The sequence below is a fragment of the Lysinibacillus sp. LK3 genome (genome assembly GCF_001043675.1).
In the GTDB taxonomy this organism is placed as follows: domain Bacteria; phylum Bacillota; class Bacilli; order Bacillales_A; family Planococcaceae; genus Lysinibacillus; species Lysinibacillus capsici.
Map to the genome: position 1 here is coordinate 1 of NZ_LDUJ01000025.1, position 57,671 is coordinate 57,671.

At 37.7% G+C, this 57,671-nt stretch carries 58 protein-coding genes and 1 riboswitch (1 of these 59 running past the window's edge); of the genes, 17 read left to right on the forward strand and 41 right to left on the reverse strand.

From position 1 onward, the window contains the following. Positions 1 to 236: 236 nt before the first annotated feature. A complete protein-coding gene (locus tag VK91_RS17850; protein ID WP_016994017.1) occupies positions 237 to 1,124 on the reverse strand; it encodes a nucleotidyltransferase-like protein in 888 nt (295 codons plus the stop codon). A 149-nt stretch (positions 1,125 to 1,273) separates the two neighbouring features. Here VK91_RS17850 and VK91_RS17855 point away from each other — a divergent pair, with 149 nt between their 5' ends. Next, a complete protein-coding gene (locus tag VK91_RS17855; RefSeq protein ID WP_048394737.1) occupies positions 1,274 to 1,624 on the forward strand; it encodes a YgzB family protein in 351 nt (116 codons plus the stop codon). 22 nt (positions 1,625 to 1,646) lie between these two features. On the opposite strand, the gene perR is transcribed toward VK91_RS17855, so the two are convergent. The 3 genes from perR to bcp all read right to left on the reverse strand — a co-directional run bounded on the left by perR (position 1,647) and on the right by bcp (position 3,629). Then, complete coding sequence (gene perR, locus VK91_RS17860; protein ID WP_004230508.1) at positions 1,647 to 2,090, reverse strand: peroxide-responsive transcriptional repressor PerR; 444 nt, start codon at positions 2,088 to 2,090, stop codon at positions 1,647 to 1,649. A gap of 121 nt (positions 2,091 to 2,211) precedes the next feature. Continuing rightward, positions 2,212 to 3,156: a D-2-hydroxyacid dehydrogenase gene (locus VK91_RS17865; RefSeq protein ID WP_048394740.1), complete on the reverse strand. Its 945-nt coding sequence runs from the start codon at positions 3,154 to 3,156 to the stop codon at positions 2,212 to 2,214. After that, positions 3,153 to 3,629, reverse strand: a complete 477-nt coding sequence (gene bcp / locus VK91_RS17870) for a thioredoxin-dependent thiol peroxidase (RefSeq protein ID WP_048394742.1) — start codon at positions 3,627 to 3,629, stop codon at positions 3,153 to 3,155. The genes VK91_RS17865 and bcp overlap by 4 nt, the downstream gene beginning before the upstream one ends. Positions 3,630 to 3,758: 129 nt before the next feature. Here bcp and VK91_RS17875 point away from each other — a divergent pair, with 129 nt between their 5' ends. Then, positions 3,759 to 5,045 (forward strand): glutamate-1-semialdehyde 2,1-aminomutase, encoded by a 1,287-nt coding sequence (locus VK91_RS17875; protein ID WP_048394744.1) that lies wholly within the window; start codon positions 3,759 to 3,761, stop codon positions 5,043 to 5,045. A 135-nt stretch (positions 5,046 to 5,180) separates the two neighbouring features. Continuing rightward, the gene (locus tag VK91_RS17880) at positions 5,181 to 6,269 is read left to right on the forward strand and encodes an aromatic acid exporter family protein (protein ID WP_048394747.1); all 1,089 of its coding nucleotides are present in this window, start codon (positions 5,181 to 5,183) and stop codon (positions 6,267 to 6,269) included. 124 nt (positions 6,270 to 6,393) lie between these two features. Here VK91_RS17880 and VK91_RS17885 read toward each other — a convergent pair whose 3' ends face one another. The 18 genes from VK91_RS17885 to mutY form a co-directional block, all read right to left on the reverse strand. Then, entirely contained in the window at positions 6,394 to 7,428 is a 1,035-nt protein-coding gene (locus VK91_RS17885; protein ID WP_048394749.1) for a toxic anion resistance protein, read from the reverse strand. 22 nt (positions 7,429 to 7,450) lie between these two features. After that, positions 7,451 to 9,082, reverse strand: a complete 1,632-nt coding sequence (locus tag VK91_RS17890) for a YceG family protein (RefSeq protein WP_048394751.1) — start codon at positions 9,080 to 9,082, stop codon at positions 7,451 to 7,453. A gap of 95 nt (positions 9,083 to 9,177) precedes the next feature. Then, positions 9,178 to 9,990 (reverse strand): hypothetical protein, encoded by an 813-nt coding sequence (locus tag VK91_RS17895; protein ID WP_048394753.1) that lies wholly within the window; start codon positions 9,988 to 9,990, stop codon positions 9,178 to 9,180. Positions 9,991 to 10,001: 11 nt separating this feature from the next. Further along, the gene (locus VK91_RS17900; RefSeq protein ID WP_048394755.1) at positions 10,002 to 11,102 is read right to left on the reverse strand and encodes a cysteine protease StiP family protein; all 1,101 of its coding nucleotides are present in this window, start codon (positions 11,100 to 11,102) and stop codon (positions 10,002 to 10,004) included. Continuing rightward, positions 11,099 to 12,457 (reverse strand): phosphoribosyltransferase family protein, encoded by a 1,359-nt coding sequence (locus VK91_RS17905; protein WP_048394756.1) that lies wholly within the window; start codon positions 12,455 to 12,457, stop codon positions 11,099 to 11,101. The genes VK91_RS17900 and VK91_RS17905 overlap by 4 nt, the downstream gene beginning before the upstream one ends. Then, a complete protein-coding gene (locus VK91_RS17910) occupies positions 12,438 to 13,631 on the reverse strand; it encodes an HpcH/HpaI aldolase/citrate lyase family protein (RefSeq protein ID WP_048394757.1) in 1,194 nt (397 codons plus the stop codon). The genes VK91_RS17905 and VK91_RS17910 overlap by 20 nt, the downstream gene beginning before the upstream one ends. 321 nt (positions 13,632 to 13,952) lie before the next feature. Continuing rightward, entirely contained in the window at positions 13,953 to 14,528 is a 576-nt protein-coding gene (locus VK91_RS17915) for a TerD family protein (RefSeq protein ID WP_016994007.1), read from the reverse strand. A 34-nt stretch (positions 14,529 to 14,562) separates the two neighbouring features. Then, complete coding sequence (locus VK91_RS17920) at positions 14,563 to 15,144, reverse strand: TerD family protein (protein WP_048394760.1); 582 nt, start codon at positions 15,142 to 15,144, stop codon at positions 14,563 to 14,565. Between the two features lie 30 nt (positions 15,145 to 15,174). Beyond that, entirely contained in the window at positions 15,175 to 15,792 is a 618-nt protein-coding gene (locus tag VK91_RS17925) for a TerD family protein (protein ID WP_048394762.1), read from the reverse strand. Positions 15,793 to 16,069: 277 nt separating this feature from the next. Further along, positions 16,070 to 16,966, reverse strand: coding sequence for a nickel transporter permease (gene nikC, locus VK91_RS17930; RefSeq protein ID WP_048394764.1), 897 nt, complete (start codon positions 16,964 to 16,966; stop codon positions 16,070 to 16,072). 12 nt (positions 16,967 to 16,978) lie between these two features. Beyond that, positions 16,979 to 17,983, reverse strand: a complete 1,005-nt coding sequence (locus tag VK91_RS17935) for an ABC transporter permease (RefSeq protein WP_048394767.1) — start codon at positions 17,981 to 17,983, stop codon at positions 16,979 to 16,981. A 225-nt stretch (positions 17,984 to 18,208) separates the two neighbouring features. Next, positions 18,209 to 19,825, reverse strand: a complete 1,617-nt coding sequence (locus VK91_RS17940) for an ABC transporter substrate-binding protein (protein WP_048394768.1) — start codon at positions 19,823 to 19,825, stop codon at positions 18,209 to 18,211. 30 nt (positions 19,826 to 19,855) lie between these two features. Then, positions 19,856 to 20,836, reverse strand: a complete 981-nt coding sequence (locus VK91_RS17945) for an ABC transporter ATP-binding protein (protein WP_048394771.1) — start codon at positions 20,834 to 20,836, stop codon at positions 19,856 to 19,858. After that, on the reverse strand, positions 20,811 to 21,824 hold the full coding sequence (locus VK91_RS17950) for an ABC transporter ATP-binding protein (protein WP_048394773.1): 1,014 nt from the start codon (positions 21,822 to 21,824) through the stop codon (positions 20,811 to 20,813). The genes VK91_RS17945 and VK91_RS17950 overlap by 26 nt, the downstream gene beginning before the upstream one ends. A gap of 296 nt (positions 21,825 to 22,120) precedes the next feature. Next, positions 22,121 to 23,866 carry an ABC transporter ATP-binding protein gene (locus VK91_RS17955; RefSeq protein WP_048394775.1) on the reverse strand — a complete coding sequence of 582 codons (1,746 nt, stop codon included), beginning with the start codon at positions 23,864 to 23,866 and terminating at the stop codon, positions 22,121 to 22,123. A 179-nt stretch (positions 23,867 to 24,045) separates the two neighbouring features. Further along, the gene (locus VK91_RS17960; RefSeq protein WP_004230486.1) at positions 24,046 to 24,597 is read right to left on the reverse strand and encodes a DUF402 domain-containing protein; all 552 of its coding nucleotides are present in this window, start codon (positions 24,595 to 24,597) and stop codon (positions 24,046 to 24,048) included. Positions 24,598 to 24,915: 318 nt separating this feature from the next. Further along, entirely contained in the window at positions 24,916 to 25,095 is a 180-nt protein-coding gene (locus VK91_RS17965) for a gamma-type small acid-soluble spore protein (RefSeq protein WP_004230485.1), read from the reverse strand. 77 nt (positions 25,096 to 25,172) lie between these two features. Continuing rightward, positions 25,173 to 26,222: an A/G-specific adenine glycosylase gene (gene mutY, locus VK91_RS17970; RefSeq protein ID WP_048394777.1), complete on the reverse strand. Its 1,050-nt coding sequence runs from the start codon at positions 26,220 to 26,222 to the stop codon at positions 25,173 to 25,175. 197 nt (positions 26,223 to 26,419) lie between these two features. Between mutY and VK91_RS17975 the strand changes: the two genes are divergently transcribed. Next, on the forward strand, positions 26,420 to 27,406 hold the full coding sequence (locus VK91_RS17975; protein WP_048394778.1) for a metal-dependent hydrolase: 987 nt from the start codon (positions 26,420 to 26,422) through the stop codon (positions 27,404 to 27,406). 36 nt (positions 27,407 to 27,442) lie between these two features. On the opposite strand, the gene VK91_RS17980 is transcribed toward VK91_RS17975, so the two are convergent. From VK91_RS17980 to recX, 3 genes are read right to left on the reverse strand one after another with little or no spacing between them, the layout of a single operon-like run. Beyond that, positions 27,443 to 27,712: a YfhJ family protein gene (locus VK91_RS17980; protein WP_048394780.1), complete on the reverse strand. Its 270-nt coding sequence runs from the start codon at positions 27,710 to 27,712 to the stop codon at positions 27,443 to 27,445. Next, a complete protein-coding gene (locus VK91_RS17985; protein ID WP_036076977.1) occupies positions 27,713 to 28,042 on the reverse strand; it encodes a YfhH family protein in 330 nt (109 codons plus the stop codon). Then, the gene (gene recX, locus VK91_RS17990; RefSeq protein ID WP_036219262.1) at positions 28,039 to 28,842 is read right to left on the reverse strand and encodes a recombination regulator RecX; all 804 of its coding nucleotides are present in this window, start codon (positions 28,840 to 28,842) and stop codon (positions 28,039 to 28,041) included. The genes VK91_RS17985 and recX overlap by 4 nt, the downstream gene beginning before the upstream one ends. 205 nt (positions 28,843 to 29,047) lie before the next feature. On the opposite strand from recX, the gene VK91_RS17995 reads away from it, so the two are divergent. The 3 genes from VK91_RS17995 (at position 29,048) to rlmD (ending at position 32,265) form a co-directional block, all read left to right on the forward strand. Continuing rightward, positions 29,048 to 29,956, forward strand: a complete 909-nt coding sequence (locus VK91_RS17995) for a TIGR01777 family oxidoreductase (protein ID WP_048394782.1) — start codon at positions 29,048 to 29,050, stop codon at positions 29,954 to 29,956. A 67-nt stretch (positions 29,957 to 30,023) separates the two neighbouring features. Beyond that, a complete protein-coding gene (locus VK91_RS18000; protein WP_009371550.1) occupies positions 30,024 to 30,848 on the forward strand; it encodes a polysaccharide deacetylase family protein in 825 nt (274 codons plus the stop codon). 37 nt (positions 30,849 to 30,885) lie between these two features. Next, entirely contained in the window at positions 30,886 to 32,265 is a 1,380-nt protein-coding gene (gene rlmD / locus VK91_RS18005) for a 23S rRNA (uracil(1939)-C(5))-methyltransferase RlmD (protein ID WP_048394901.1), read from the forward strand. Between the two features lie 325 nt (positions 32,266 to 32,590). On the opposite strand, the gene VK91_RS18010 is transcribed toward rlmD, so the two are convergent. Both VK91_RS18010 and VK91_RS18015 read right to left on the reverse strand, forming a co-directional pair. Further along, on the reverse strand, positions 32,591 to 33,226 hold the full coding sequence (locus VK91_RS18010; RefSeq protein WP_048394785.1) for a hypothetical protein: 636 nt from the start codon (positions 33,224 to 33,226) through the stop codon (positions 32,591 to 32,593). 238 nt (positions 33,227 to 33,464) lie between these two features. After that, positions 33,465 to 34,649 carry an MFS transporter gene (locus VK91_RS18015; RefSeq protein WP_048394787.1) on the reverse strand — a complete coding sequence of 395 codons (1,185 nt, stop codon included), beginning with the start codon at positions 34,647 to 34,649 and terminating at the stop codon, positions 33,465 to 33,467. A 371-nt stretch (positions 34,650 to 35,020) separates the two neighbouring features. Here VK91_RS18015 and VK91_RS18020 point away from each other — a divergent pair, with 371 nt between their 5' ends. Further along, the gene (locus VK91_RS18020) at positions 35,021 to 35,206 is read left to right on the forward strand and encodes an SE1561 family protein (RefSeq protein WP_016995373.1); all 186 of its coding nucleotides are present in this window, start codon (positions 35,021 to 35,023) and stop codon (positions 35,204 to 35,206) included. Positions 35,207 to 35,246: 40 nt separating this feature from the next. On the opposite strand, the gene VK91_RS18025 is transcribed toward VK91_RS18020, so the two are convergent. After that, positions 35,247 to 36,047 (reverse strand): YwqG family protein, encoded by an 801-nt coding sequence (locus VK91_RS18025; protein ID WP_048394789.1) that lies wholly within the window; start codon positions 36,045 to 36,047, stop codon positions 35,247 to 35,249. A gap of 188 nt (positions 36,048 to 36,235) precedes the next feature. On the opposite strand from VK91_RS18025, the gene VK91_RS18030 reads away from it, so the two are divergent. Then, positions 36,236 to 37,774 carry a fumarate hydratase gene (locus VK91_RS18030; protein ID WP_048394791.1) on the forward strand — a complete coding sequence of 513 codons (1,539 nt, stop codon included), beginning with the start codon at positions 36,236 to 36,238 and terminating at the stop codon, positions 37,772 to 37,774. A 271-nt stretch (positions 37,775 to 38,045) separates the two neighbouring features. Next, complete coding sequence (locus VK91_RS18035; RefSeq protein WP_048394793.1) at positions 38,046 to 39,950, forward strand: heavy metal translocating P-type ATPase; 1,905 nt, start codon at positions 38,046 to 38,048, stop codon at positions 39,948 to 39,950. A gap of 174 nt (positions 39,951 to 40,124) precedes the next feature. Here the strand turns inward: VK91_RS18035 and VK91_RS18040 are convergent, their stop codons facing one another. Together VK91_RS18040 and VK91_RS18045 are read right to left on the reverse strand one after the other, a co-directional pair. Beyond that, positions 40,125 to 41,042, reverse strand: coding sequence for a YihY/virulence factor BrkB family protein (locus VK91_RS18040; RefSeq protein ID WP_004225576.1), 918 nt, complete (start codon positions 41,040 to 41,042; stop codon positions 40,125 to 40,127). A gap of 22 nt (positions 41,043 to 41,064) precedes the next feature. Then, positions 41,065 to 41,391 (reverse strand): hypothetical protein, encoded by a 327-nt coding sequence (locus tag VK91_RS18045; protein ID WP_048394796.1) that lies wholly within the window; start codon positions 41,389 to 41,391, stop codon positions 41,065 to 41,067. 177 nt (positions 41,392 to 41,568) lie between these two features. Here VK91_RS18045 and VK91_RS18050 point away from each other — a divergent pair, with 177 nt between their 5' ends. Then, entirely contained in the window at positions 41,569 to 41,790 is a 222-nt protein-coding gene (locus VK91_RS18050; protein ID WP_004225580.1) for a DUF1128 domain-containing protein, read from the forward strand. 55 nt (positions 41,791 to 41,845) lie between these two features. Here VK91_RS18050 and motB read toward each other — a convergent pair whose 3' ends face one another. Both motB and motA read right to left on the reverse strand, forming a co-directional pair. Then, a complete protein-coding gene (gene motB / locus VK91_RS18055) occupies positions 41,846 to 42,610 on the reverse strand; it encodes a flagellar motor protein MotB (protein ID WP_048394798.1) in 765 nt (254 codons plus the stop codon). Then, on the reverse strand, positions 42,594 to 43,397 hold the full coding sequence (gene motA, locus VK91_RS18060) for a flagellar motor stator protein MotA (protein ID WP_004225583.1): 804 nt from the start codon (positions 43,395 to 43,397) through the stop codon (positions 42,594 to 42,596). The genes motB and motA overlap by 17 nt, the downstream gene beginning before the upstream one ends. A gap of 191 nt (positions 43,398 to 43,588) precedes the next feature. Here motA and VK91_RS18065 point away from each other — a divergent pair, with 191 nt between their 5' ends. From VK91_RS18065 to VK91_RS18070, 3 genes are all read left to right on the forward strand, one after another. Beyond that, entirely contained in the window at positions 43,589 to 44,830 is a 1,242-nt protein-coding gene (locus tag VK91_RS18065) for an aminopeptidase (RefSeq protein ID WP_048394800.1), read from the forward strand. A 140-nt stretch (positions 44,831 to 44,970) separates the two neighbouring features. Continuing rightward, the gene (locus VK91_RS23250; protein WP_004225590.1) at positions 44,971 to 45,105 is read left to right on the forward strand and encodes a hypothetical protein; all 135 of its coding nucleotides are present in this window, start codon (positions 44,971 to 44,973) and stop codon (positions 45,103 to 45,105) included. A gap of 180 nt (positions 45,106 to 45,285) precedes the next feature. Further along, positions 45,286 to 45,849 carry a carbonic anhydrase gene (locus tag VK91_RS18070; protein ID WP_004225593.1) on the forward strand — a complete coding sequence of 188 codons (564 nt, stop codon included), beginning with the start codon at positions 45,286 to 45,288 and terminating at the stop codon, positions 45,847 to 45,849. Positions 45,850 to 45,921: 72 nt separating this feature from the next. Here VK91_RS18070 and VK91_RS18075 read toward each other — a convergent pair whose 3' ends face one another. Then, entirely contained in the window at positions 45,922 to 46,509 is a 588-nt protein-coding gene (locus VK91_RS18075; protein WP_048394801.1) for a GNAT family N-acetyltransferase, read from the reverse strand. Between the two features lie 160 nt (positions 46,510 to 46,669). Beyond that, on the reverse strand, positions 46,670 to 47,494 hold the full coding sequence (locus tag VK91_RS18080; protein WP_048394803.1) for a polyphosphate kinase 2 family protein: 825 nt from the start codon (positions 47,492 to 47,494) through the stop codon (positions 46,670 to 46,672). 199 nt (positions 47,495 to 47,693) lie between these two features. Here VK91_RS18080 and VK91_RS18085 point away from each other — a divergent pair, with 199 nt between their 5' ends. Beyond that, entirely contained in the window at positions 47,694 to 48,407 is a 714-nt protein-coding gene (locus tag VK91_RS18085; RefSeq protein WP_048394805.1) for a hypothetical protein, read from the forward strand. A 29-nt stretch (positions 48,408 to 48,436) separates the two neighbouring features. Here VK91_RS18085 and map read toward each other — a convergent pair whose 3' ends face one another. Both map and thiT read right to left on the reverse strand, forming a co-directional pair. Then, complete coding sequence (map, locus tag VK91_RS18090) at positions 48,437 to 49,192, reverse strand: type I methionyl aminopeptidase (protein WP_048394807.1); 756 nt, start codon at positions 49,190 to 49,192, stop codon at positions 48,437 to 48,439. 162 nt (positions 49,193 to 49,354) lie between these two features. Further along, on the reverse strand, positions 49,355 to 49,915 hold the full coding sequence (gene thiT / locus VK91_RS18095) for an energy-coupled thiamine transporter ThiT (protein WP_036076950.1): 561 nt from the start codon (positions 49,913 to 49,915) through the stop codon (positions 49,355 to 49,357). 133 nt (positions 49,916 to 50,048) lie between these two features. Further along, positions 50,049 to 50,156, reverse strand: a riboswitch (TPP riboswitch). A gap of 125 nt (positions 50,157 to 50,281) precedes the next feature. On the opposite strand from thiT, the gene VK91_RS18100 reads away from it, so the two are divergent. Together VK91_RS18100 and VK91_RS23255 are read left to right on the forward strand one after the other, a co-directional pair. Continuing rightward, entirely contained in the window at positions 50,282 to 50,605 is a 324-nt protein-coding gene (locus tag VK91_RS18100; RefSeq protein WP_048394810.1) for a DUF4870 domain-containing protein, read from the forward strand. Positions 50,606 to 50,660: 55 nt separating this feature from the next. Continuing rightward, complete coding sequence (locus VK91_RS23255) at positions 50,661 to 50,783, forward strand: hypothetical protein (protein ID WP_004225603.1); 123 nt, start codon at positions 50,661 to 50,663, stop codon at positions 50,781 to 50,783. A 37-nt stretch (positions 50,784 to 50,820) separates the two neighbouring features. Here VK91_RS23255 and VK91_RS18105 read toward each other — a convergent pair whose 3' ends face one another. The 5 genes from VK91_RS18105 to VK91_RS18125 all read right to left on the reverse strand — a co-directional run. Further along, positions 50,821 to 53,901, reverse strand: a complete 3,081-nt coding sequence (locus VK91_RS18105; protein ID WP_048394812.1) for an AAA family ATPase — start codon at positions 53,899 to 53,901, stop codon at positions 50,821 to 50,823. Continuing rightward, positions 53,898 to 55,055 (reverse strand): exonuclease SbcCD subunit D, encoded by a 1,158-nt coding sequence (locus VK91_RS18110; protein ID WP_048394814.1) that lies wholly within the window; start codon positions 55,053 to 55,055, stop codon positions 53,898 to 53,900. Before VK91_RS18110 ends, VK91_RS18105 begins: the two co-directional genes overlap by 4 nt. Positions 55,056 to 55,195: 140 nt before the next feature. Then, positions 55,196 to 56,098 (reverse strand): GDSL-type esterase/lipase family protein, encoded by a 903-nt coding sequence (locus VK91_RS18115; protein WP_048394816.1) that lies wholly within the window; start codon positions 56,096 to 56,098, stop codon positions 55,196 to 55,198. Positions 56,099 to 56,129: 31 nt separating this feature from the next. Then, positions 56,130 to 57,359 (reverse strand): aminopeptidase, encoded by a 1,230-nt coding sequence (locus tag VK91_RS18120; protein ID WP_004225611.1) that lies wholly within the window; start codon positions 57,357 to 57,359, stop codon positions 56,130 to 56,132. A gap of 1 nt (position 57,360) precedes the next feature. Next, positions 57,361 to 57,671: the end of a DEAD/DEAH box helicase gene (locus tag VK91_RS18125; protein ID WP_004225614.1), read on the reverse strand. The gene runs 838 nt beyond the window's last position; only the last 311 of its 1,149 coding nucleotides appear in the window; its start codon lies beyond the right edge, outside the window; its stop codon occupies positions 57,361 to 57,363.

The following is a 57,671-nucleotide window of genomic DNA, read 5'->3' on the forward strand; positions in this document are numbered from 1 at the left end:
TGTTCAGTTTTCAAGGTTCATTATTTAAGTCGTTTTTCAGCGACTTCTTTATATTAACATCTCATTCAAAACATGTCAACAACTTTTTTAAAAAAGTTTTTTGTGTTTTTCTGAGTTATTCGTTTATGTCTTAGCGACAATTAATATAATACAATACTAAGATATTATTCGTCAACTACTTTTCTAAAAAAATAACGAGGTATTTTTTAGATACCTCGATTACAAGCATACTACAGTCATTGCCCCATTTCTAGAGCATCTTTATTTACCTTGTAATGACGGTGAAATATCCTATCATTTTTCGCTGCAATGGGTTCAATTTGAATATAGCCTTTATCCACTAGATACTCAACAAACACTTCTAAATCCACTGAGTAGTTAACAAGTTCATGATGATCATGTAATTCCTGAATAGTCCACATTTCTTTTGTTTGCATGACTTCTAATATATGCTGTGCCCCATCTCGTGTACGAGAGTGGATTAAAAACTCACTTGCTAAAAACAACAATTCTAAGCGCTTTTCTATTGGCTCATTACTTGTCACTAGCTCTTCATACAGCTTATAGATGGCTGGCTCGATTTTTTTCACCTGTGCCCAAACAGTTACTTCAGGATACAGGCCACTATCGATAATAGATAGGCGGCCTAGATGATGTAGGGAATCCACAACGTGATTATAAGCATCTAAGTAACTTCCTTTATCAAAGTATTCTTTCCCCTCCAAATAGCGACGAATTAACTTTGAAAATTGAATACCTGTTTTAATTTTACGACCACTATACGGAAATTCCTGCAATTCTATTTTTAGTTTATGCAGAAATTCATTCCGATCAAATAATACTCTACCGAAGAATATCCAATCAACAACCTTTCTATTTGAACCGATGAGTAACCATTTTCGAATTAATTTCTCCGTAACAGTATGTAGAGCGATTTTATTTCCTTCATATAAGTAATGTTTTGAAAAGACTGGTTGCTCTGCTTCTTTTACGATAATGAGTAAAACCGTATCAAATGTATCTGTAACGTTACTTTGTTCTTCACGCTTTTCCACTAAAATTACGCCTAATGTATTCGACTGACTCGCACGTTCTTGATATATCGGACGCAGTACTTGCTCCATGTTCAGCCCTCCTTTATTCATATAGGTTGTTTTGTTCCGTTAAAAATTCGACATACTCTAAAAGTATTCCTTCTTTCATTCAGTTCAAAGCTAAAATACTTTGCCCTTATATGTTATAGTAGATTTTAGATTGGGAGGCAAGATGAAATATGAAACCTTATAAAAGTAAAATTAATAAAATTCGTTCATTCGCATTAGCACTAATCTTTTTTGGTTTTATTGTCATGTACGGAGGCATTTTCTTTAAAAACAGCCCGATATTAGTTTTAATTTTCATGTCACTAGGTGTTCTTTGTATTATCGGTAGCACAGTTGTATATGCGTGGATCGGATTACTGTCAACAAGAGCTATTCAAGTAGAGTGTCCTAATTGCCATAAACATACAAAGGTTTTAGGCCGAGTAGATATGTGCATGTACTGCAATGAGCCATTAACACTTGATCCTACTCTAGAAGGTAAAGAGTTCGATCAATCCTATAATAAAACAAAAAAATCCTAGCCCTTTTTAAGAGCTAGGATTTTTATTGTACTTTAGCAGTAGCAACTTTACATGATGGACAAGTGCCGTATATCTCTAAGCGATGCGAATGCACATCAAAGCCTGTTACCTGTGATGCAAAATGCTCTATTTCGTCGAGTCCAGGATAATGGAAATCGACGATCTTACCACAGCATTCACAAATCATATGGTAATGATCGTTTGTCACGAAATCAAAGCGACTTGAAGCATCCCCGTAAGTTAGCTCTTTCACAAGACCTACTTCACGAAATACACGCAGGTTGTTATAAACAGTCGCTACACTCATATTAGGGAACTTACCCTCAAGAGCTTTATAAATTTCATCGGCAGTAGGATGTGCCATTGATTGAATTAGATATTCCAAAATAGCATGACGCTGAGGAGTAATACGTACACCAGTTGTTTTCAACGTGTCCAGTGCATCTTGTAAATGCGTTGCAGACATCGTCATGCACCTCTTCCATAAGTATTATTAATTTATAATTGTTATAAATAGTGTATCCAATTCGTACTACTTCGTCAACAATCACACATTGCTTATCCTCAATAAATCAATGGTTTTTTCCTTAATATCCTCTTGATAAATCCATAACATTTTCTAAATCCGTGTCACCCTTTAGCCATTTTGTTAGGCTTGGCTTGAAAATTTCTAAGCTACGCTCAACATAACGAGAAGAATGACTGGATACATGAGGTGATACTATAACATTTGGTAATGTCCATAATGGATTGTCGGATGTCAAAGGCTCCTCTTCAAATACATCTAAAACTGCGTGTCCTATTTGCTTTCTTTCAATCGCTTGAATGAGTACGTTTTCATCAACTAAATTACCTCGACCAAAATTCATGAAGATCGCATTGTTTTTCATCGCAACAAAATGCTCTTCTTTTAATAAATGGGTCGTTTCTGTTGTTTTTGGTAATACAGAAATAACGATATCTGCAAGAGGTAGTGCTTCTTTCAAATTGGTAAAACTAATCATCGTATTCATATAGGCCGCTTCTTTACCAGAGCGATTACAGCCAATTGTTGTAACACCAAAAGCTTGCAATAAACGCCCAACTTCCGAACCAATGGCACCTGGCCCCAAAATAAGTGCCGTACTATCTCGTAATTCCGTTTGTTGTGTTTTTTTCGACCATTCATTTTTCTTTTGCTGCTCATACATCCAAGGCAAAGCTCGTTTAATGGCTAAAATATGAGCAAGAATCGATTCAGCCATAGGCGTTTTATGAATGCCACGAACATTTGAAACTAGAATCCTGCGTTCGATAATAGCCTGAGCTGGCATTTTTTCTATACCTGCCGATGCAACAAAAATCCATTTTAGCTTTGTCGCAGATTGAATACTCTCTTCTGTTAAATCTTCACCATATGTAACTAATACATCCGCTTGTTGAAGCTCTTCATTTGATATGCTCTTTTCAAAGATAAATTCAAGCTGTGGAAATTCTGCTACTAATGGTTCTCGTAAATCTGGTCTAGGTTCAAATGTAAAATAGATTCTCATTGTTTTGCCTCCTGTTCTGCTAAATAAGCATATACTTCTTCAATATGATTTTTCACTCGAACTTTGCGCCAAGCTTTTACAAGCTTCCCCTCAGCATCAATTAAAAACGTTGAACGCTCTATGCCCATATATTCACGTCCATACATTTTCTTTAAAACCCATACATCATAAGCTTCAGCAATAGCATGGTCCTCATCCACTAATAATGAAAATGGCAAACCATGCTTATCAATAAATTTTGTATGCTTGCTTGCGTTATCTGGGCTAACACCCAGAACAACAGCATTTAAATGACTGAAGTCCTCAAACTTATCGCGAAAATCACATGCCTCCGTCGTGCAGCCTGGTGTCATATCCTTTGGGTAAAAGTATAAAATAACATTTTTTCCTTTAAAATCAGCTAAATGCACCATCTCGCCCTTTTCGTTCAATAGAGAAAAATCCGGCGCCTTTTGTCCTTCTAGTAATGTCATACAATCTCCTCCTCTGTAGGTCCTATTTTACTCTAAGTAACAAATCAAGTCATATCCCTTAATTTCTTTGGATTTCTTACACCGATAGGTCTACAATAGATTACGTATAAAAAGTTAGGAGGCAATTCTATGAATCATGCAAAATCTGAAGCAATACATGAAGAGGCATTACAGCATATTGTTGGTGGTGTAAACAGCCCTTCTCGTTCATATAAAGCAGTAGGTGGCGGTTCTCCTGTATCCATGGCGCGAGGAAAAGGCGCTTATTTTTGGGATGTAGATGGCAATCGTTATATCGACTATCTAGCAGCATATGGTCCAATCGTTACTGGTCATGGTCATCCTCATATTGCAAAGGCCATTACGCACGCAGCTGAAAATGGTACATTGTTTGGGACGCCGACTGAGTATGAAGTTACTTTCGCAAAAATGTTAAAAGAAGCCATTCCGTCGATGGATAAAGTACGTTTTAACAACTCTGGTACAGAAGCTGTTATGACAACGATTCGTGTGGCACGTGCCTATACAGGACGTACAAAAATCATGAAATTTGCTGGTTGCTACCACGGGCACTTTGATTTAGTATTAGTGGCTGCCGGATCAGGTCCAGCAACATTAGGAACACCAGATTCAGCGGGCGTGACAACTTCGACTGCTGAAGAAGTTATTACTGTACCTTTTAATAACCCTGAAGCCTTTACAGAAGCCATGGATAAATGGGGCGAGGAGATTGCAGCTATTTTAATCGAGCCAATAGTAGGAAACTTCGGTATCGTTGAACCAAAGCCAGGCTTTCTTGAATTAGTACATGCTATAGCAAAGGAAAAAGGGGCCCTAACGATTTACGATGAAGTCATCACGGCCTTCCGCTTCCACTATGGTGGCGCTCAAAATTTACTTGGCCTAACACCTGATCTAACTGCACTTGGTAAAGTTATTGGTGGTGGTTTACCAATCGGTGCATATGGCGGACGTAAAGAGATTATGGATACTGTTGCACCACTCGGCCCAGCATACCAAGCGGGTACGATGGCTGGAAATCCTGCATCTATGCAAGCGGGTATTGCTTGCCTAGAAGTACTACAAACACCAGGTATATATGAGGAAATGGATAGATTAGGCGCAATTTTAGAAGAAGGTATTTTAGCTGCTGCTAAAAAACATGGTGTAACCATCACGTTAAATCGACTTAAAGGAGCGCTTACTATTTACTTTACAGATGTGAAGGTAGAAAACTATGAGCAAGCTGAAAACTCTGATGGTGAAATATTTGGACGCTTCTTTAAACACATGCTTGAGCAAGGTATTAATCTAGCTCCTTCAAAATATGAAGCATGGTTCTTAACAACTGAGCATACAGAAGCAGACATTCAGGAAACAATTGAAGCAGTAGATATTGCGTTTTCTCAATTGTAATCTTGACAAGAAAAAGGCGACTTGCAAGTAGAAGTCGCCTTTTTCTTATTCATCCATGCAAATCTATGTATTTTATGAGCACTTCCTTCTATAATGTAAAGAAGCTAAAAAATATTAGACAGAAAGGACATCTTTATGAAATTAGGTGCCCGTGTATTTAAAACTGGTGTAGCTATCGTATTTGCATTATTTATTGCAGAGTTGTTAAAACTACCTTCACCTGTTTTTGCTGGAATTGCAGCTATTTTTGCTATTCAGCCTTCTATTTATCGTTCTTACCAAACCATTGTGGAGCAAGTACAAGCGAATATTATAGGTGCGACAATTGCCGTCATTTTCGGCTTGCTTTTTGGACACCATGTCGTTGCCATTGGTATAGCTGTCATAATAGCTATTGGTTTAATGTTAAAGTTTAGACTCGAAAAATCACTTTCGCTAGCGTTGGTTTCAGTTGTAGCTATTATGGAATTTCAAGGGGATGACTTTTTAACATTTGGTTTGATACGCTTTGTTACGATATTAGTTGGGGTATTAGCAGCATTTGTCGTAAATCTTGTGTTCTTACCACCTAAATACGAGGTAAAACTATTTCGCAAAATTTATATTTTACAAGATGATATTATTCGTTGGACACGACTGGCTGTACGGCAAGCTTCTGAGCATACATCCACAAAAACAGCATTAAGTAAGTTTAAAAACCGTATGCTACGAGTGGATACGCTGTATGATTTATATAAGGAAGAGCGTAATTACTTTAAAAATAAAAAATATGTCAAAGCTCGCAAACTAGTAGTCTATCGTCAAATGATTTTAACTTCCAAGAAAAGCTTGGAATTGCTACAGCGTTTGCATAATCACGAAAATGAATTAGCTCAGCTCCCTACCCAATTTCATTTAATGATTCAGGAGAGACTTGATTCCTTGCTAACGTACCATGAGCAATTGCTCTTAAAATATACAGGGAAGCTAAAGCCTGAGCATTCGGAGTGGAGTAAAAGCATTGACTATGTCCAACGTAATGAGCTGATGGAAATTTTCATCAAGCAAATCAACTTTGCTCGTGAAGAAGGCGATACGGAGTTTTCTAGCTATCACCTACTCTATATTTTATCGCGTATTTTAGATTATGAGGAAAACTTAGAACATCTTGATACACTTATTGTTTCTTACCAAAGCTATCATGGACATGAAATCAATGTAGAATTTGAAGAAGAATTCATATAGCTAACATTTTGGCGACAGATTACCTTGATTCAGTGGGATTTTGATCACCCATTGAATAAGATAAGTCTGTCGGCTTTTTTTATACAAAAAACCTCCAAGTAGTAATCTACTTAGAGGAAAGGAGCTAAGAACGCAATGTTAGCAATTGTTGCTCTGCTTGTTGGCGTTTGACCGTTTGTTCAGCACGTAAATGCTGATAATTGGCAATGCCTGATACAATAGTATCCCACATTTCTTCAAGAGTCTTGGTAGTGTTGGATTGTTGAGCCATGGCAGTACTTAATTGCACCGCTTCCTTGCTAGCTCCCCCAAATTGCCTCATACGATCTTCAAAGGCAGAGGCTGATTGACTTTGTAATTGTTGACGTCTTTCATTAACTGCATTCATCAAACCCATTTTAAAAACAGGAATGGTTTTAACAAAAGCCCCATTAATTTGTTCCATCAATTCACTGTTACCATTACGTAGCATATCGATTTGAGGGGCTGTGATAATAGCCACCATACGCGATTTTTCTAAGTCATCTATTTTTTGCTGGAGCATCTCTGCAATACCTTGCAAACGATTTAGCTCCATTTTCGCCAGCTGATTTCCTGCTTCACTCTGTTTTTCATACATCGGAATCAATGTTGTTTGAACCTCATGAAGCTTCATGTCAGTTGCTACGATATACTTTTCTAGCTCAAGATAGTACATGAGGTCTTCTTGATATAAGCGTGCAAGTACTCGGTTATCCTTCGCTAATTCCTCTTCCATCAGTACAAATTGATAATGGATTTTCTCAATATCTCTCCCCAGTCCATTATATTTCGTAAATAAATCGCCATCATTTTTGGTCTTACGTGCAAACAGCTTTTTAAAAAAGCCCTTTTGCTCTGTAAAATCTTGTTTGTCGAATGTCTGCATAAGGGCTTCAAGCTGCTTAAATAATTCATTTGATTCGAAAGTTGTTGACTGGGTGATGATGGCTAAAATTTGATCTGCAAAAGTAGCTAATTTTGTAGACGGCTCTTTTCCCAAAGCTAATAGCTCTATCTGATTTTTTATATTGATTTGATTGGCAATTTGCCGTACCTCTGCATGATCCCTTAACTGTTCTTTGAAGGCTTCTGCTGTTTCCAGTGTCAGCTGCTTCAGCGTCAACGAGTTATTCGACATTCGTGCCGCCTCCTTCCTATCATCAGAAAAAACGATTAAAGAGTTTTTTTATGATTTTGTCGGGTGCAGTTTTCTGTGGCTTTGGTTCTTCATAGTGCAAGTCAAACAGCATATGCTCTAAACGGTGTACATCATAACTATCCTCTTGCAAATGCTTTTCTAAATCTAGTTGTCCTGTCGGATTATAAAAAACAATATCCACACCAAATCGATTTAAAAAGGCCAATAACGCTATATCTTCACGTGATAAAGCTGGTTGTTGAGGTGCTTGGTATAATACCAGCTTCGGTACCTCTTGGGAATAGTCAAAGCTTTGTAGTAATCTTAGGATCTCCTGTGGAACCATCGACATTTGTTTAAATAAAAATAACTGTAAATCATATAAGGTCTCATTTTGCTGCTGTTTCAACATGGGCTGCTCACAGGAAGTTTTTATCGTGTGTGCAATCGCACGCTGTAGCTCCAATGTTAACTCACCGTATTGCCACCAATCACTTTGCATAATACGCTCTACTGATAGTTCTCCATTTACTAGGCAATGCTTATAGTGAAAGTGAAAATTGGCTCTACTCGTTGGTGCATAGGGGAATTTTTGGACAAAAACAGTTTGCGGATTTGCTAATAACTGATGCATATAATACCAGTATTCTTCCCGTCTGCTCGAAACCCCACTAATTTTGGCAAATATGACTGGAATGACAATCTCATCCCCAATTACTTCAAACTGTGGTCGAACCAAAGCTTTCTCTTTTGCATAAATAAAAATATCATCATATGTCATCCGTAATGTTAAGGAGCGTGGCATAAAATCTTTAAACTGCCAAGGCTTATAGACACCTGATTGCTGATCATGCATTAATTGCTCAAAATGCTGACTAGATCGATATCCAACCGTTGCCTGCCGGTCACGCAACTTATCAGGAAATGGCTGTAAAGTTGTTTGATTGGCGTACGCATATGTGATAGAGAAAGTATCATTAGGATCAATCTCAGCAAATTCATCTATTTTAGCTGGATGAAAAATTAACACATCACAACCGAGCTCCATTAATAACAATAAGAAATAGCGCTGACTTAGAGTTGCTTCCCCATACCAAACTACTTTAGGAAAATCATCTGTTGGTTTCATGGATTTTGTCCATAGAATCCAATGGTTTTTTAGCCATTTCACCATATCAATTAAAAAACGGCGAAAGTCATTTGCTAGCAAACCTAACGATTGCTGTTTTTGAAAGAGCTCTACTACTTTAATGGTTGCTAACTGTAAATGGCGATTCATTACACTGTCATCATGCTTAGGAATTAATTGATAACCATACATCATTGCCACTAAACGATTAATAGATAGACCTTGTGGAGTTTGTTGATGCTGCGAAAGGATTGTTTGTATTGCCTGAAAGTCTTTTGGTTCAATATGTTTATTTAATTCTTCACTTAAAATATGGATGTTAGTGTTCTGTGACAATGTAAATAATGAATTGAAATAATCATCTTCTTCGATTGGTACGCCCAATACACGAACAGCAATTCTACTAAAGCTCACTTGCTGCTCTGTTGTTTCATAAAATGCACGATCCTTTGGTGAATCTTGAAACGCCTGTAGCCAATCATCAGGATGACGCTCCAACACTGATTTAATTGTGATTGTTTGCATACAAACGCACCTCCTAAAAATCATCCTCAGCCTATGCTAAAGCATTCATTTGTCATAGGACGTCTCACCTAATGACAACAAAAATATTTGAACATCTATACGATCGTTTGTTGTGATGCCATCTGTAAAACTGTTTCCAATAAATTCTTTGTAAATGCTTCACCATTGTGAGGCGAGTAAGTTGTATTTTGTAAAAATTTTGGCTGTTTATCCTTTAAGTCTCCATGATTTGGTGTAAAACCTAAATCAGCCATTGCAAGCATGCCATAATCCATAATAGAATCACCTGCTGCTATATGCACACCGTATGTACAGAACTCTTTTATATATTCTATAGCCGCTTCCTTTGTCAGCACCTTGGGCATAAAATACAATTTTTTTCCTTGTAGCAGAACATGCCAACCATGCATATCAAACTCTTGAATCATCGCTTGTAATTCATCGTATGGTAAAATATCAATATCTACATGATGTACATAAAAAAGCTCATCTATATACAGAGATCGTTGTAGCCATGTATCAGATTTAATTGTCTGAAAAAGCTTTAGCATATCCATACGAGGGATCGAGGAATCTTCAATACGTCTAGATAATGTTTGTGTCCATTTTTCATATGGCTGACCCTTTTCTACTATTGTACCCCCATTGCTTGTAATTGCAAAAGCAGGGCATAAATCATGAATAAAATGGATTCTTTGATATTGATGTAAAGCTCTTGTCGTAACAGGTACAAATAAAGTATGTTGGTGTACCTGTTGCAATAGGGGTGCTGTTGCCTGTGTCATCATACTCATTGCTGTTTCGTCCTTGTGTTCAACGACGATTGTCTCTGTAGCTGGCGGAAACATCTCCATCATGCGTTTAGAATAAATAAGGGTTCTATCTAAATCAGATGTAAATAATATCATCATATTCTCCTCTATAATTCTTTGATCAAACCACAACATGCATAGGACATATTCGAATACTCTTCAATCAATACATTTTTTTCCTGCGCTAATAATAAAATATGTTTCAATTCATGCATGTACTGTGGATTAATTAAAATCTTCCAAGGTATCCTTCTCAGCAAAACTCTTGTCGTTTCCCCAACACCTGGCTTAATGAAATGAATATTATCAATACCAAAATCTCGTTGAATTGTTTGCACGGACTTCATACCCTCCCAAGTAATTGGAGAGATTTCTTGCTCTTGAATTTGTTGCACAATTTTACTCTGTACTTGTTCAAAACATGTGACGATACGCTCTATGTACAGATTGGAGACATCTATTGCCTCTAATTCTTTGTAGTATTTTGCACCATGAAAATCGTTTGCATCCATAAACTGCAAATTTAATACCGTTCTACTTACTAATCCAGATACAGTGGAATTTAAACAAGCAGATGGTATTAAAAAATCCTCACGAGTTCCATAAATAGCTGCACAATGGCCAGGATCAGCCAAAACAGCTAAATCGCCACTTAACTGTTCTTGATATTGTAAATTAAACTTTTGGCAGGATTGAATTAATTCATTGGTAATTGCCCCTTTTCCTGTCCAACCATCAATAAATTGCAGACTTCCTAGAGGATGCTGTGTCAAAATATAACGAATTGCCGTTTCATCAAACCCACGACCTCGCAGTATAGAAATGGAGTAATGTGGAACATTCACATGATAATGCATGGCTATATACCGTTTGATTAAAATACCAATGGGTGTACCTGCACGAGCTAAACTCACAAGAATTAAATTTTCTAATCCTCTATTTTCAATGATTTGTTCTGCCACTACTCCAACGGCGATTGCTATTCTTTCTGCATGAACATCTAGCGCTTTATAAAAAAGATTCATGTAGGTATCCGATGGTTGCTTCTCCACTGGCAGCATTTCCGAATAATGTATACCCGATTGAATGAGTTGTTCACGTTTCTCATTATCCATTTCAAGGAATGCACTTCCAATATCACGCAATAAAAAAATAACGTCCTCTGGTGCATAACTCCCCATTTTATCTGGCTGCAAAGTCGATATCATCGTTCTACCTCCAATTCATGCATACTAATTACATATACTTTGGCTTTAGTGGCTTCTTGTAATGCCTTTACCACACGGGCAACTACCTCTTTACTTGCTATACGTTCCACTATGAAAAAAAGTTCCGTGTAAGACTGGCTTTGAAGATTATATAAAAAATTAGTGACCCCGTTATTTTCTGGACTTTCAAAGGCTATTTTATCGTTAATCGTATATCCTAAATCATCCGTACAATAGATTGGACTACGAGTAGTTGACTGAAAATAAACATCATTTCCTAAAAAAGAGGCAATTTGCATAGGAACATACATGAACTCACCCGTGCCAATAACAAGTGCTGGTCCATTTGTTCTTAGCTCTTGTAATTGCATAGCAATAGCTTGTATCGTTTGCTTTTGGTCAACATGCTGTTTTGACGTGAGCATAAATCTCCCTGTTGCTAGTAAATAGGGGTACTTATTTATTAACCCATTCTCCGCAACAGAACGATAGAATTTGCGATCAACAGATACTTGAATCGGACAAATGTCCATATCTCGTGCAACCTGTGTTAGTAAGTTTGGTTGTGTACTGGTTAAGCTTGGAATGCCTGAACAGCTAAAATTCCCACACATAATGGAGATGAATTCTATAGAGATACCCCATTGTACTTCTAATTGCTTAAAGATTGTTTGCTGCTGTTGGGAACGCCAATCTAAAATAGATAGTACCGCATATTGTCTCACTAAAGGAAATTTCTGTATTAAAGTCTCAATAATATTAATGACCGTATTTCCAGTAGTAATCTCATCATCAATTAACACAATGCGCTTAGTTTGCAGTAAAAATTCTGGTTCCTCCGTATAAATTCTATGGCTTGTCGCATGTGAATGTTCTTCTTCAAACGTAACAAATGGCTCAAAATCGGGCAACACTTCACGTGTTGTGTGGATATACATAGCATTCGAGTGAAAGGCATTAAATACTGCGTGTCCAAGTGCTGTTGCTGTCTCAGCAAAGCCAATAAACAATGTTTCATCCGTTAATTCTAGGGTTCCTTCTATGGATTTTTGTACTTCATCCAAATTAGCTCCGTCTTTTAAAGCTTTAACGACAGCCGAAGCCATTACCTTTTGTCCCGTAAGATGCTGCTGATACATCATTGCTAAAAGAGTTCCTGTCAGTAAAGGGATTTGCGGACGGACAGCCAAATGTTTGCCTAGTACCGTGCTTACAAACAAAAATTGTCTCTTCTTATTAATCCGAGCCGCCATTCTAAACAAATCGGTTAGCGCAAAATTATGGGGATTGTAGGTAATTTCAATATCAATTGAATAATTCGGTAAAATGCTTAATTTACTCATTTGTTGTTGCATATACACTACCACCTATTTCAGACTGTAATAAAAGTGAGGCAAAATCGACAGATTCATGATAAACACCATAGACATGAGCCTGTTTTAAAATCCGTTGTGCCCATCTCATATGTGGCTTAATTTCATTCATTTTATTAGCATAGTGACTTTTCATAACACCTTTTTGTCCATCATTATTTTCTATAATACTTAGCGCATCTAAGTATTCCTCATACGAAATAGCATACAGGGCATGCACAACACGGATATGGCTCGGATGAATAATTGTTTTTCCCACTATGCCATTTTGTTTATCCATTAAAACTTCTTTCATTAATCCATCTAAACAATCGTCTAATAACGCTTTCCTTGTATCAAGCGCGCCTTTCTCACTAAATGGTGTCACTCTAAGTGCGGGCTTTAATACACGCTGATTATTAAAATACTCCCACACAGGCCCAGAAATAATAAAACCATCTTCCTCACGACCTAAGATATTGACAATATCTGCAATACAATCTCGTATGACACTAATATCATAAATGGTAGAATCCATACGCCGGCGAATTCCGTAAATACCACAAAAATCGGTAGCACCAATTCGTACATTTAATACACGGGCTTTGTATTGATGTAGAACCGCTTTAATGTCTAATAACGCTTCCATGCGAGTTTCCTTATATAGTACCTCACGACTTTCTAAAATTGGCATACCATATAAAATTAAATCATTTTCTAAAATGGTTTGTTCAAGCAACTCGAAATAACGGGCACCCTGTTCTGCTGTAAACTTCGGAAAGACATAGCCAGTTAATATTTCTTGCTTTTTCCCTAAAACAGTTGTTAGCCTTTGAAATTGCTCAACATGACGTACTCGAACAAAAAGTAAAGGGAGCTCCTGAAGTAATAGCTGTTTTTGCTGATAGAGTGCGTATAATTCACTAATATCCTCTATCAGCTTAGCTTCACAATCTACTAACTCTGCATCTCCAACTGCATCCTCCAAATCAATGACAAGTGATGTGAGTTCCTTATATTTTTGTGATCGGATCAAGCTCACAATCGTAGGCATGGAAGCTGGCATATACAAAGTCGCACCTAGGGCATATGACAAAATATCCGCCGTTTCCCATTTTGTAAACGGCTGTGGCTTCTTATAAAAAATCATCTCTGCTTCTGTTGCAAAATGTTGCATCTAATCCTCTCCCCTGTAACTATGCCTTTTGTGAAAAAAGCACTGTATCAGCCTGTTCCATACAGACTAATACAGTGCCTTGTTTACACTGCTGTTTTCTTCTTCAACTTGTAAATAACAAATGTCAATAAGAATGCAGCTATTAAAATAATAACGAAAATTTCATGCGAAGGATGGTAGCCCCAATATACTAACACACATTTTCAGTGTATTACGATAAGCCCCTGTTACATCTGCTAGTTTAAAAACTGTGCATATGTATTTAATATCTCATTTAATACATCCACATCAGATCCTCCACCATGCACCTATGTCCCATAGTTACTGTAGGCCATATGCATTGATTAAAGCAGCTAGTCCACCCTGGTAACCTGAACCTACTGCAGCAAATTTCCACTCACCATTATGTCGGTACAGCTCACAAAATACTACAGCCGTTTCAATACTGAAATCTTCACCTAAATCGTAACGCAATACCTCTGATCCCGACTCTTCGTTCGTCAATCGTACATAGGCATTTAAGACTTGCCCGAAGTTTTGATGACGTCCCTCGGCATCGTAAATAGTAACCGTCACTACAATTTTTTCTATTTGAGGTGATACTTGCTTTAAGTTGACAAGAATTTTTTCATCATCCCCATCCCCTGCACCTGTACGATTATCTCCCGTATGGACAACAGACTGGTCTGGGCTGGCTAGATTATTATAGAAAATAAAGTCCTGTTCATTACGACATTTACCTGAAGCATCTAGTAAAAATACAGATGCATCCAGGTCAAAGTCTTGGCCACCATCAAATTGCTTTACATCCCAGCCTAAACCAATGCCAATGCTATTTAAGCCTGGATCTTGCTTTGTTAAATCAATACGTTGCCCTTTACTTAATTGTATAGCCATTCAAAAATCTCCCTTTCTGTCCAAAGATGAAATTTTAGTTTACACTTAAGCCATAATCATTACATAAAGCAGCTAAGCCACCTTGATAGCCTGCACCAATCGCATTAAATTTCCATTCTCCGTTATGACGATATAATTCCCCTACAACAATAGCTGTTTCAATACTGAAGTCCTCGCCTAAATCATAGCGAATAATTTCTTCGTTGGAAGCAGCATTCATAATACGAATATAGGCATTAGACACCATACCGAAGTTTTGACTGCGAGACTCTGCATCATGAATTGTTACTGTGAAGGCTAGTCGCTGAACATGAGCAGGTACTTGAGTTAATGCCACTTTCACCACTTCATCGTCACCTTCGCCTACACCTGTTAAATTATCGCCTGAATGCTCAACTGAACCATTGCCACCTGTAGTGTTGTTATAAAAAATAAAATCATTTTGATCTGCAACTTTACCTGTATCAGCAAGTAAAAACACAGAGGAGTCTAAGTCAAAATCATGACCACCATCATATTTATTTGTATCCCAGCCTAAACCTACAACCACATTCGTTAATCCTGGATTTGTTTTAGTTAAATCTACCTTTTGACCTTTTTGTAGTGAAATGCCCATAATTTTTATTCCTCCTATTTAGTCAATTATTTATTGATATCTTCGAACAACGTCGCCAAGCTTTATGTCATTTGTTCCCGTACCAACCGCAGCAAATTTCCATTCGTTATTATGACGGTAAATTTCTCCACATACTAACGTCGTTAAATTCGAATAATTATCAGTTAAATTATAGCGAATTAGTTCGCTTCCTGTCCTGTCATCATACACACGAATATATGCATTATGAATCATACCAAAGTGTTGATTGCGACCTGCCGCATCATAAATGTTTACAACAAACACAAGCTTGTTATATTGCGAAGGTACAGACGATAGTTCAATTGTAATTACCTCATCATCACCATCACCATCACCTGTTAAATTATCACCTGAATGTCGAACAGAACCGCAGCTACTTGTTAATTTTCCGAAATAAACAACATCGTCACCCGCTACAACCTTATCATCTTGTAACATTAATACCGAAGCATCACAGTCGATACTTCTGCCACTGCCACTATTTCTGCTAGAAAATAAACCACCTAAAAAGCCGCCACTTTTCTCTTGGCCTACAGGGTCCCACCCTAAACCAACTTTAATTTTATTTAATCCTGCGTTACCCTTTGTTAAATCAACTCTTTGTCCTTTTTGTAAATTAATCCCCAATTCTAACACCCTCCTAAAATATGTATTTCAGTCGAAAGATTTTATGGTAAGCAATAATCTACTAAGCTAAAAGATTTCTACTTAAATTAAGTCTAAAATAACGTGACAAAAAATTCAATTAATGGCTCCAAAAAGGTGTTTTCTCTTATTTTTGAAAGCCCCTCACGTCTTTTTCTATACTATAAAACGTTTTTGTAGTAAAAATGTTCCTTTTATATCCAATGGTCCAAGCAGCTAAAAAAACCTTCTAACTTGTAGAAGGCTATTGTCTTATTTACTAACTTTTCATTTTTGGATCAAGTGCATCTCGTAGTCCATCACCCATTAGATTAAAGCCTAAAACTGTTAACATAATAGCTAAACCAGGGAAAATCATCGTCCACGGAGCATTTAATAAAAACTTCCGTGCATCCGCTAACATTTTTCCCCATTCTGGTGCTGGAGCTTGAGCCCCTAGCCCAAGAAAACCTAATGCTGCCGCTTCAATAATGGCTGTCGCAATTGCTAGTGTTCCCTGTACAATTATTGGGGTTATGGAATTCGGCAAAATATGCGAAAATAGAATTCGTGCATCACGCATACCAATTGCTTTTGCCGCTACTATATATTCCTCTTCCTTGACACTTAAAACCTTAGAACGGATTAAGCGCCCAAAATTCGGTACGTTAATAATAGCAATGGCGATTAATGCATTTTGTAAAGATGGACCAAGCACTGATACTACTGCAATCGCTAGTAGCATACTAGGGAAAGCTAGCATAATATCAAAAATACGTGAAATTATCGTATCGATCCATTTTCCATAATAACCTGCAATGATGCCAAGTAAACTACCAATTATCACGGACAAAATAACAGAGAAAAAGCCTACCCATAGCGAAATCCTTGCACCGTGAATGATCCTCGAAAAAATATCCCGTCCAAAATCATCCGTTCCAAACCAATGATCAGCGGATGGTGCCAGTAAACGCTTCGTTAAATCTTGTTCATTGATGCCCTGTGGTGCAATGAACGGACCAATGACAGCTAGTATAATAAAAAATATAACAATTCCTGCTCCAACAAGGGATAATTTACTCTTTTTAAAACTACGCCACCCTTCGAGCCATGGACCTACTGCCTTTTCTCGAACTGGTGATACTTCTTTTTTTATATCGATTGCTCCAGTCATCATTGCAACTCCCTTCTATTTGTATTTAATCCGTGGGTCGACTACTGTGTACAGTAAATCCACGATTAAGTTAATCATGATGAAGATAAATGCAACGACGAGAATACCTGATTGAATAACGGGATAATCCCTGAAGCCAATCGCATCATAAATATAACGACCAATTCCTGGCCAACTAAAAATCGTCTCTGTTAAAATGGCCCCACCTAGCAGTAATCCAGTTTGTAGACCAATTACCGTTAACACAGGAATAACTGCATTCTTTAATGCATGCTTATAAACAACAATAAACATTTTTTGCCCTTTTGCTCTTGCAGTCCTTACATAATCTGAACGCATAACTTCCAGCATGGAGGACCTTGTGATTCTCGCAATGATAGCCATCGGAATCGTTGCAAGTGCTACTCCTGGTAATATTAATCGCTTTATGACTTCGATGAATTGATCAAAGCGGCCTTGAATGAGCGTATCCAATAAATAGAAATGGGTTATGGCGGTAATTGGATTTCGCACATCTTCTCGACCAGATGTAGGCAGCCATCCAAGCTTACTACTAAATGTCCATTGCTCCATCAAACCAAGCCAGAACACGGGTACAGATACACCGATTAACGCTATAATCATTGCTGTATAATCAAACCAAGAATTTTGGAACCACGCAGAAATAATGCCAGCATTCACACCAATAACAATCGCAATGATCATCGCAAATAGTGCAAGTTCGGCCGTTGCTGCTAAGTATGGGAAAATTTCTTCTGATACAGGTAGTTTCGTACGTAGGGAAACCCCTAAATCTCCCTGAAAAATACCTGCTAAGTAACTAAAATATTGTGTATACCACGGCTTATCTAATCCTAAACTTGCGTTTAACGCCTCGACCGCCTCTTTTGTTGCCTGTTGTCCTAAAATAACCTGTGCTGGATTTCCAGGAATTGCCCGTATCAACATAAAGACGATAAAAGTCATTCCAAGCAAAACTGGGATTAGTTGAAGTAAACGTCTCCCCATATAGTGAAGCATTTTCATCACCTCTCTATGATTTTCATAATCTACTGTGAAGTCTTTATATACTGTTGAAAGGTTGAGCCTTCACTAAACGGTTTTGAATGTTTAGTTGAATTCTTTCATACAGGAAATAATCATTATCTTTACTTGAAAAGAATCTGCGAGATTTCCACGGCTTACCCGCAGAAAAGCAAGCAGATTCTTCACATTCCTTTGTTCAATTAAAAATGATGAAATTTACTATTGAATATCTACTGCATCTAAACGGTCAGAACCAGTAGGATGCGCAATGTAATTTGTAACTTTCTTGTTAGCAGCTAAAATTGGAATAGAGTGAGCAAGTGGAACCCATGGAGCATCCTCAGAAATAATTACTTGAGCTTGCTTATAAAGTTCATTACGCTTGTCTTCATCAATCTCAGTTTGAGCAGCTGTTAATATCTTGTGTAATTCTGGATTATCATAGAACGTATAGTTATTAGAACCAATATTATCTCCGTCTAATAACGTGTATAGGAAGTTATCCGCATCCCCATTATCGCCTGTCCAGCCAAGTAGGAATGCATCCGCTTCACCGTTTTGAGCTTTTTCTAAATACGTAGCCCATTCAAATGACACAATTTTAGATTTAATACCCACGTCTTCTAAGTTCTTTTGAATCGCTTCAGCCACTTTTTGTCCGTCTGGCATGTATGGACGTGGTACTGGCATTGCCCATAGCTCAATTTCCTTGCCATCGTAGCCTGCTTCAGCAAGTAATGCTTTCGCTTTTTCAGGATCATACGTATAGCCTGTCACTTCATCGTTATAACCAGAAATTACTGGTGGCATTGGGTTTTTCGCTGGCTCAGCTAGCCCTTCATAAAATGCATCTACTAATGCTTGTTTATCAATTGCATAGTTGACTGCTTGACGCACTTTTACATTATCAAAAGGAGGACGTGTAACAGTTAAACCAAGGTAACCAACGTTCATAGATGGACGTTCGATTAACTGTAAATTTGCATCGCCTTCGATTGTTGCTTTATCAGATGGGCTTAAGCCATCAGCTACATCAATATTGCCTGCTAATAAATCATTTAAACGTGCTGAGTTTTCTGGAATAGAACGATAAATTACTTTATCTAATTTAGGATAGCCATCAATATAGTAATCCGGGTTTTTCTCAATTGTGATTGAATCATTACGTACCCAGCTAACAAATTTGAATGGACCTGTTCCTACAGGATTTGCAGATAAACCTTCTTCATCTGCTTCAAATGCTGTTGGAGAAGCAATCGCAAATGGAGACATTGCTAAATTTTTCAGGAATGGTGCTTGAGGTTGACTTAACTTAAAGACAACTGTGTAGTCTCCCTCTGCAGTTACTGATTCAATTACTTGCTTGTCACCAACGACAAATTGCGAGCTAAAGTAAGGGTGTTTATCTGCACCTGTTTTCCAACGTTCAATATTTTTAACAACAGCCTCAGCATTGAAATCTGTGCCATCATGGAATTTCACACCTTCTTGTAGCTGGAAAGTATACGTTAAACCATCCTCTGATGCCTCCCATGATTTGGCTAAGCCTGGTTGAATTGTTACATCTTGCTCTCCGAAGTTTACAAGTGTTTCATAAATATTAGCTGTCACCGTGAAGGATTCACCGTCTGTAACAACAGCAGGGTCAAGTGCTACAGAATCTCCACCACGACCATACACTAAAATTTTTGGTTCTCCACTGCTAGCAGTATCGCCACCAGTTGAAGTATCTTTACTACCCGTATCCTTAGTATCTGAGCCGCCACATGCTGCTAAGATTGTCGAGAGAATAAGGAGTAGCATTACACCTAAAGTCCAAAACTTCTTTTTCTTCATCGAATTTCCCCCTATGAGTTTTTATATCATTTAATGTTGTAGCGCCTCGTAAAGATGGCAAGCAACATAATGACCTGGTTTCACTTCTTGCATTTTAGGTACTACCTGTGAGCACTGATCCTTTTTAAATGGACATCTCGTATGGAATGTACAACCGCTTGGCGGATTTGATGCACTTGGAATATCTCCAGAAATGATGATCTGTTCCCGTTCAAACGTAGGATCTGGAACAGGAACCGAAGATAAAAGTGCTTGTGTATATGGATGAAGCGGTTCAGCATATAAATCCTCACTCGCTGTCAGCTCAACTAATTTACCTAAATACATAACGCCAACTCGATTACTAATATGACGCACAACCCCTAAATCATGGGAAATAAAAATATAAGTTAGCCTTAAATCCTTTTGCAGCTTTTGCAATAAATTCAAAACCTGTGCCTGGATGGATACATCAAGTGCAGATACTGGCTCGTCCGCAATAATTAAGCGTGGATTGGTCATCAGGGCTCTAGCAATGCCAATACGTTGCCTTTGCCCTCCACTAAATTGATGCGGATAGCGTTTGATATGATATTCATTCAATCCAACAATCTCAAGTAGCTCCAACACTTTTTGTTTTCGCTCTTTGGCATTACCTATCCCATGAACAATAAGAGGCTCCTCTAAAATTTTGCCGATGTTATGGCGAGGATTTAGTGAGGCATAGGGATCCTGAAAAATCATTTGAATATCTCTACGTGCCTTCCTCATTTCATTGTTGGATAATTCTGAAATCATTTTGCCTGCGAATTCTATCCTGCCTCCAGTGGGCTCTAGTAAACGCATTAATAAGCGACCCGTTGTGGATTTACCACAGCCTGATTCGCCAACAATTCCTAATGTTTCTCCTTCAAACACTTCAAAGGAAACATCATCTACAGCCTTTACATCCCCGGCATGTGAATTAAGGACTCCTTTTCGAATCGGAAAATATTTTTTTAACCCCTCAACCTTTAATAACGCTTTCGACACGTTGCTCCACCTCCTGCTTTTCTAGTAAAAAACATCTCGATTTATGATCCTCTGCTGCTTCAAATAAAGGTGGTGTTTCCTGTAAACAACGTTCCATTGCATATTCACAGCGTGCCGCAAAACGACAGCCTACCTGAATACTTCCTGGTTTCGGTACACTTCCAGGAATGGAGTATAAATTTTCCTTTTTATAACGCATGTCAGGTACTGATTGAATAAGTCCTTGTGTGTAGGGATGTTTAGGATTAGTGAAAATTTCATGAATCGGCGCCTCTTCCACTATTTGTCCTGCATACATAACAATCACTCGCTCACAGGTTTCCGCGACAACCCCCAGATCATGTGTAATTAACAACACAGCTGTATTCAATCGTTTATTTAAGTCTTTCATAAGCTGTAAAATTTGGGCTTGTATTGTAACATCCAATGCAGTTGTAGGCTCATCCGCAATCAATACTTGAGGGTCACAGACAAGTGCCATAGCAATCATCACACGTTGACGCATACCGCCAGACAGCTGATGTGGGTAGTCCTTTAGCAAATCCTCAGCACGTGGTAGACCCACCAATTTCATAATTTCAACCGCTCTTGCAAACGCTTCCTTTTTTGACCATTTTGGATTATGGATTAATATAGCCTCCTTTAACTGGTCACCAATCGTGAACAAGGGGTTTAGCGAAGTCATCGGCTCTTGGAAAATCATTGCAATGTCTTTTCCACGTATTTTTTGCATTTGCTTATCCGTACATTTAGCAATATTTTTGCCATCTAGCAAAATTTCTCCACCCGTTATCTTACCTGGTGGTGATGGAATTAATCCCATGATGGACAGCGACGTAACACTTTTACCACTTCCCGATTCTCCTACAATCCCTAAAATTTCCCCTTCATGGACAGAAAAATCGATATCGTCTACAGCAGGAATTTGCCCATTATCTGTGAAAAAGGTTGTTTTCAAACCTTTTATTTCTAGTAGTTTTTTCCTCATGTGTAACGCCCCACCCTACCTATATTTTACTTAAATGTATAATAATATTAATAGAATACTATAACTTTCGTTAAATTCCTTATTTTCAGATAATTCTAACTAAAAACCCTTACTCTTTCAATCATTAATATTCTGCAAATTACATAGAATTTCTACAATAATCGCCTTCCATAATAATAAAATCTTATAAAGAGATAATTTTTTACTTTTTTCAAAAAAAAATAGCCTTCCATTTTCGAATAAATGAAAGACTTTTTTTGAAAAAATTTCTTAAACCGTTTAATTTTCGGAAAATTTTAATCTAAGTGCTGTACTTGGAATAAATTATAATATGTTCCTTGACTGTCCATTAACTGTTCATGTGTTCCACTTTCGATTAATTGACCATGATCGATGACGAAAATCTTGTCAGCATGGGTAATTGTAGAAAGACGGTGCGCAATAATAATAGTTGTTCGTTCATGAGCAAGCTTGTCTAATGATTCTTGAATCAGTGCTTCACTTTCTAGATCTAATGCAGAAGTAGCCTCGTCCAGGATTAAAATTGGTGGATTTTTTAAAAACACACGCGCAATGGCAACTCGTTGTTTTTGTCCGCCAGAGAGCTTTACTCCTCTTTCCCCAACCTTTGTGTCATAACCATTAGGCAGACTCATAATAAAGTCATGGGCATTTGCCGCTTTGGCTGCTTCGATGACCTGTGCATCTGTTGCATCTGGTCTCCCCATTAAGATATTCTCTTTGACAGAATCACTAAAAAGTATATTATCTTGCAGGACAATACCAATTTGAGATCGTAAGGAATGTAAAGTGACATCCCGTACATCTTTTCCATCAATGGTCACTTGCCCGCTTGTTGTATCATAAAAGCGAGGAATTAAACTGATAATCGTTGACTTACCACCACCACTCATCCCTACAAAGGCAACAGTCTCCCCAGGATTTATCGTTAAATCGATAGCATCTATAATAGGTGAGCCAGTTTCTTCATATTGGAAGGATACATTGTGAAAGCGAACCTGCCCATTTGCACGTGGGAGTTCACCAGCATAGTCCTTATCCTTCACTTCATAAGGCTCATCTATTAAATCGAACATTCGATCCATTGAAGCGATTGACTGTGTTAAAGTTGTGGACGAGCTAACAAGTCGACGAAGTGGGCCATATAAACGTTCAATATAAGCAATAAAAGCAACCATTGTTCCAACTGAAAGTGACCCATTTATTACTTGATAGCCCGCATAGGCTATAACTAGTAATGGTGCTACATCTGTAATGGTATTCACGACAGCAAATGATTTTGCGTTCCACTTTGTTTGATCAAGCGCTTTTTCTAAAAACTCACCGTTTGCTGAATCGAACAATTTTTGCTCATGCTTTTCTAAAGTAAAGCTTTTAATAATGCTCATACCAGCTACACGTTCATGTAAATAGCTTTGTACACCTGCAAGTGCTTGAGAACGTTTCCGTGTCAAATCTCTCAATTTGCCAAAGAAGTATTTCACACTGAAAGCATAAAATGGAAATGCGATCAATGCTACTAGTGTTAGCTTCACATCCATGGTTAGCATAATGGCAATCGCAATTACAATCGTCGCCAAATCTAACCAAACATTCATTAACCCCGTCATGACAAAGGTTTTTGTTTGTTCAACGTCATTAATTACCCTTGAAATAACATCCCCTGCCCGTGTATTGGCATAATACCTTAAGCTTAAACGCTGTAAATGTGCATAAATTTCCTTACGAATATCAAATAGTACCTTGTTGCTTACGTGTTGTGCAAAATATTGTCGATAATACTCAATAGGTGGACGGATAATAAAGAACACAATAATAGTTCCACCTAGCCAATAAAATAGTTCTTTTGTTTTTTCTACATCTGTTAAGTCATCTGCTGCAATAATATCGTCTAGCACAATCTTAATGAGCAGTGGAATAAATAGTGGAATAGCAAATTTTACTATACCAATGATAATCGTTAAAATAATTTCCCATGTATATGGTTTAACAAAGCGCATATATCGCTTAATGCTTCCCAATTTATCATCACATCCTTACAAAAAGAAACAGACATTCGAAGATGAATGCCCTAAGTATTATAGCAATATTTTGATTAAAATACAGTTATGATGACTTTATAGCGAACTATTTTACCTTTACCTTAACAACACTCTGTCCCCTCCAATAAAAAAACACCTATTAGTTAAACTAATAGGTGTCATGATTGATCATCTGACTGCATATCAAGCTGGAACTTGTAACGATTTGTCCAGACATCGATGAAATCGGGTGCAAATGGTCCTCTTTTTTGTTGAATCCAGCTTATTAATTTATCGACATTGCGCTTTAAAATCTTATCTATGACATCAGGATAAGACATTTCCTTACGATGGAGCTCATATTCATCCTCGTCTAAAAGGGTATAAGACATGTCAGGAAAAACTTTAATATCTAAATCATAGTCGATATATTTAATGGCATTATTATCGAAAACAAATGGTGAGCTTAGATTGCAATAATAATACACACCGTCTTCACGTAGCATACAGATGATGTTAAACCAGTGTTCCGCATGGAAGTAGCAAATAGAGGGCTCTCTCGTTAGCCATGTACGACCATCGGATTCTGTCACAAGTGTCCGTTCATTCGCACCGATTACGATATTTTTCGTTCCTTTTAAAACCATCGTTTCTTGCCAAACACGGTGGATACGGCCATTGTGCTTATAACTATGTATTTGTATCGTTTCTCCTTCTACCGGTAATGCCATTTTGTTAGCCCACCTTTTCGTCTATGCTACCTAAATCTAGCAGTCTCTAGTATATTATAGCAATGTGTACGCGAAAGGTGTAGTTAGAAAACCACAAATTTCACTACGCTATTTTGAATTTGTATAAAATTTAGTCAATTATAAGCGAATTTTATTATAATGTCAGCTTTGATGGGATTTTTTAGTTAATGCCATAGAGAATTTCCTTTTAAGCTGACGATTTACTTACCTAAACAATTTAAAAGGGGCTGTCTTTTTCATCTTTTCGGATTTAAGACAGCCCCTTAGAGGTAAATGCAATTATGCAGTTACAAAGTGTTACTCACCTAAATCTTGGTTAGTTTTTGAGAAACGGCCAGAAGCTGGAGCTTTCTTTTGCTCTGCTTTCGCATTTTGCTTTTGCACTTCATTTACGTCCGTTTCATAACCAAACTCTTCACTTTGACGTTGCATGTTTTTATTCGGTTGGAAATTTTGGTTGTTTTGTTTTTTCATCATTCATTCACCTCCACGCTAGTTATTGTGTACGGAGGTGATGACTTTTATGCTCATGTATCAATGATTTTAAGAAGGTTTTATTTTCCTGCCGTTTGCTTTTTTACTTCATCCCAAATTTTTAGCATAGGCACAGGCATCGGTAAAAGTTCTATTTGCTCACGATTTAGCCAATCACCTAGCTCAGTCGATTCGCATTTTATATAATAGCTATTTAAATGCCAAGTTAAATGTGAAAAAACATGTTTAAATGTAAGTAATTCATGTTTGGCTTGGACAATTACTTTATATTCCATTGTAAAGTTTTCTACCGAAGATTGGCTTGTATCAATCATTGGAAATTGCCATAGATTAGCTAGCAGGCCTTGCTCAGGACGTTGTTGCATTAAAAATTGTCCTTTGTCATTTTCATATACGAGAACATCATATGTGAGATGCTTCATTTTTATCTTTTTTGATTTGACAGGTAATTTTTCTGGTTCTCCCTCATTAAAAGCTGTGCAATACTCTCTGACTGGGCATAATAAACATTTTGGAGAGGTAGGTGTACAAATAAGTGCACCCAGCTCCATTAAGCCCTGGTTAAACGATGAAGCATGATCAGGATCAATTAGTTCCTCAACCGCACTTTCGAAAATTTTCTTCGTTTTGGGAATAGCTATATCTTCATGTATATCAAGCACTCTACTTAGAACCCGCATAACATTACCGTCAACTGCATGTTCAGGCTTATTATAGGCAATACTTAAAATAGCACCTGCAGTATAGGGACCAACACCTTTTAATTTAGATATTTCATGGCGATTGTCAGGTACTATACCACCGTAATTTTCTATAACCTCACGAGCACCTGCTTGTAAATTGCGAGCACGAGAATAATAGCCAAGACCTTCCCAATGCTTTAATAAGTATTCTTGGGGTGCTTCCGCAAGCAAATCTAATGTTGGAAAACTTTCCATAAAGCGATTGTAATAAGGAATAACTGTGTCGACACGTGTCTGTTGTAGCATCACTTCAGATACCCAAATTTTATAAGGATCTGTTGTGTGTCTCCACGGTAAATCACGCTTCTCTGTGTTAAACCAGTCAACTAATGATTGTCGAAATTCTGTTACATATGGGTAATTCACAGTGACCTCCGTTGTTTTTACGATTTAATTTATGATGAAAAGGGTATACAATGAAGAAAAGAATATTCGTGGAAGATCGACAATAATCGTCGCTTACGCACGAGTGTCAGAATATTTCAATATACCTTTTATTATGTTCGAAATAAAGTTGTATGCACATTGTACTCGATTTTAATGCATACTAGGAGTGGATATTTTTGGATTCAGGTACACATTTCGTTATGGGTATTGCCCTTGGCGGTCTTGCATTAGCTGACCCTGTAGTAGCCAATCATTCAATGACTTTTACAGCAGTAATGGCAGGTACAATTATTGGCTCACAAGCTCCAGATGTCGACACTGTGTTAAAACTACGTAATAACGCCATCTATATCAGACATCATCGAGGAATTACACACTCACTACCAGCTGTAGTTTTATGGCCAATTTTAATTACAATTGTTTTATCACTGATTTTGCAAGATGTGAATGTGTTACATTTATGGCTTTGGACATTTTTAGCTGTTGCACTTCATGTTTTTGTCGATATTTTTAACGCGTATGGTACACAAGCAATTCGACCTTTCTCTCGAAAATGGGTTGCGTTAGGTGTCATTAATACCTTCGATCCCATCATTTTTACCTTACATTGTGTAGGTATTGTGTTATGGGCATTTGGCACAAATCCAGTATGGACATTCAGTATCATGTACGTGGTTATCGTGATTTACTATATTTTGCGTTTTGCTGTGCAAAAAGCAGTAAAAAACGCGGTGCATCATACTATTCAAGATGAAGAATATGTCATTGTAGCACCTACTATGCGCTTCTTCCACTGGCGAATCGCAGCAAAGTCCAAAACTCATTATTATGTTGGCCGTGCTTATGGAAGGACTGTTAATATTTACGATAAATTCGAAATTAAGCCTTTGCCTAAAACTGCGCTTGTAGATGCTGCAATGAAAGATCCTAACTTAGCTGCATTTGTGTCTTTCTCTCCTATGTATCGATGGGAGATTTCCGAGCTTGAAAACGGCCTAATAGAATTAAGGTTAATCGATTTGCGTTACCGTAGTGACAATCGCTATCCTTTCGTTGCCGTAGCACATTTAAATGATGCGAATGACATTATTACGTCTTACACAGGCTGGATCTTTACAGAAGATAAGCTCCAGAAAAAACTACAAATTGGTGCGAGTAATTAAGCAGTAAACCCTGACCAATATTGGTCAGGGTTTTTATTATTGTACCATGTCATCACTAGCATCTAGTAAATGTATATACTTCGGATTGCGCCCTGCAAAAGCATGTAGTTTATCACCATAGCTAGCAATTAATTGACGAACAAGATTTTCTGTATACTCTGCCCCACGATAATCATACCCTGCTTTCGCGGCAGTTGATTCAAAGTCACTCCATAACAACTCCACCCAAACCTGTGCCCGTCCAACAGACATCTGAGGATTCTTTGCAAGTAACTCTTGTGTTAGTTTCTCAATTTTTTCATCCATTTATTTGCCCACCTTTACTGGTGAAAGGATAGATACTGGTAGTGCCTCTTGGTACTTGTCTCCGCCTAAACGATGACCCCAAGCAAAGCGTCCCTTCAAATAATCTACTTGGAAAAACTCATTATCTGAACCATCAATACGATACATTTCTCCTGGAACGATTGTATCAAGATCCACTAAATAAGCCGCAGCCATTAAAGCTTTGCGTTCATAAACAGCAAACTCATTGATGATCCCTAGCTGTTCTGCCTTTCGAGCTTTCTCTTTTAGAAAAGCAATTTCCTCTCGCAATTCATGTTCAGACATAGCTGCATAATTTTTTTCACTCATTCTTCATTCTCCTTCTCTTCTATAAAACGATCTATTACTTCTATAGGAAAACCCTTTTGATAGAGCGCCTGTTTAACCTTCATTTTTAGCTCATAACCAGTATACTTCGATACGTACTTTTTCCAAACTTTTTCGCCTTGAGCATCAAGTAGCTGCTGCCAGTTGTCATCATCCTGCCCTATCTCAACTTGGCTAAGCACCTCTTCAACAATCGAGAAAGCATACCCTTTTCTTAATAAGTAATCCTGAATTTTGGTCTTAATCTGTGTTGGGGTCTTCTTGCTTTCCGCTCGAACAATTTTCTCTGCCAGTTGCTTCGCCAGTTTTACTTGTTCCTCAAAACTATATGTAGCAAGCACCTCATCCTGCAAGTTTTTCTCAATGCCTTTTTTGATCATGTCTTGTCTAATGGCTCTTGGTCCTTTTTTCATAGTTGCTTTCTTTGTATCAAGAAGAGCCTTTGAATAGTTTTCATCATTAATAAAGCCATAGGATTTTAACTTTTGAATTGCCTCTAACACTACAGCTTCTCCAAACTCTAAGTTGAGCAGTTTTTTCTTAACCTCATGCTCACTTCGCATTTGATATGAAAGGAAGTTTAACCCCTTATTAAATGCCTTACGTATCTCATCTTCATAGGCAATCTCTTGAATTTCGAATTCATCGAGCACCTTTCCCTTTGTTAAACCAAATTGAATGAGAATGGCTTCATCAACCGGAAAAGCATACTCTTCATTTAAATAGATATTATAGCGTTCAGGATTGTTTTTTTGACGTGCAATTTTTGTAATCATACGCATAGCAAACACCTCACTATTATCATTATAGCATTTCTTTATGGGGGATCTGACAATTAGCACGGTTAATTTCCCTATGTTCGCGGGCATTCTCTTCCCTTCCACGGGTAAACTTTCTTCTCTGCAATTAATGCCTAAAGATGTTTACTTTTTGGTTACATGATAAACTTAAAAGTAAGCGTTTTATTCGAGAAAAGAGGTGCTTGTTATGAAAATAGTGATTGCAGGTGGCACTGGCTTTGTTGGAAATGCTCTTATACAGCTATTGCAGCACAACGGACACGACATTTTTGTCTTAACGCGTCATAAGTCAAAGCTAGAAAATGGCGTTCACTATGTTCAATGGCTACATCAGCAGGAGCAAGCTTTGGAAATCTTTGAAGATGTAGATGCCTTTGTGAATTTAGCAGGTGTTTCATTAAATAATGGTCGTTGGACAAAAAAGCAAAAGAAAGTTATCTATTGGAGCAGAATGAATGCCACATTAGAGATTATACGTATAATGGACATGCTCACGATAAAACCAAAAGTCCTTGTCAATGCTAGTGCGGTTGGTATATACCCAACTTCCACACAAGCCATCTATGATGAAGATTTTACGGATTACGCAACTGATTTTTTAGGCACTACAGTCCACGATTGGGAGCGACATGCGAAACGAGCAGAAGCATTAGGTATTCGTGTGGCTCTTGCACGCTTTGGTGTCATTTTAGGTAGAAATAGTGGCGCACTTCCACCAATGCTATTGCCCTATCAAATGCATATAGGTGGAACGATCGGCTCTGGAGAGCAATGGCTTTCATGGGTACATATTGAAGATGTAGCACGTGCTATTTATTTTGCTATTACAAATGAAAATATTCATGGACCATTTAATATAACAGCCCCGCATCCTATGAGAATGAAGGAATTTGGTCAAACGATTGCCGAAGTCATGGGCAGACGTCATTGGCTGCCTGTTCCTAGCTTTGCGATGCGTTTAGCTCTCGGCGAACAAAGCACACTTGTTTTAGAAGGACAACAAGTGCTACCAACCCTATTAGAACAACAACATTTTATATTTAAATACCCTTATTTAAAGCAAGCACTTGAAAATTTGTTAAAGGCTCAAAATTAGAAAAAATTAAGTTGGATAATTTTTTTAGTAATTACGCATTCTAATGAAAAAGAAAGGATGCGTTTTTATGTGGAAACAACATATTGTTGGTGCGGTAATTGCTACTTTTATTATTGCCGCAGGAATTAGCTTTAATCCATTTTTTGCTGCTGGTTCTGATGAACACCATTGGGGCTTTAAACGTGCTAAAAACGGTGAGCAGGCAGAGGCAGGAGCACAGCTCGATCAGTTACTTGACAAATATGGTGCGATTTATAAAGGGAAGGCAGATAAAAAAATTGCCTATTTAACATTTGATAATGGCTATGAAAACGGCTTTACTGAAAGTATTTTGGATACATTGAAAAAAGAAAATGTACCTGCTACTTTCTTTTTAACAGGCCATTACTTAGACAGTGCAAGCGACTTAGTGAAACGCATGGTGAAGGATGGTCATACTATCGGGAATCACTCATATGGTCACCCAAATATGGCTCGACTTTCACCAGATGGCATGCGTGCAGAATGGCAAAAGTTCGATGGCAAGTTACGTGAATTGACAGGCATCGATCGTACAACATATGCTCGTCCACCTGAAGGAATTTTTAATGCAAAAGTGCTAGAGGTGGGTAATGCAGAAGGTTATCGCCATATTTTCTGGTCTGTGGCCTTTAAGGATTGGATGAAGGATGAGCGTCGTGGGGCAGATTATGCTTATAATGCACTTATGGAACAACTGCATCCTGGTGCCGTTATTTTAATGCATACCGTAGCACAGGATAATGCGGAAGCATTACCAATGTTTATTGCAGAAGCTAAAAAGCAAGGTTATACGTTCTTATCGCTTGACGATTTAGTATTAGAATATGAAGATTTCCCTGTTGCTTTGCAATCGCCTGCTCCTTCGCTATAATGGGGAGATGACAATATAGAGCAGGGACGTGGAACGTTTGACGCAGCAAACAACAATGACCGTGGGACAAAAATTCCCACTAACAATAAAAAGGCTAGGCATTAATGGTGAAGGTGTAGGTTTTTATAAACGTAATGTGATATTTGTAAAAGGAGCCATTCCTGGTGAAGAGATCACAGCTCAAGTAACAAAAACACAACGTAATTTTGCTGAAGCAGAGATATTAGCCATTCGTAAAGCTTCAAAACATCGTCAGGAAGCACCTTGCCCAGTGTACAATGAGTGCGGGGGCTGCCAGCTTCAGCATATGACCTATGAAAAACAGCTAATAGAAAAGCGAGACATTGTTATACAAGCATTAGAGCGTTATGCCAAACCTTTACTCGAAACAATTGAAGTGAGAAAAACACTTGGCATGGATGATCCTTGGCATTATCGTAATAAAAGCCAATTCCAAGTACGTAAAGAAGGCAAGCGTGTTTACGCAGGTTTATTTGCTGAAGGAAGTAATAAGCTGTTAAACATTAATGATTGCCTTGTTCAGCACCCAATTACTTCCAAAATCACCGTTGCCACTCGAAAAATTTTGCAAAAGCTAAATATCACTATTTACGATGGTCGTACGCTAGATGGTTTAGTGCGTACGATTGTTGTACGTACAGGTATTCGTACCGGGGAGACACAAGTCGTTCTTGTCACAACAAGGAAAGAAATCCCTCATTTAGCTGAATTGATTACACGTATTAAAAAAATTGATCCGAGTATTGTATCCATTGCACAAAATATTAACCGTGAAAAAACATCATTAATCTTCGGTGATGAAACTGTTGTACTTGATGGCAAAGAAACCATTCATGAAGAGCTTGGCGAATTGGCCTTTGATTTATCTGCCCGCGCCTTCTTCCAACTAAATCCAAAGCAAACAGTTCATCTTTATAATGAAATTAAAAAGGCTGCTGCTTTAACGGGAAAAGAAACAGTGGTTGATGCATACTGTGGCGTTGGCACAATTGGATTATGGTTAGCGGATAAAGCGAAGGAAGTTCGAGGAATGGATGTCATTCCTGAAAGCATTCAGGATGCTCGTAAAAATGCTCGAAATCATGGCTTCAAGCATACGAAATATGCAGTCGGTACAGCGGAAAGTGTTCTAGCGAAATGGCGTAAGGAAGGATTTACTCCTGATGTGATTACGGTAGATCCACCACGTACAGGACTAGCACCTGAATTTATTCGAACAGTCCTTAAACTAAAACCTAAACGTTTTGTTTATACCTCCTGTAACCCATCCACTTTGGCAAAGGACTTACAACTATTATCTAAGCTTTATCATGTTGAGTATATTCAGCCTGTGGATATGTTCGCACAAACGGCGCAGGTGGAATGCGTTGCAAAACTTGTTTTAAAAAACAAATAGTATGAAAAGGACGTTTCCCTAGGAGACGTCCTTTTTCTAATGCACAGCACAAGCTGCCTGGTGGATGATGGATGGTCCAGAAAAGTCGATACCTTAACCAATAACCCAGGATTTAAATGATTATTAAATGTTAAATTTTCAGCTTTTATTCAAAAAACTTTCAAACGTAAGATTTGTACTTTCACCTTTTACCTTTGAACTTTCAAATCAGTTTAGTTGAAAATTACCATTGGAGTAAGGCATGTTTTACGTTTTAACTCGCACACATGCCTTGAAGCGCGAGCGACTTTTCGTTTTCCATTTTCGCTAGGACATGCAAATCTTTTTAAACTTGTACTTCAATAAAGGTTGTGGCATTCGACTCTGATAAGACAGCGTCCACCTCTGATTCAAATTCTTCAATCCGATTGCTCAATTTCTCAATTTGTTGTTTAACATTTAGGGGATCAATGATTTCAAACTCATTTCTTTTCATAAATGTTTCGGTATGTAATTTGACTTCCTCTGGTGATTGTTTATCTTTATTGCCCAATATGTTAATTAAATAGGTTTCCAGCTTTGCAGGTAATGCATCATTTTCTTTGGCAATCGTATTGATAGCTGAACGATGCTGATGCTGTATAACTTCTAGCAAATTCTTTTCGTATTGAATGGATTGTTTCCGTTCAATTGCCTCCGCTACAGTCATTTCCTCTTTGCCCACCAACACCTTTGTGTTTGCATTAGACTGCACAACTAGTGCTTTTATTTTATTTCGATAGGAAATTAAACCTAGCACTTTATCATAGGATGCTTGCATTTGTTTTTCATATTCAGGAATGTCTACACCATTAATTTTACGATTGCTTTTTCGATTAGCTACGACTGCACTAACCTCATTTGTTGCTGCTTCAATTCGCAGAGTCAGCATTTTTAATTCTGTTAAAGCACGGTGGATAGATAGTTTTTTCATTTCTGTCATGATAAAAACCTCCTTTTTAAGCAAGTGTTCTTTTATTATAAATAGAAAGATGGATAATGTCCAAAAATACCCATTTTCTTTTTTATTGCTTTCATTAGAACATGTCTGTATAATAATTTTCTAGGTGCCAAACCTATGTAACTTGGACGGAACATCCTTGTTACGCAAAAAACGCCATAACAGCACGGATTTGCTGGGCGTTTTTTGTTTTTTGAGCGGGAGATGAGCCCCGCTCTTTTTATTTTGCCATCCTTGGTTGTTGATGCTTGCGGCGTCCAAATATAAATAAAACGATTGCAACGGCTAGCAAAAGCATAGCCACAAGTAAAAGGAAGCTATAATTTTTTACATATTCTAAATAAACTCCACCTAAAAATGGACCTGTTAAGCTACCAATACTTAAAGCAATTCCGCAAAGTAAATTCCCCGTAGGCAGTAGCTCCTTTGGTGTCAAATCAGCCATAAATGTAATCCCTAAAGAAAACATCGAGCCAACCAGCGTACCCGTTAAGAAAAATGCGACAGCCACAGCGAATTGTGAATGCTCTAAAAAGCTTGCAATCGCAAAAATAATTGCGCCACCAAATGACCCAATCATCAAAATATTCCTTCTCCCTACTTTATCTCCTAGTGCACCAAGCGGTACTTGCGTTAAAATACCACCAAATGTAAACACAGATAAAATGATAGGAATCATGCCGACTTCAAAGCCCTTGCGTAGTGCATAGACAGGAAACAAGGCATTTAGTGAAGACTCCAGAAAACCATAAACAAATGGACCTAAAAAGGCAATCCACCCAAATACGATAGCCATTTTATACCGTTGCCATCCTCTGGCATTTAAATCACCTGTTAAACGCTCAGGCTTTTCATTTTGTAAGAGAAATACAAAGGACCATGCAAAGAGGCACATTATTGAAGATACGATAAACGGTAGCGCTTCAGCAATTTCAATGAGCTTCACCATAAGTGGCCCAACAGCAAAACCTATGCTAAATGATAAGCCATAAATGGCCATCCCCTTCCCTAAGCTTTTATGATCTGCAGTACTAGTAATCCATGTTTGTGTGGCATAATGCAAGGCATGATCGCCTACGCCAATTAATAAACGAAGGACAAACCAAAAGGTCACACTTTTCCATAGAGGAAATGCAAGTAAAGACGCAAAAACTAGTGCTCCACCAATTAAAATAATCGGTTTATAGCCCCACCTGCGTAAGGGCTGCTCGATAAATGGTGAAATCAGTAATGTTCCTATGTATAAGCCTGTTGCATTCAAGCCATTCAATGCAGAGGATACCCCATCACGTTCAAATATTATCGAAATAAGCGGTAATAGCATCCCTTGTGAAAAGCCTGATATGGATACAATTACTACTAAAATGGTAAATCTTTTTTTGCTGTAATCTGAGAAGTACGTCATTTTTCCCTCCACTATCTAGTCATTCTTCCAAAGAACAGCATACCAAAAAGCCTTAGCGCTCACCACATGTGATTTTACGCTAAGGCTTAACTAATACTTATTCTCATTTAATTGTATAAACACGATTTTCGGCTTTTGAATATTACCGATTACTTGTTTAAACTCCCTCCTTTTCGAGTTAGCGTTGAAGATGACTTTTTCCAATCAGCTCCTTTACTTTATCTTAAAACAACTTTAACATACATCCTCAATATTGTAAATATTCTGTTTATTGTTTTTTAAAATTAATCTCTTAGTCCTAGGTGTTTCCCTAAACATTGAAATTTAAGCTCAAATCGGCTACGATGAAAGGGATGAAATGAGGTGTACGAATGTCAAAGCCAATCACTGATAAAGAGCAACAAGTAACCTATTTAAAAGAGCGTCTGGAGATGTTTTTAGAAGTATTAGATGCCCTTGATCCTGAAACAGCTGAGTTAGAAGATATTGATCGCTTAATCCAAATGATGGATGATTTAGAGGACAAAATGGAGCAATTTCATGCTCGTGAACAATAATGAATAAAAAACAAGCGAGCATCGTGTGCTCGCTTGTTTTTTAATGGCAATCCCAATTATAAAGTACCTTGCTAAAATCTTTATTCATTAACTCTTCCTCTGTGATAAAGAAATTGCCAACGCCACAATCGCCCCAAAGAATATTGTCGCCGACACTATCAATCTGTAACAGCAAAATGATTGAATCTTTATAATCTCCATATGCTCGAGGATCCTCTTGCGTAAAGAATGGATACCCTCCAATTTTATGACCATCACCAGTCATAGCATCATAGAAGCTGTCTTCTAATGCTTCGTCATCCTCCAAAGCTGTTAAGATGCTAGCATACTTTTCATTGCTTCTAAAATCATCAATCGACATCGGCTCAACGCCTGTAGTAAAGGATAATGCCATTTCACGCTCGACAGGAAAATATAATTCCTCATCATCTATTTCTATAAAAGAAAAGTCTTGAATAAGCTGTGCTTCATCTTGCATAACTTGTTCATGAAATATTACACGAAAGCCTTCTTGATTTTGTCCATTATCAAAATCCATTCCTAAAACATCGTCATAACCATCAATATAAAACTGCAATATTCCCTCTTCTGGGAAATTGGGTAAATGCATAGGAACCTCTGCAAAGTTAATTTGAGCTAATAGCTTTAACGGTTGTCCCTTCATGTTTTTTGGATAGTCCATTCCCAATGGGAAATAAGGATCTCCTGCAAACTTACTTTGAAATAAAGTTGTTTTACTTATTTCCGTATTAACCAATACAACAGGCTTCATTGTCCCTTCTATTAATGGTCTATATTGCTCGAATGCTTCGGGTAATTCAAGTAAAGTTTTAGCAGTCATGCAAGTTCCTCCTAATATTGGATTTATTCTATTTTAGAACAAACGTTCTATAAAATCAATACTCTCCTTCTATATTATTAAAATATGCTTTAATTTAGCGGTCTCAGATAAGGACCCTTTTTTTCATTAGTTGAAAAGAGTATAATGTAACGTGGAAATAATCAATTTTTCTATGGGGGGCAATACCAATGAATCTACAAAATTTGGAGAAGAGTCTTTACGATTTAATTACTGAAACATCTACGAATTTACCTAAGGATGTACGTCGTGCTATTAAAAAAGCAAAAGAAGCTGAGAATGCTGGTACTCGTGCAGCAATGAGCTTAGACACAATTGCAAATAATATTATTATGGCAGAAGATAACGTGTCACCAATTTGTCAGGATACAGGGCTACCAACTTTCAAAATTTATACTCCTGTTGGCGTAAACCAATTAGAAATTAAAGCTGCAATCAAAAAAGCAATCAACGATACAACTGCAGATGCTAAATTACGTCCTAATGCAGTGGATTCATTATCTGGTGCAAACAGTGGTAATAATCTTGGTGATGGTTTGCCAGTAATGAAATTTGAGCAATGGGAAAAAGATTACATTACAATCAAGTTAATTCTCAAAGGTGGCGGCTGTGAAAATAAAAACATTCAATACAGTCTACCATGTGAACTAGAAGGTCTTGGTCGTGCAGGGCGTGACTTAGATGGTATTCGTAAATGTATTTTACACTCTGTATACCAAGCACAAGGTCAAGGGTGTTCTGCTGGTTTCATTGGTGTAGGTATTGGTGGAGACCGTTCTTCGGGCTATGATTTAGCAAAAGAGCAATTATTCCGCCATGTTGAAGATACAAATCCAAATGCAGATCTTGCTAAGTTAGAAGAGTATGTTGTTAAAACGGCTAACACATTTGGTATCGGTACAATGGGCTTCGGTGGTGAAGCAACATTATTAGGCTGTAAAATTGGCGTAATGCACCGTATACCTGCCTCTTTCTATGTATCAGTAGCATATAATTGTTGGGCTTACCGTCGTATGGCTGTGGACATCGATCCTCAAACTGGCGAAATTTTGAATTGGCACTATCAAGAGGGTGAAAAAATTACCTTCAAAGAGAATGAAGTAGCTGCTACAACAGAAGATACAACTACAGATGTAGTAGAACTTACTGCGCCAATTACTGAAGAACAAATTCGTTCATTAAAAGTTGGAGATGTCGTTTCTATTACTGGTCGTATGTATACTGGCCGTGACGCAATCCACCACCATTTAATGAGCCACGATGCACCAGTTGATTTAAATGGACAAGTTATTTATCACTGCGGACCTGTAATGGCTAAGGATGAAGAAGGCAATTGGACAGTGAAAGCTGCTGGCCCAACTACTTCAATTCGTGAGGAGCCTTATCAAGGCGATATCATGAAAAAATTCGGTATCCGTGCTGTTATTGGTAAAGGTGGAATGGGACCAAAAACATTAAAAGCGCTTAATGAGCATGGTGGCGTATACTTGAATGCAATTGGTGGAGCAGCACAATACTATGCGGACTGTATTAAAGGCGTTGATGGTGTTGATTTAATGGAATTCGGTATTCCTGAAGCCATGTGGCACTTAAATGTTGAAAAATTTACAGCAGTTGTAACAATGGATTCACATGGTAACTCACTACATGCAGATGTGGATAAATCATCATTAGAAAAACTTGCTCTGCATGCAGAAAGAGTCTTCTAATTAAATAATAGATAGCAGTAGTAACTCATTTTATTGCACAATTTTGTAAGGCACAGAATATTCCTAGTGAATAGACTGTGCCTTTTTCAATCCTTTCGCAAATTGTTTAAAAATCTCCACCAAACTTCCTACTTTATTTTTATAAATTCCTTTGTTATAATAATTCTAAACAAAAGAGATGGTAATTGAAATCCATTTTCAATTGAATGCTCAAAACAACGCTAATTTATAAAGGTTTTGATATTGATTTTCATTATCAGGAGGGATAAAGATGGAATACTCTAATCGAGAAAATATAAACATAATTGAGAAAATAAAAGAACATGCAGAATTAATTGCTGCATTAATGGCTGGAATTTTCATCTTACTAGCATGGCGTTTAGACACAAGTGGACAAACAACAGCTTCTGTTCTACTATATTTAATTGCCTTTTGTGTAGGTGGTTTCGCGAAAGCAAAAGAAGGCATTGAAGAAACCATAGAAGAGCGAAAGCTAAATGTTGAGCTGTTGATGGTATTAGCTGCAATTGGCTCAGCTGCAATTGGCTATTGGACAGAGGGGGCCATCCTAATATTTATTTTTGCAGTAAGTGGTGCACTTGAAACTTATGCGATGAATAAAAGTCATCGCGAAATATCTGCACTTATGAATTTACAGCCAGAAGAAGCTTGGTTAGTGCGTGGCGGATTTGAGCCTATGAAAGTATCAGTTTCCACATTACAAATCGGGGATCATTTATTGATTAAACCGGGTGAACGAATTCCAGCAGACGGCATTATTTTTAAAGGCCAATCTTCTATTGATGAGTCAGCTATTAGCGGTGAGCCACTGCCAATCTCAAAAAGCGAAGGAGACGAAGTTTTTGCAGGCACAGTCAACTTAAATGGTGCTATTACTATGGAAATGACAAAGGCGAATTCAGAGACCCTTTTCCAAAAAATTATACAGCTCGTTCAAAGTGCCCAAAGTGAAAAATCTCCCTCTCAACAATTCATCGAAAAATTTGAAGGGACTTATGTAAAATTTGTTTTACTTGGTGTTGCCATTATGATGGTTCTTCCCCACTTCTTACTCGGCTGGGACTGGACAACAACCTTTTACCGAGCAATGGTGTTATTAGTGGTTGCTTCACCTTGTGCACTCGTTGCCTCCATTATGCCTGCAACACTCGCTACTATATCAAATGGTGCAAAAAATGGTGTGCTATTTAAAGGTGGTTTACATTTAGAGCATCTTAGTGTGTTACGTGCATTGGCTGTCGATAAAACAGGTACTTTAACGCAAGGCAAACCAGTTGTTACAGATTTTATTGTCCGTGATGGAATAGAACGTGAGACGGCTCTAGCAATTCTTGCAGGAATTGAATCTCAATCCAATCATCCCCTTGCCCAAGCGATTACCTCCTATGCTAAGGCTGAAGGAATCGACATACTGCCACAAGCAACAATTGAAGATATTCCTGGCTGGGGTATTAAAGGAACGATTCAAAACAAGGAGTATCAAGTAGGCAAACCAGAGTTTGTTGATGTGCAACTTGCTAACAGTTTTGCAAATAGTGCTGTAACTAAACTTGCAGCAGAGGGAAAAACAGTTATTTTCATTCGCGATCAACATGGTATTGTTGCATTAACAGCATTAAAAGATACTGTGCGCTCTGAAGCTAAGAAAGCTGTTACATTATTAAAAGAGCTTGGTATTCAAGTGGTGATGCTTACAGGTGACAACGAAAAAACAGCGAAAGTTATCGCGAAGGAGGCTGGCGTTACTGAATACGTCGCAGAATGTCTGCCAGAAACGAAGGTAACTGAAATGAAACGCCTACTTACACAGCATCAATTTGTTGGCATGGTCGGCGACGGTATTAATGATGCCCCTGCATTGGCTACCGCAACTACTGGCATCGCTATGGGTGAAGGCACAGACGTGGCACTTGAAACAGCGGATGTCGTGCTAATGAAAAATGACTTATCAAAAATCGCCTATGCTGTTCGTTTATCACGTAAAATGCAACGTATTGTGAAACAAAATATTTTCTTTTCTATCGGGGTTATTATCTTATTAATCGCTTCTAACTTTTTACAAGTTGTTGACTTGCCATTAGGCGTAATCGGGCATGAAGGTAGTACAATTCTAGTTATTCTAAATGGTTTACGTATGCTCAATAAAAATGTTTAACATCAAGTAAGCCTCAGCATAATTGAGTCCAGCTTGCTTGAAGCTACTCTTCCTGTGACATGCGCTGAGGCTTTCATTGAATAATTGATGCATTTAATCAGGTAAAATCAAGTAAAATAGCCTCGCTACTCTTTATGAGTTTAGCGAGGCTCTTGTTAATGAATGATCATTTCCTTATCGACGAATTTCCTTTTGAAGTGCTCTTTTCTGCATTGTAGCATTTAATACGCCACCAAAGATTAAAATGATTCCCGTAAAATATAACCAGAGCATTAAAATAATGACGCCACCAATACTACCGTATGTAGCAGAATAATTTGCAAAATTATTAATATAAAAAGAGAAACCGTATGTGACTGCTAACCAAGCAAGCGTGGCAAATAACGCTCCTGGCCATACGCCCATTATTTTCAAACGAGGACTTGTATTGGGCACAAACCAGTAGATGCCCATTAATACGATGAAAATCAATAATGGCGGGATTGACCATCTTAATCTATGCCAAACTGATTCAAATTGCTCCTCTATTCCGACGATTGAGAATAGGAAATGTCCAATTTGCTGACCAAAGACCGGTAATAAGAGCGCAACGGCAATAACAATAACGAGAGCGATTGTAAAAACAAGTGATAAACCCCTATCTAATATGCCTGCTCTCCCTTCTGTATCGTAGGCTTTATTTAAAGCACGAAGTAATGCATTAATGCCTTTAGATGCAGACCAAATAGTACCTAAAACCCCAATGGACAGTAAACTACTGTTGCGATTTGTTAAAATCTCATTCAGTGTATTTTCAATCAGCTTATACACTTCATCAGGTAAGATATTCACTAAAAATGAATAGACCTGAGTTGTTTCTAAGTTAAGATATGGTAATAGTGTCACCAAGAAAATAAGTAAGGGGAAGAACGATAGTAAAAAGAAATAAGCCAATTGTGCAGCAAGCGCAGATATTTCAACTCGCTTGAGCCGACCTATTAAATCTTGGATAAAGCCTTTGGATGTCATAATATCAATCGCTCCCTCCTCTGGAGAAACAAACGATTTTACAAACCCAAAAGCGTTATGCAATGTTGCTTTATTCTTTTCCATACAATTCCTCCTAAAACGACCTTTACTCCTTATGAGGTAAAGTAAAGGCTGATTTCGTATCTTCAATCATTCCCTGTATCGTGGAAGGTAAATCCTTAAATTCATCCACCTTTTCAGCAATTGTGTTGACATTATCTGACACACTTTCACAAAGCACCTTTGCCGCGAGTACTTTTTCCTCTACCAAAACCTGCAATTCTTCTCGATTTGCTGCATAGTATGAGATGGCTTCCTTCATCTTTTTTGTTGAGGCAATTGTTTTTTCTCGTGTAGTACGATCTAACATACTTAATGCTGCTCCTACTGCTGCTCCTGCTACAATAGATGCTAATAATTTACTTTGACCCATATTAAAACCCCCTGCTTGTATAGTTGCATATTCCCTATTATTTCATAAATAAACAGTCTTCTGCACTTATTCTACCCAATAACAGTCTATTTTTAAAGCAATGCCCAAATACGGAGTTGACATTTTTTTTATTCAATGAAATGATATGTGCGAGGATGACGAAAGGTAGGGTAAAAAATGGATTTATCAGTTCCATCTAAAGAAAACGTTATGTATATGGTTGATCAAATGAAGGACAAGCTTCGTATGGTGAATGTCGATGCAATGAAATCAGAAAACTTCGATGAAGCAAATTATGAAGATTTAGTGTATCTATATGAAATGGTTATGAAGAGAGAAACTTTTAGTCCAAGCGAAATGCAAGCGATTGTTGCTGAATTAGGATCTTTACGTAAATAGGTAAAACAAAAAGCTATTAGCTCAAGACATTTGTCTGCTGCTAATAGCTCTTTTATTACGGTGTAGTCTTTGTTTCTGAACCATCCTCTGTAACTAATGGTTGAATTAAAACTTCTACACGACGATTCTTTGCGCGTCCTTCGGCTGTGTCATTTGGTGCAATTGCACGATACTCACCGTTTCCTTTTGCACTAAAGCGCGTAGGATCTAACTGGTCATTACTTTCAATAAGAAGATTTAAAAAATTCGTTGCACGCAAAACAGATAGTTCAAAGTTTGATGAGAAATTCGGACCTGCTGGTACATTATCTGTATGACCTGTGATGACAATATTTCGAGCTGGATCAGATACCAACATAGTTGATAGCTCTTTGGCAATAGGGACATACTCAGGTTTAACTTTTGCCTGCCCTGGGTCGAATAAAATACTATCACGGATTGTCACTAGTAATCCTTCATCCGTCATTTCTGTGGCAAACTGATCTTCCATTTCATTGACTGCAATAAAATTATCCACACTATCTTTTATTTCAGCTAACTCCTGTTGATCCTTTAAATAGGCAGAGTTTTGCTGTGGCGTTTGGTCGCTATCCGCATTCGGAGTAGGGACTGGTGCAGGTTGCTCTAGAAAACTAGTTCCACCATCAAAGACTTGACTAAAAACTGCTGACATTCTTTCTAGCTTTTCTTGATCGACTGAACTTGAGGCAAACAAAATAATGAACACGGCTAGCAGCAAAGTTAAAATATCTGCGTATGGCACTAACCAAGATTCATCAATATGTTCATCATGCTTTTTCTTCTTAGCTTTCTTTGCCAAGGCCACCCGCCCCGCTTTCACCAGAAATTTGACGACGTTCTTCCATCGTTAAGTATGATGATAGTTTCTGTTCAATTACACGTGGAGCCTCCCCTTCTAATACTGAAAGGATACCCTCAATCATCATTCTCTTTTGTTTTACCTCTAAAGCAGATTTACGTTTTAGCTTGTTCGCAAATGGATGCCATAAAACATACCCTGTAAAGATACCGAGTAATGTAGCCATGAAGGCAGCTGAGATAGCATGTCCTAGCTTTTCGATATCATTCATATCAGCCAATGCGGCGATTAACCCTACTACTGCACCAAGAACCCCTAAAGTAGGTGCATATGTACCTGCTTGTGTAAAAATAGCTGCTCCACTAGTATGTCGCTCTTCCATCGCTTCTACTTCTTCTGTTAAGACATCACGTATGTAATCAGCATTTTGACCATCAATTGCTAATGTAAGGCCATTTTTCAAAAATGGATCTTCAATCTCTGAGGCCTTACTTTCAAGTGCTAATAGCCCTTCGCGACGAGCTAAGTCAGCCCATTGTGAAAACATTTTAATAATCTCTATATCATTTGCTAATTTTGTTTCTTTAAAAAGAATCTTAAATAGCTTCGGCACACGCTTTAACTCCTGCATAGGAAAGGCAATTGTTACTGCGGAAATAGTACCAAAAATGATAATTAGGATAGCTGCTGGGTTATAAAATGCAGATAAACTTACACCCTTCATTACCATCCCTGTTAATAGTGCTACTAAAGCAAGTATTAACCCTATAATCGACGACTTATCCATTCTAGAACCTCCAAATCTACTATCTAATGTTATTTCGTCTTTTTTTCCATATTTTAAATATATATATTCCTAGTATAAATGTATTTCATATATTTTTCGATGTAATTAATGCTTTTTATTCACATTTCGACCATTTTTGATTATATTGAATTAAGAATATTACACTTAACTGTCTTAAATTGAAAGGGGATATGATTTTGTTATTATCGTTTGACACAAAATTACTAAAATATGCCGAGTTAGCGGTGAAAGTAGGAGTAAATATCCAAAAAGATCAGTATCTTTATATAAGCTGTTCGACTGATAACCTAAAACTCGCACAAATAATTACTAAAATTGCCTATAAAAATGGTGCTAAACAAGTTTTTGTCGATATATCCGATGATGAACTTGTACGTGCTCGCTATGAAGGGGCACCAAAAGACTCATTTGATTTCTTCCCACCTTGGAAAGTGCAGGAACGTGAATGGTTAGCTGAACATGGTGCTGCTTTCTTAAGCATTAGCTCACAAAATCCCGATTTATTAAAAGGTATTGAGCGTGATAGAATCATGGCATTTCAAAAAGCATCTGGCCAAGCACTTGCCAACTATTATCAATGGTTACAAGCAGATAAGTTTAGCTGGTCTGTCATTGCTGCTCCATCTAAAGCTTGGGCAGCAAAGGTCTTTCCTCACCTTCCAGAAGAACAGCAAATGGATGCATTATGGGAAGCTATCTTTGCAGCCACACGTATAGACGTTGAAAATCCTGTTGAAGCTTGGCATACACATGATCAGGAATTACATAGCAAAGCTGATTATTTAAATGCAAAGCAATTTAAGTCACTACACTATACTGCACCAGGCACAGATCTAACAATTGAGCTGCCTCCACACCATGTGTGGACAGGGGGTAGTAGTATAAGTACACAAGGCCAAACATTTATGGCCAATATGCCTACTGAAGAGATTTTTACAGCACCGTTAAAAACAGGTGTTAATGGTTATGTATCAAGCACTAAGCCTTTAAGCTATGGCGGCAATATTATAGATAATTTCACACTAACATTTAAAGATGGTCGAATCATTGACGTCAAGGCAGAGCAAGGCCAAGAAATTTTAGCTTCTCTTATTGAAACAGATGAAGGTGCTCATTACCTTGGTGAAATAGCATTAGTACCACATCAATCACCTATTTCACAATCCGACCTATTATTTTACAATACATTGTTTGATGAAAATGCATCCAATCATTTTGCCATTGGTAGTGCATATGCTTTTTGCATTGAGGGCGGCAAAGAAATGACTTCTGAGGAACTAAGCGCGTATGGTCTTAATCAAAGCTTGACACATGTAGACTTTATGATTGGCTCTACCAAAATGAATATAGATGGAATAACACATGATGATCAAATAGACCCAATATTCCGTGATGGAAATTGGGCATTCTAAATAATCCATTCCTACTAATAGTATTCTAGGCTAAGTATGTTAAGGTTGTCATAAATTATCCTTAGATTTTCCTAGTAACCTATTGTATAATTGTTTTAGGGAATTTTAGTAGATCATTTAAGTAGAGAGGAGCTCTAATAATGTTCATTACAACTGTTCTTGGCTTTTCAGCAGTTTTATTAATTTCAACGGGATTCTTCATCCACTACCTACAAGTTGGTTTAGATAGCAAGTCTTCAGTAACTGTAGATCCAAAGCCAAACGAAAAATTTTAATGTGTAAAAAACAGCTACTATTTATAGGTAGCTGTTTTTTTATAGCTTACATGTTATTTCATCTACTAAATCGTATGAAACTGCTCCTTTATTGTAAAAATTATCTGAATAAAGTCTTTATTGTTTGCATATTGAAAATTTTGCTCTACAATATTTTTTGTAAGGAAGGGAGCAATATTCATGACAATGTTACAAGATATTCTAGAATTTAACAAAGAGTTTGTACAAGAAAAAAAATATGAGCCATTCATCACTACGAAATATCCTGATAAACGTATTGTTGTTTTATCTTGTATGGATACTCGTCTTGTAGAGCTTTTACCAAAAGCGATGAATTTGCGTAATGGCGATGTAAAAATAGTGAAAAGTGCTGGTGCGTTAGTGAGCCATCCTTTCGGTGCAGTTATGCGTAGTTTATTAGTTGCTGTCTACGGCCTACAAGCTGATGAAGTGTATGTTGTTGGACATTATGACTGTGGTATGAGTGCGGTTGATCCTGACGCCATGCTTAGCGAAATGGTACAACGAGGCATCGATCCAGAAACAATCAAAATGTTGGAATATTCTGGTTTTGATTTGAAAGAATTTTTACGAGGTTTCGGTGATGTAGCAACAAGTGTTAAGAAAAGTGTCGATACAATTCGTAATCATCCATTAATGGTAAAAGACGTACCTGTTCATGGTTTAATAATTGATCCAAATACAGGTCATCTAGATTTAATTGAAGATGGAAATAAACAATAAAATTATTTCTTCATACATTAATAAAAGAGCAAGTGCCTATCCTCTCTATGTGGAAGATAGGCACTTATTTTTCTATTCATCCTCTAAACGTGCATACATATAGTGATCTACCCAATGACCATTGATATACAGTAGCTTTCTTAGCAGACCCTCCTGCTGAAATCCAGCCTTCTCTAATACACGCATGGAGGCATTATTTTGTGTCGATACGTAGGCCTCTACACGATGTAGACCAATTTGTTCAAATGCAAATCGGACCACCATATTCACAGCTTCTGTGACAATGCCCTTTCCAACATAAATCTCATCCATCGCATAGCCAACAAATGCACTCGAGTACGGTAAGCGTTTGACAGCATAAAGTGCAATATGCCCTATTAGATTATTTGTACTATGCTCAAAAATACCAAAAGTAAATTCACGCTTAGACTCCATTAAATAGAGACTTTCTTGAATTTTTTTGTATTGAGCATCGACTGTATAGTATTCAGGTCTTTGCAGTGGCTCGTATATAGACCAAAAGTATTTATTACGGCTTACGAGACCCGTTAAACTTCGTGCATCTTTTTCTTGGAATGTGCGGATGTAGCATTTTTCCCCCTTTAATGTTACCACATTCCCACCCTTTTTTCTTAATAGATTCCAAATTTTAAGCACCATTTCTCCACACTAGCCTTCCAATAAAAATCAATACATTTCTCTTTGTTTCATTGGCTACAAGCCATAATTGCAAACCCTATTTATATTTCATTGTATGTAAAAAAACAGGCTGCTACAACCAAAACAGCTTATGTCTTATTGTCATAGCAGCACAATTCAATTATTTAGTTTTTTGTTCTTTCTTTTTCTCGTTTACTATTTCTAAGCTGGAGGAATCAGCATCCTCTAGTTGAGTATTGTCTAACACATTTGTTAAATGAAGACCACGCCTTTGAGCCTCTCGTTCAATGTGTGCAATAGTTTCCTGTAGCACCTGAACACGTGCATACTTTTTGTCATCTCCAGCGACTAAGACCCATGGTGCATCTTTTTTATCTGTCTTTTCAAACATCGCATTTGCTGCTTCAATATACTGAGGTGTTTTATCTCGATTGCGCCAATCCTCGGCTGTTAACTTCCAAGATTTATAAGGGTTTTGTTCACGTTCTTTAAAGCGTTTTAATTGCTCCTCATCTGAAACATGAAGCCAGAACTTAATAATTATGTAATCTCCTGCAGTTAAAATCTTCTCGAAATTATTAATTTCTTCATAAGCACGAGACCATTCATCCTTTGTTGCGAATCCTTCGATGCGTTCTACTAGTACGCGGCCATACCACGAGCGATCAAAAATAGCGATTTGCCCATGTTGAGGCAATTTTCTCCAAAATCGTTGTAAATAATTGTAGCGTAATTCATGAGCTTGAGGAGCAGAAATAGGATGTACAACATAACCGCGGGGATCGACACGTTCGATTAATCGTTTAATAGCGCCACCTTTACCAGCTGCATCCATTCCTTCAAATACCAAGATCAAGCCAATCTTGTTTTTTAATAAAAATTGTTGTGCGTTCAACATTTCATATTGGAGTACTTTTAATTTCTTTTTATACATCTTTTTGTCTAGTTCAACAGTTAGATCTAGATTTTTCAAATTTTGTGTCATGAAACTTCACTCCTTTTATTTGGCTATTCTTATTGTACTAAAGAAATATATGGATGCCTATCAGACATGGTAAATTGTAGGTATTAATAGTAAAACAACACGATACATTGTTGGAAATTTCCGTTATAATAAAAAAAGTGACAGTACTATACTTATTTGTCTTTTCCCTATACAATCTAACACGAAGGGAGAGGAAAACATGCCTCGGTTTATCTTGATGACAATCTCTTATCTTGTCTCAATCATCCTAACCTTTTCATCCTTTTTCGTGAACATCAACGGTCAATCTTCGCTAGAAATCGCTAATCGTTTTTCTGTTGTATTTGCACCAGTTAGTGTAAGTCATGTAATTTGGATTATCATTTATTTTTTACTCGGTTATTGGTTAGTTATGAACATGAAAAAGACAACTTTGAAACAGTCTGCGCTTTTTAGTTGCATAAATATATTACAAGCATTGACGATATATGTCTGGCACCATGAGTTATTTATTGTTTCTCTTGGCATTACATTACTCTTAGTCTTGTATTTGTTTATGTTGTATAATACGTACCCTCTTCAGGACAAATCCTTGTTTGGTCGTATTCCTTTCTCTATTTATTTAGCATGGATGACATTTATTTTTATCACAAATACAAGCTTTACGTTAACGGCTTATGGTTGGAACGGCTTTGGTCTTAGTACGCCTCTTTGGGCAGTGATTTTACTTACTTTAGGAGGAGCCATTGCGCTACATATCCGTTTCCATCACTTTGATGTTATGTATCCAAGTGTTTTTATTTGGGCTTATATTGGAATCGCCATACATAATGGTTTTGATGAGCTACTTGTCACTACAGCTGCTTTATTTTTATGCGGTGTTCTCTTTGTTGGCATTTTATTTATTAAAAAAAATCCTGCCTACCAAAAATAAATTGGTTAGCAGGCTTTTTTCATTACATCCTATTCTTCGTCTAATGACGTTAAGATAATTGGTTTATCTTTTGTTACAATGACTGAATGTTCGATTTGTGCTACAAGTGATTTATCAGGCGTCACGAATGTCCAGCCATCACCTGCTTCTACGATATGTTCTGCATTTGCTGAGATAAATGGCTCAACCGCAAGGACCATACCTTCTTTCATAATAGTAGTATCCCATGCATCGTAATAATTTAAAATATGGTTTGGTTCATCATGTAAAGATTGACCTAAGCCATGACCTGTTAAATTCATAATAACAGTTAACCCATTAGCATTTGCCTCGCGCTCAACAGCTTTGCCAATTTGATTTAATTTAGATCCAGCCTTTACCTTTGTCATTGCTCGATCAAAGGCACTTTTAGCAACACGGCAAAGCTTTTCTTTGTCCTCATAGCCATCACCCACAACAAATGAAATACCTGTGTCAGCAAAATAGCCATTTAAAGAGCCTGAAACATCAATATTTACGATATCTCCCTCTTGAATAACACGCTTTCCTGGAATACCATGTGCTACTTCTTCATTGACGCTAATACATGTATACCCTGGAAAATCATATTCTCCCTTTGGTCCTGAAATAGCGCCAGCCTCTGCAAACATGCGACCAGCAATTTCATCAAGCTCAAGTGTTGTAACACCTGGTTTTGTGGCAGCTTTCATTGCTTCGCGAATTTCAGCACAAATGCGTCCTATTTTTTTAAAAGCTTCAATCTCTTCTTGCGTTTTTACAATCATGTATAACGTCCCTTTCATCTAATATCTATTCTTTAATATAACATAACTTTTTATGCGTAGAACGATAAACGCTTTAAATATTGTATGCTTTCCTACTTTGCAAAGTGCTAAAAGAGTTATTCACGACAAAAAAGTCCCTCCACTCATGTGAAGGGACTAGCATTAAGCTTTTCTTTGCATTAATTGGGGAGCGGCTGTAAATAAAAGAACACCAACGATAGCCGTTAAAATGGTTGCTGGTAGCATATATGTACCATTGTAGATGATGGAATAGATCCATGCATTTTGGTCACCCGCATATTCGGCAAAAAATACAGCACCAGCGATTGTATGTGCTGTGTATCGTAAGAAGCCTGCGAAAACGGTACCTATGATTATATAAAGTGCCATTTTTGTTTTGTTCATATGTTTAGCAGCGTCTAACACTGGTCCACGTACAACCGCCGCTAATCCTACAACAGTAAAAGCAACGCCATAATCTAGTAATCCTTGTAGCCAGTGCACGATATAAGAACCAAACATTGTTTGCATAACACCCACAAGTAGTCCCGTAGTAAGACCAGCTACTAAGCCCCAGCGAAATGCTATTAACATAATCGGTACCATAACAAGACTAACTGAGCCGCCTTGTGCCCATACTTTAAAGGAAACCTGATCCAGTACGAGACCTATCGCTGCAAAAATCGCAATCTCCACTAGCATTAATAGTCTTTTTTTGTCCATACATATTCTCTCCTTTGTTCCGATGTAGGATACAAGAGCAGGAATAGAAAAGCGCTGATATGTCTCTTTCTGACACCTTTTTCCTTTAAGGACGAAAAAACGATGTCAGGACAGAGCCTCACATCGTACAAGTGTCGGTTTCTATCCACATCCCTACGCAAGCGTTAACTTACAGGTTCGAAGAGTCAAGGCATTACGTGCCCAGTCTCAGCTGACATCATCAGCTCCCCTTGTGGTCGTTACATCTGAATTTATTTGAACACTCTCATTGTACGCAAAGGATTGAAGGATTACAACCTTCCATACATCATTTTTTTGAAACTTTGCTGTTTTTCATGCGTAAATATTTAAAAAGGAGGTACAACTATGGAGAATCAAAAAATTTTAGCTGCCTTTAGTTATCTTAGTATTTTCTTCGCCCCTTTTATCGTTCCATTAATTGTATATTTCGTGACAAAAGACAGTGATGTAAAAAGCCATTCGATTCGTGCACTTGTCTCTCATTTAATACCCTTTGTTTTTGGCATTCTATTCTTTATTGTCTTTGTTTTTTCTACATTTAGTTTAGATCCAACCTCCAGTAACAAGACAGTGATGATTATTTGGTTTGCTTCATTCGCCATCTATGCTCTCGTCTCACTCGGTATTGTGATTTGGAATATAATTCAGGCTGTTCGTGTTATCCGTTAATGTTTTATTTTTAAGTGAAACAGGTAGTAGTAATTGTAAAAGGAGCTGTTTTGGGATGAAAGTATCAAACGTTGTAAAAACTGCCGTTAAGTTAGCACCTATTGTTATTCCTATCGTAAAAAAAGTAATGGCTGCAAAAAAGGGCACAACGCCTACAACCACAACTCGAAAAAAATAAAACGAAGGCGTATTCCTTTTAGAAATACGCCTTCGTTTTATTTCACTTCAAAATGGGTTTGACTATGGCCATTTAATGTTTTTTCCACATGTAAAACTGCTGGCATCGCAGATTTCAATTCAGGTACATGCGAAATAACGCCAATCATACGACCAGAATCCTGCAAATCAATTAATGTATCGATTGCTTTATTTAGTGATTCCTCATCAAGCGAGCCAAAGCCCTCATCAATAAACATCGTTTCAATATGAATATTACCTTGGTAGCTTTGAATCACATCTGCCATCCCCAATGCAAGGCTCAACGAAGCATTAAATTTTTCACCACCTGATAAAGTTTTGACATCTCGTAATTGATCTGTATAAGCATCATAAACATCAAGACCAAGGCCACTTTGCTTCGCATGCTTTTCTAATCTATCTGAACGTCTAAGCTCAAATTGACCGTTTGATAAATGATACAGACGTATATTGGCAGCTTCTGTAATTTGATCTAAGTAGTTAATTTGTATATAACGCTCAAAGGATAGCTTTTTCGAGTTTTGTCCATTTAATAATCCATAAAGCTCCTTTACTCGCCCTGCTTCTTGTTCAAGTAAATGAAGCTCTTTCGCTATTTCTTCCACCTTTTTACTAAAGCCTTGGCATGCTTGTATAAAGCCATTGATCTGTTGTAAACGTTTAAATGCTTCCTCATAGGAAACTCGATGCTGTTCTACTCTTGCTTCCATCGCCTCTAAATCTTGCTTCTCTTTTCCTTGAAGGTATGTAGCCCCTTCGGTAATCTGAATTTGCAACGTGTGTACTTGTAAAGCATAGTCGCTACATGCTTTTCGAAGTGCATCCAATTGTATGGCACTCCGTTTAGCAGTTGCATAAGCCTCATAGCTTTCGAAACCTATTTCTTGCATATCTGCTGAAAATTGCTGAAGCTTTTCATTCATTTTAAGCTGTAATTCCTCAAAGGACTGTTTGGCAATTTCTACAGTTAGTGTTGCATTGCTAGCTGCTTCCTTTGCTGCATGCAAATTTTCTTGACTCACTTGCCAACTTTTTTGAAGCTCTTCTTTCTGTTTACTAACTTCATTAAGTTGTTGCTTTAATTGCTGTAAAGTTGGTAAATTAGGGGGCATCTGCTTAAGTTGTTCGTCTACAACCGCTTGTAATTTTGTCCATTCTTTTATCTGCTCTGCTAAATATTGCTCTAGCTTCATATGCTTATTTCGTAGCTGCTCTATTCGGTCATGCTGATGCTTTATTTTTAATCGCACATCAGCTAATTGATGTTGAATAATTTTTAATGCAGCAAGCTCTTGTTCCACTTCATGTAAAGTAGCGGTGATCTGTGGTTGGTCTTCTTGTTTAATATGCTGAGCCTCGAGTTGTCGCCATGTATCTTGAAGAAGTTGCTGCGCTGATGCTAAAAATGCCTCTTTCTCTAAATACTTACGCTCGTCTGATGATGCCTTCGCTCTTAATGCTTCCACTTGAGCAAGCTCAATAACTTCCAGTTGCTCATTGTGTGCTTTCTGATGTGTCATACTACCACAAACAGGACAGGGTTCTCCTTCCTTCAGTTGTTCTGCTAAAATACTAGCTTGACTCGTCAGCCATCGTTGCTGCAAAAGTTGAAGTGCCTCTTTACTTTCTTGATAGAGACTTTCTGAAGCAACTACATCCTGCTTAGCTAAATCTACGGCATGTTTATATTTATCCGCTTGCTTGATTAAAGCAACCTGTTCCCGTAGTTTCGGTAATTGTTCTAAATAGCTTTCATAGGGTTCAACCTGTTTTTCATAGCCTTCTAATGATTGAGAAAAATGCTGTAATTGCTCTTGTTCATTTTCCAAAAGTTTGACGTTATCATTTACTGCTCGTTTTGCATTTTCAGCATATTGCTCCGCTATTTGCAGCTGCTGTATATTGTTTTCATAGGCTTCAAATTTCGGTAAAAGCGCTAGCATCTGCATTTCCTGCTGTAAGATTTGCTGTCGTTCAGATTCTTTAGCCTGCTCTATCTCATATTTTTCTTGCGCTTCTTGCAACTTTTCTTGTGACTGCTGTTGCTTAACCTTTGCTTGTTGAAATGCTATCTCTTTAACATTCAGTTCAGCACGTAAATCCTTGCATTGTTGTTCGAGCAGCACAAGTCGCTCTGCTTGTTCTGCTAAAGCAATCTCCTTCTCCTTTGCTTGGTATAAATCCTGCTGTTGTAAAAGCATTTGCAGCCGTTGCTGTCGATTAGCTTGTTCATCAAATTGCTCATTTAGCGTTTTTGCTAAGCGATAATATTCCTGCTCTTTTTGATGAAGGCTATATGCTTCTTCATAGTATGACTGTTCATCTTCTCCACATTTCTTATAGTAGCTAAGCTCCTCATCAAGTGCCTCTGTCAGTTGATGTAAATTTTCGGTATTATAAGCAATCAATGTAAATAAAGCGGAAGAACGTTGTGGTAAGGCGCCCACAATTTGACCTAGTAAATGTTCCTTTAATTGTTTGGCACGCTCAAGATCACTTTCTGCTTCTTTACGCTTGGCATCAAGCTTTTTCGCCATGACACCGAAACGATCTGTTTTAAAGATTTTCCGTAAAATTACTTCTTTATTTGTTGAATCAGAGGTTAATAGTTTTCTAAATTCACCTTGAGGTAGCATGACAATTTGGCTAAATTGATCTTTTGTGAGACCTATGATTTCCTGCACTTTCTTATCGACTTCAAGCGTTTGCTGTTTCTCTACAATGCTATAATCTAGCTTTCCGTCTTTTACTTCTGCTAGCTCTATTTTCTTTCCAGTAACCGTTTTATTTTTTTCTTTAATATGACCTGGCTGTCGTACTATTTGATAGACTTTTCCATGCATTTCAAAGACGAGTTCTACAGCTGTATAAACTTCATCATGTGCAAAGCCGCTTCTTAGTAAAGCTGTATCCTGCCGGTCCTCCCCACTACCTGATCCGTAAAGAGCATAGCAAATAGCATCGAAAATGGTTGTTTTACCAGCACCAGTTTTTCCAGAAATGGCAAATAATCGATGCTCCCCTAGCTCTTGAAAATCAATTACTTCCGTGTCTTTATATGGACCAAACGCTGTAATTGTTAACTTTAAAGGCTTCATTTTACAGTCTCTCGCTCCTCATCTAATAACTCCTGTAACATCTCTGTGAATAGGCGTTCCGTATCTTCATCAGGCTGAATGCCAATAATATTGGTGAAGAATGAACGGAATAAATCAATATCTTCTAGTTTTTCAGCTTCTACTACTTGTAGTTCACGTGGCATATCTTGTCTTAGTACCTTCCGCTCCACTTGCATAGCGTGCGGAAATACACTACGAATACGTTCCATCGGTGAAGTCACAGATATTTTATCCGTCAATCTAACAAATACATAATCCTCACTTGGTGTGAGCGTTAATAACTCCTCTAATTGACCTTCTACTACTCGTAGATCTCTTCTTGGCACAAGCTTTCTTTTACTTACTGTGGTGTTACCTTGCTCATCTAATTCAATGATTAAAAATCCTTTCTCATGTAAATGCTCAGATAACGAGTACTTTAAGATAGAGCCTGCATAGCGTATGGTTTCGTTTAAAACAAAATGTGCCTTATGTAAGTGCCCAAGCGCCGTATAGTGAAAAGGTTTGAATAAAGCTGCATTCACACAATCTGAGCCTCCAATGGAAAGGGGTCGCTCGGAATCACTAGTATTTGCTTCCTCCTCACCATACTTCGTCACAAAGGCATGTCCAACAAAAACATGACGCTTACTTGTGTCCATGTCTTCCGTGATATACTCAATAATTTTTTGCATGGCGTCTTGATGAGAACGGATTGATTCATCTTCAAAGATGTTGCGAATAGCAGCTGGCTCTGCATAGGGCACTAGGTGAAAATGTACTTCCCCATGTTGATCATTCAAAACAATAGGGGCATGATTTTTTGTAAATTGGCCCTTAATATATAAACCACTATCACTCATTAAACGGCTACCAAAATTTAAACGACCTGCACTATCATGATTTCCCGCCACTGCTAGAACAGGAATCTTCTTCTCTAATACTGTTTTCGCTAATACATCATTTAGTAAATTAACTGCCTCAATAGGAGGCATCGAACGATCATATAAATCACCTGCGATGATAATTACATCTGGTTTTTCCTCATCAATCGCTTGTATAAATTGTTGAAGAATATAATGTTGATCTTCTGTCATATAGACACCTTGAACAAGCTTTCCTAAATGCCAATCTGCTGTATGAAATATTTTCATTCTAGTACCTCCTAGTCTTCTCTATATTTTAGCATGACTATTCCCAATCTAGTGAACACTAAAGGTTTAGTAGTTCTAGCCAAAATTGGTTTTCATAGAAAAAAGCATCTTATAAGTAAGATGCCTTAGATACCTGCTATTTAGATATATTTGATAAATGCCTTATATCCCGGGAATCCCTGAATTACGTAAGTCATACGAGGAGATTGATGTTGTGTCACATTTTGCTTCTGAGGTTTCGCTGATGATTGTTGCTTTAGGATTTCCTCAAATGACTTGGGATTTGGCTTTGGCAATTCTGCTGAAGAGATGTTTAAAGCATCACTACCACTATAAACTTGTAAAAATGAGTTAGCCATTTGTCGATAGCCTTCAATATTTGGATGAACATCAGCACTATTTGGTAAGTAGTTGGTTGCATTCAATTCAAAGGCATCATAGACATTTATATAAGCTGCGCCAGCTATCTCTGCTTGTTGTTGTAAAATCGTATTTAATCTAACTAGCTGGGCATTGGTTCCTTCTTTTTGCGTCGGATGAACTGTTGGATAAGCAAAATAATACCCTATAACATAGATTTTTGCTTTAGGCGCACGTTCTTCTAATTCATCCAAAATCGATAGCATATTTTTTCTTGCCAAATTTAAAGCGTAATCTGCCTGAAGCTGTGAAAAAGCTAAGGTCCCTGCATTTGGGTTTACCTGGACAAGACGTAATAAATCATTAGCCCCTGCCGAAACTGTAATAAGCGTCGCATTTGCTAATAAATTTTGCGCTTCCTCAGATCGTATTCGTTCTAATACATCTGTCGTAGTAAAGCCAGGAAAAGCAAGTTCTTTTGTATAAAATGATAATTGACCAATCGAACTTAATTTCATGGCAATCAAATCACTATACCCTACATCAATTTCTTTGTAGGGTGTTTGACCTGCTGCTAAGGAATCGCCAATAGCCACATAGGTTTCTGTTTGAGCAAAAGCAGATGAAACCCAAATTGTCATGAATACTATTGTCATACCTATCAAGCTACAAAATCGTTTCATCTGCTTCCCTCTTTTCTTATTGACTAAAAATTTAAAATGCCCAGCTACCCTTGCGGAAAATTGGCTCAACCGTACCATCTGGTAAAATACCATCGATGTCCATTTCACCACTGCCAATCATGAAGTCTTCGTGTGTCACAGAAATATTGGCACCCAATGCTTCAAGTTGACCGTTTTCTAGGTCTCTACCACCCTCTAAGCAAGTCGGATATGCCTCACCAATAGCTAAATGGTTTGAAGCATTTTCATCAAACAGCGTATTAAAATATAAAATTTCCGACGCTGAAATTGGTGACTCGTGAGGGACAAGTGCTACTTCACCTAAGTAGCTTGAGCCTTCATCCACTTGAATAAGCTCTTGCAATAAATCATGTCCTACTTCTGCCTCTGCCTTAATAATTTTGCCCTCTTCAAATGTTAATTTAAAGCCATCGATGATATTGCCCTGATAGACTAATGGCTTCGTATTACTAACATAACCGTTTACACCTTGTTTCATTGGCAGTGTATAAACTTCTTCTGTTGGCATATTGGCCACAAAGACATTATCTTCTGGTGTTTTACTACCACCAGTTAGCCATTTATGTTGTGGTGCTAAAGCGATTGTTAAATCTGTACCAGGTGCTGTATAGTGAAGCTTTGCATACTTTTTATTATTTAAAAGCTGTGCACGAGATTCTAAATTAGCTACATGCTGACGCCAATTATCAACGGCATTGCCTTCTCCAATATGAACCGTTTTAAAGATAGCTTCCCATAATGCAGGTACTTGCTGCTCCTCTGTTAATTGAGGGAAAACCTTTGCTGCCCATTTAGCTGAAGGAACTGCTACGATGGACCAAGCAATTAAATCCTTCATGACTGCATTGCGATAGTTTTTCAATGCTGCCCCTGATACTTTTTGATGTGTTGCTAGTCTGTCTGCTGGAATTCCTGTTAGCTTATCAGGATCTGCTGCATCAATCCATAATAGAGCTCCTTTACGTTCAATCAGTTCATCACGCATTTTCACAACCCATTCAGGGAAGCGATTAAATTCCTCATCGGATGCATGCTCAAAATAAGCACGATCCAATTCATCATCGGAAAAGTTTACATGAACACGGCCTGCCCCAGCCTTGTAAGCCTCTTTTACAACTAAACGGGCAAAATCTAAAGCATCCACAGATGTATTGACTAATAAGTACTGGCCTGGTTGGATATTCACCCCCACTTTTACTGCAAGCTCTGCATATGCCTGTAATTTCTCTTCAAATGTCATACTATTTCCCTCGCTTCTGTCCAATTGTTTTAGAATTACCTTCAATCAGCTCGCCATCATGCCATATTTTTTGCACAGGCTTGCCCGGAATTTCCCTTGTCCATTTTTTATAGGTTTTTTCATCACGATAAGATAATAAGGTTAATACTTCACCATCAGCTCCAGCACGCCCAGTACGACCAGAACGATGCAAATACTGTTCAATAGTTCGTGGGACATCAACATGAATAACATGTGTTAAACCAGCAATATCTAAACCACGAGCTGCAATATCTGTTGCAATTAAAATACGCGCATCTCCTTTACGGAATG

What these genes read in the sequence shown, in the direction of transcription:
- VK91_RS17905 (WP_048394756.1), bottom strand. Translation starts at nt 12,457, where the DNA reads ATGCAACAACAAATGAGTAAATTAAGCATTTTACCGAATTATTCAATT.
- perR (WP_004230508.1), bottom strand. Translation starts at nt 2,090, where the DNA reads ATGTCTGCAACGCATTTACAAGATGCACTGGACACGTTGAAAACAACT.
- VK91_RS23255 (WP_004225603.1), top strand. Translation starts at nt 50,661, where the DNA reads ATGAAAGTATCAAACGTTGTAAAAACTGCCGTTAAGTTAGCACCTATT.
- VK91_RS23250 (WP_004225590.1), top strand. Translation starts at nt 44,971, where the DNA reads ATGTTCATTACAACTGTTCTTGGCTTTTCAGCAGTTTTATTAATTTCA.
- VK91_RS18085 (WP_048394805.1), top strand. Translation starts at nt 47,694, where the DNA reads ATGCCTCGGTTTATCTTGATGACAATCTCTTATCTTGTCTCAATCATC.
- VK91_RS18120 (WP_004225611.1), bottom strand. Translation starts at nt 57,359, where the DNA reads ATGACATTTGAAGAGAAATTACAGGCATATGCAGAGCTTGCAGTAAAA.
- VK91_RS18015 (WP_048394787.1), bottom strand. Translation starts at nt 34,649, where the DNA reads ATGACGTACTTCTCAGATTACAGCAAAAAAAGATTTACCATTTTAGTA.
- VK91_RS18025 (WP_048394789.1), bottom strand. Translation starts at nt 36,047, where the DNA reads ATGACTGCTAAAACTTTACTTGAATTACCCGAAGCATTCGAGCAATAT.
- motA (WP_004225583.1), bottom strand. Translation starts at nt 43,397, where the DNA reads ATGGATAAGTCGTCGATTATAGGGTTAATACTTGCTTTAGTAGCACTA.
- VK91_RS17895 (WP_048394753.1), bottom strand. Translation starts at nt 9,990, where the DNA reads ATGATATTATTTACATCTGATTTAGATAGAACCCTTATTTATTCTAAA.
- thiT (WP_036076950.1), bottom strand. Translation starts at nt 49,915, where the DNA reads ATGGACAAAAAAAGACTATTAATGCTAGTGGAGATTGCGATTTTTGCA.
- VK91_RS17950 (WP_048394773.1), bottom strand. Translation starts at nt 21,824, where the DNA reads ATGAGGAAAAAACTACTAGAAATAAAAGGTTTGAAAACAACCTTTTTC.
- VK91_RS17900 (WP_048394755.1), bottom strand. Translation starts at nt 11,102, where the DNA reads ATGATATCGACTTTGCAGCCAGATAAAATGGGGAGTTATGCACCAGAG.
- VK91_RS17960 (WP_004230486.1), bottom strand. Translation starts at nt 24,597, where the DNA reads ATGGCATTACCGGTAGAAGGAGAAACGATACAAATACATAGTTATAAG.
- VK91_RS18010 (WP_048394785.1), bottom strand. Translation starts at nt 33,226, where the DNA reads ATGACAGAAATGAAAAAACTATCTATCCACCGTGCTTTAACAGAATTA.
- VK91_RS17865 (WP_048394740.1), bottom strand. Translation starts at nt 3,156, where the DNA reads ATGAGAATCTATTTTACATTTGAACCTAGACCAGATTTACGAGAACCA.
- VK91_RS17855 (WP_048394737.1), top strand. Translation starts at nt 1,274, where the DNA reads ATGAAACCTTATAAAAGTAAAATTAATAAAATTCGTTCATTCGCATTA.
- VK91_RS18035 (WP_048394793.1), top strand. Translation starts at nt 38,046, where the DNA reads ATGGAATACTCTAATCGAGAAAATATAAACATAATTGAGAAAATAAAA.
- VK91_RS17885 (WP_048394749.1), bottom strand. Translation starts at nt 7,428, where the DNA reads ATGTCGAATAACTCGTTGACGCTGAAGCAGCTGACACTGGAAACAGCA.
- VK91_RS17995 (WP_048394782.1), top strand. Translation starts at nt 29,048, where the DNA reads ATGAAAATAGTGATTGCAGGTGGCACTGGCTTTGTTGGAAATGCTCTT.
- nikC (WP_048394764.1), bottom strand. Translation starts at nt 16,966, where the DNA reads ATGATGACTGGAGCAATCGATATAAAAAAAGAAGTATCACCAGTTCGA.
- VK91_RS18100 (WP_048394810.1), top strand. Translation starts at nt 50,282, where the DNA reads ATGGAGAATCAAAAAATTTTAGCTGCCTTTAGTTATCTTAGTATTTTC.
- VK91_RS18045 (WP_048394796.1), bottom strand. Translation starts at nt 41,391, where the DNA reads ATGGGTCAAAGTAAATTATTAGCATCTATTGTAGCAGGAGCAGCAGTA.
- VK91_RS18000 (WP_009371550.1), top strand. Translation starts at nt 30,024, where the DNA reads ATGTGGAAACAACATATTGTTGGTGCGGTAATTGCTACTTTTATTATT.
- VK91_RS18110 (WP_048394814.1), bottom strand. Translation starts at nt 55,055, where the DNA reads ATGAAAATATTTCATACAGCAGATTGGCATTTAGGAAAGCTTGTTCAA.
- VK91_RS18020 (WP_016995373.1), top strand. Translation starts at nt 35,021, where the DNA reads ATGTCAAAGCCAATCACTGATAAAGAGCAACAAGTAACCTATTTAAAA.
- VK91_RS18075 (WP_048394801.1), bottom strand. Translation starts at nt 46,509, where the DNA reads ATGGTGCTTAAAATTTGGAATCTATTAAGAAAAAAGGGTGGGAATGTG.
- map (WP_048394807.1), bottom strand. Translation starts at nt 49,192, where the DNA reads ATGATTGTAAAAACGCAAGAAGAGATTGAAGCTTTTAAAAAAATAGGA.
- VK91_RS17965 (WP_004230485.1), bottom strand. Translation starts at nt 25,095, where the DNA reads ATGATGAAAAAACAAAACAACCAAAATTTCCAACCGAATAAAAACATG.
- VK91_RS18115 (WP_048394816.1), bottom strand. Translation starts at nt 56,098, where the DNA reads ATGAAACGATTTTGTAGCTTGATAGGTATGACAATAGTATTCATGACA.
- VK91_RS18070 (WP_004225593.1), top strand. Translation starts at nt 45,286, where the DNA reads ATGACAATGTTACAAGATATTCTAGAATTTAACAAAGAGTTTGTACAA.
- VK91_RS18050 (WP_004225580.1), top strand. Translation starts at nt 41,569, where the DNA reads ATGGATTTATCAGTTCCATCTAAAGAAAACGTTATGTATATGGTTGAT.
- VK91_RS17880 (WP_048394747.1), top strand. Translation starts at nt 5,181, where the DNA reads ATGAAATTAGGTGCCCGTGTATTTAAAACTGGTGTAGCTATCGTATTT.
- VK91_RS18105 (WP_048394812.1), bottom strand. Translation starts at nt 53,901, where the DNA reads ATGAAGCCTTTAAAGTTAACAATTACAGCGTTTGGTCCATATAAAGAC.
- VK91_RS18040 (WP_004225576.1), bottom strand. Translation starts at nt 41,042, where the DNA reads ATGGAAAAGAATAAAGCAACATTGCATAACGCTTTTGGGTTTGTAAAA.
- VK91_RS17920 (WP_048394760.1), bottom strand. Translation starts at nt 15,144, where the DNA reads ATGGGCATTTCACTACAAAAAGGTCAAAAGGTAGATTTAACTAAAACA.
- VK91_RS17915 (WP_016994007.1), bottom strand. Translation starts at nt 14,528, where the DNA reads ATGGCTATACAATTAAGTAAAGGGCAACGTATTGATTTAACAAAGCAA.
- VK91_RS17985 (WP_036076977.1), bottom strand. Translation starts at nt 28,042, where the DNA reads ATGAGTGAAAAAAATTATGCAGCTATGTCTGAACATGAATTGCGAGAG.
- VK91_RS18080 (WP_048394803.1), bottom strand. Translation starts at nt 47,494, where the DNA reads ATGACACAAAATTTGAAAAATCTAGATCTAACTGTTGAACTAGACAAA.
- VK91_RS18065 (WP_048394800.1), top strand. Translation starts at nt 43,589, where the DNA reads ATGATTTTGTTATTATCGTTTGACACAAAATTACTAAAATATGCCGAG.
- VK91_RS17850 (WP_016994017.1), bottom strand. Translation starts at nt 1,124, where the DNA reads ATGGAGCAAGTACTGCGTCCGATATATCAAGAACGTGCGAGTCAGTCG.
- VK91_RS17910 (WP_048394757.1), bottom strand. Translation starts at nt 13,631, where the DNA reads ATGCAACATTTTGCAACAGAAGCAGAGATGATTTTTTATAAGAAGCCA.
- recX (WP_036219262.1), bottom strand. Translation starts at nt 28,842, where the DNA reads ATGCGTATGATTACAAAAATTGCACGTCAAAAAAACAATCCTGAACGC.
- VK91_RS17875 (WP_048394744.1), top strand. Translation starts at nt 3,759, where the DNA reads ATGAATCATGCAAAATCTGAAGCAATACATGAAGAGGCATTACAGCAT.
- VK91_RS17980 (WP_048394780.1), bottom strand. Translation starts at nt 27,712, where the DNA reads ATGGATGAAAAAATTGAGAAACTAACACAAGAGTTACTTGCAAAGAAT.
- VK91_RS17935 (WP_048394767.1), bottom strand. Translation starts at nt 17,983, where the DNA reads ATGCTTCACTATATGGGGAGACGTTTACTTCAACTAATCCCAGTTTTG.
- VK91_RS18030 (WP_048394791.1), top strand. Translation starts at nt 36,236, where the DNA reads ATGAATCTACAAAATTTGGAGAAGAGTCTTTACGATTTAATTACTGAA.
- VK91_RS17890 (WP_048394751.1), bottom strand. Translation starts at nt 9,082, where the DNA reads ATGCAAACAATCACAATTAAATCAGTGTTGGAGCGTCATCCTGATGAT.
- bcp (WP_048394742.1), bottom strand. Translation starts at nt 3,629, where the DNA reads ATGACATTACTAGAAGGACAAAAGGCGCCGGATTTTTCTCTATTGAAC.
- VK91_RS17940 (WP_048394768.1), bottom strand. Translation starts at nt 19,825, where the DNA reads ATGAAGAAAAAGAAGTTTTGGACTTTAGGTGTAATGCTACTCCTTATT.